We start from the raw sequence: 57,671 nt of genomic DNA on the forward strand, positions 1-57,671 counted from the left end.
TGCTCGACCGCCTCACCCAGGCGGCCGCCAAGCGGTGGACCAACTAGGAGGTCTGGAAAGTGGCTAGGCACAGCGTGCTGGGAGCAGTGCTCGTGGGAGCACTCGCCCTTGCTGGTTGCGGTGGCGCCAAGGTCGGTGACACCTCCTCGGGTGCGACCGGCGACTGCGGCACGTTCAACCTCGCGATCAACCCGTGGGTCGGTTACGAGGCGAACGCGGCCGTGCTCGCGTACGTGGCCGAGAAGGAACTCAAGTGCAAGGTCACCAAGAAGGAGCTCAAGGAAGAGGTGGCCTGGCAGGGCTTCGGCACCGGTGAGGTCGACGCCGTGGTGGAGAACTGGGGCCACGACGACCTGCGCAAGAAGTACATCGACGAGCAGAAGACCGCCGTCAGCGCGGGGTCCACGGGCGTGAAGGGGCAGATCGGCTGGTACGTGCCGCCGTGGCTCGCCAAGGAGCACCCCGACATCCTCGACTGGAACAACCTCAACACCTACGCCGACAAGTTCAAGACCTCGGAGTCCGGCGACAAGGGCCAGCTGCTCGACGGCGACCCGTCGTTCGTGACCAACGACGAGGCGCTGGTGAAGAACCTGAACCTCAACTACAAGGTCGTCTACGGCGGCAGCGAGACCGCGCTGATCCAGGCCTTCCGCCAGGCGGAGAAGGACAAGAAGTGGGTCCTCGGCTACTTCTACTCGCCGCAGTGGCTGCTCAACGAGATCAAGCTGGAGAAGGTGAAGCTGCCCGCGTACACGCCGGGCTGTGACGCCGACGCCGAGAAGATCGCCTGCGACTACCCCGACTACGACCTCGACAAGATCGTGTCGAAGAAGTTCGCCGATGCCAACGGCCCGGCCGCCCAGCTGGTCAAGAACTTCAAGTGGACCAACGAGGACCAGAACACCGTGGCGAAGTACATCGCCGAGGACAAGATGAAGCCCGAGGACGCCGCCAAGAAGTGGGTGGACGCCAACGCCGACAAGGTCAAGGCGTGGCTGCCCAAGGCCTAGTCAGAGCATGAGCCGTAGGGGGTGTGGTTCCTGGACGAGAGGAACCGCACCCCCTACGACTACCCCCGGCATCATGCAGCCTGTTGTCCGGCGGGAACCTCAGGCTCGTGGCGATGTGTCACGCGGTGCCACCACGAACGCTGCTTCCCGCCGTGGAGGTAGTACTCCCGCGCCCGGCGAGCGTCCTCCCGCAGGGCTTCCTGCCGGTAGTCCATCTCCGCCTTGATCGCTTCGGGCGTCCATTCCATCCGACTCACTCCTCAGTTCGTCTTTCCTGATGACGATGAGATTGCGCCTGAGGGGTGACCCCTTACATCGGACGATCACGCAAGGTCGCGCCGTGAGCCCCCTTACCCAGGGGCCGCCTGCAGACAAAAGGGCCCTCCCTCCACGACCTGAGGGGTCGCGGCGGGAGGGCCTGTCAGTCCTCGCGCTAGGGCGTGTCCCGTAAGTCTCGTCCGCGATAGTCGCGGCCGAGGGCCCCGGAGACGGCACCGCCGCAAAGCCCGAATACGCCCGGTATGAGGGCATTGCGGCGGCACCGCCTCCGGGACTCTCGACCGTGACTCTCATCGAACGGACTCACGGGACACGCCCTAGCTGATCGCCGCGTTCGCGGGCGTCGTGGCCGCCGCGCGCACCGCGGTGACGGCGACGAGCTCGTTGTCCGCCGGCTGCGCGTCGTCGTACTCCCAGCGGTTCAGCTCCGCCACGAGCTTGAACTCCACCTGGCCCGCGGCCGCGTCGGCCGCCGTGTAGGTGTAGGCGAACGGGAACTCGACCTTGCCGGTGGGCGACGCCGCCACGCGCTGCGTCAGGTACCCGATCTCCTCGTAGTAGCCGCTCGTCGTCTTGCGCTTCAGCGAGACGCGGACGTCCTCGTCGTAGCGCGTGTTGGTGACCGACACCTTGATCCGCTTGGTGTCGCCGGCGCGGGCGGTGGCCGGCAGGGACAGCCAGGTCAGCTTGACGTCGTGCGTCGTCACCTCCAGCACCTGCTCGGTCGTGCCGGTCCGGCCGTCCTTCGTGGTCCCGGTGACGCGGACGGTGTACTTGCCGTCCTTGGCGTAGCGGTGGCCGACGGCCTGCGTGCCGGTGAACGGCGAGGTGGCGCCGTCACCGAACTGGATCTCGCCGCCGACCAGCTCGCGGCTGAGCGGATCCCCTGCGTAGGGCGAGAACTGGACGTCGTCGAACGTGGACGGCCGGTCGGGGGTCGCGTACGCGCTGGGCTTGATGGCGGGAGCGTTCACGAGGTTCAGCTCGAACTGGCCCGCCTGCTCGACGTTGTGGGCGGCGCGGATCAGGTAGCTCTCACCGGCGGTCGCGAGGAACACCGGACCGTAGTAGTCCGACGCGCCCGCACAGTCCAGTTCGGACAGACCGGTCGCGCGGTGGACGCTCAGCACGGTGTAGCCGCTCGCCCGGGTCACCTGCACCGAGCGGGTGCGGTCCGGGGTGTAGCGGTACCAGACGGACTGGCCGGCGCCGGGATCGCAGCTCGCCATGAGCTCGTCCGGCTCGCTGGTCGCCCGGCGCAGGTCGCCCTCCAGCGTCGCGGGGAACCCGGTGACGGCCGCCGACGCGCGGTCGTCGTTGGCCGCGGCCGGGATCGTCGTGAGGTCGAAGGTGAACTCACGACCGTTCCACGCGTAGCTCTCGATGAGGGCGAAGTGGTAGGTCGTGCCTGCCTTCACCGGGAACACGTCGGCGGAGAACCCGGTGTAGTAGGTGCAGGCGCCCGGCACCAGCGCGAGCGCACCGCGATCGCCGGTGTAGACGCCGATGGCGGGTCCGCCGGAGGAGGAGACGCGCAGGAATCCGTCCTCCTGCGCGGTGTAGCGCGTCCACACGGTCGACTCGCCCCAGTAGTGGCACGCGGTCGGGTCGTCAGCGGACTTGGTGGCGCCGATGGTGCTGATCTTCGCGCTGAACGGCAGCGCGGTGATCGTCGTGGCGTTGCCGAAGTCGTCGTTCGGGGGCGGGTCGGCGGCGAGAGCGACGCCGGGCAGCAGGGCGGTCGCCAGCGCGACCGCCATCGTGGCGATGAACGTTCTCTTCATGTTGTCCCCCAGTCAGTTCATGGCCGAGTTGGTCACGGCGGCCGGACGCACGGTCGTGGCGATCGAGATGACCTCGTTGTCCAGCGTCCGGGCGTCCTGCACCGGGTACTGCAGTGACGCCACCGCGCGGAAGGCCACCTTGCCCATCACCGCGTCCTCGGGGGTGAACGTGTAGGAGAACGGGAACTGCACCTTGCGGGTGGGGTGCGCGGCCACGTCGAGCGTCAGCTTGCCGACCTCGGTCCACGACGAGCCGTTGGACCGGTAGAGCGTCACGGCCGTCTTCTCCAGGTACCGCGTGTTCGCCACGTGCACCGTGATCGGCTTGCTCTCGCCCGCTCTCGCGGACGTCGGCACGACGAACTTCGTGATGCCCACGTCGTGGGTCTCGATCTTGACCTGACCGGTGACGGTGGCGGTGCGCCCATCGGCCGTAGTCGCCTTCATGCTCACCTGGTAGGTGCCGTCGGCCTGGTAGCGGTGGGCCACCGAACCCTTCTGCGCCGGGAGCGTCGTGCCGTCGCCGAAGTTCCACTCGGAGGTGAGCTCGCCGTCGACGGGGTTGTACGAGCCGGGGTGGAACACCACGTCGCTGTAGACGGTGTTGCCGTTGCCGCTGAGGCCCATGTACGGCTGCAGGGGCGGTGCCTCGGTCAAGCTCACCGAGATCGGCTGGTAGTTGCGGTGCGCGGCGGTGAAGCGCAGGTAGTAGGTCGTGCCCGGAGTCGCCCGGAAGACCGCGCGCTGCACGACGTTGCCGTCGGCGCAGGTGACCTGGGTGAGCGCGGCGATGTCGCTGCCGGTGTACACCGTGACGGCCGCCGTGCTGCCCTGGACCTTCGGCACCACGGACAGAGCCTCCGCCGGAGCCGTGTAGGAGTACCAGACCGAAGGCCGCTGCTCCTCGTACACGCAGGTCGACTCGGGCTCGTCTGCCTCGGACGACGCCACGGTCACGTCCGGCTGCGCGGTGAACGGCAGCGTGACGGGCTGGGCCTGGGCGAAGTGGTCGTTGGGCGCCGGGGCGACCCGGTCGAGCGCGAACTTCAGCGTGCCGCCGTAGCCACCGACGGCGAAGTGGTAGGTGGTGCCGGCCACGGCCCGGAACGTGATCGGCGACGAGGCACCGGTGCTGCACGCCTCGTCCACCCCGCGCAGCTCACCGCGCAGGCCCGTGTTGGCCGACATGATCATGCTCTGGGTGCTGCCCGCGGTCGTGGCGCGCAGCAGCACGTCCTCGGTGGGCGTGTAGGAGTACCAGACCGAGCGGTCGACGGACGTCTGGCACCAGTACGGGTCGTCCGCTGCCCTCGTCGCGCCGCTGATGTCCTGCTCGTCGCTGAACGGCAGAGTCGTGACCTGTGTGGACGCCGAGAAGTCGTCATTGGACGGTGGTGCCGCGTGTGCCACACCCGGCACCAGCACCCCCACCAGCACGGCGGCCGCGACCGCCAGCGATCTTGCAGAAGGCATGCGAAAGTTCCCCCAAAGCCCCAGATCCCCAGCCTCCGATGGCTGGGGCTACCCCGACCCTTAATCGCATGAGGCGGGGTGCGCGTTGCACACCCCGCCCCAATTACGCCGTACGGCCTACTTCTGCATGGCCGTCACGTCCGCGGCCCACCGCCACGGCTCGGTGGTGCCGCCGGGCAGCGAGTTGAAGTACTCCCAGCCCGCCACGCCACCGAAGTTCGGGTACTTGGTCTTGAGGCTGGTGACGGTGTTCTTCAGCGTCGTCATGCTCACGTAGCCCGACCCGCCGTTGGCCGTGCTGGTGAGGGTGCCGAGCACGACCTTGTTCGCCGGGATCACCCGCCGGTTGATGATCTGGTCGTAGTTGGCGGTGCTGCCCGCGTTGCCCCAGCCGTTGTAGAACTGGCCGTTGAACCACGCGATCTTCGAGCCGTGGCTGCGGTACAGGTCCTCGTAGTTGAAGCCGGACAGGTTGCCGCCGCCCCACAGCGCACTCGCCACCGGTGAGAGCGTGACGATGAAGTTCGCGCCGAAGTCGGCCTTGAGCTGGTCGATCACCCGCCGGATGCCCGCGATCGACATCCGCTCCTCGACGTCGAGGTCGACGCCGTTGAGCCTGTAGGTGCGGATCGTGTCGCGCAGCAACGGGTAGTACTCGGAGAACCGGGTGTCGAGCCGTTGGAACGAGCCCGGCGCCGCGCCACCGACCATGCCGATCACGTTGACACCGCGGGCCTGCATCGCGGCGAGGTCCTGCCACATCTGCGTGTACCGCGAGTGCGACGGCGGGTGGTCGTTGAGGTGGACGATCTTGTTGTCGTTGAGGTGGATCGCGGCGACGAGGACGTCCGTGACGCCGGTGTTGCGGTCGACCAGGGGCTTGGGCGAGACGTACGTGCCGGTCGCGCCGTTGCTGTACTGGGTCTGGTAGTAGACGACGGTTCGCTTCTGGGTAGCCGCCTGGGCCGGTGGCGCGGCGAGCGCCACCAGCAGCAGGGCGAGGAACAGCTTCTTCATGCGTCACCTCGTGAATCGCAGGGTGATCACTTGGAACGGACGCAGCACCACCTCGGCCGGCGCGTCGGCCAGGGGCCGTTCGAGCAGGTCGGTCTCCTGGATTCCCGTGTGGGCGAAGGAGGTGCTGATCGAGGCGCGGGCACGGCCGCCGTGCGCCTCGTAGAGCCGGACGACGACGTCGCCCGACCGGTCGTCGGCCAGCTTCACGGCCTCGACCCTCACCGCCGGGTTGTCCGTGCGCACCAACGGTTCCGGTGCGTGCGAACCCCGGACGGTCCGCGGCGGCAGGTTGATGCGGTACCCGGCGTCGATCGCCTCCGGGATGCCCGCGCCGACCACGAGGGCGTAGCGGAAGCGGTGCTCGCCCTGGTCGGTCTCGGGGTCGGGGAACCTCGGTGCGCGCAGCAGGGACAGGCGCACGGTCGTGGTGGTTCCGCCGTCGTCACGGGTGGTGCGGGTGACCTCGTGGCCGTAGGTCGAGTCGTTGACCACCGCGACGCCGTAGCCGGGTTCGCCGACGTGCAGGTAGCGGTGGGCGCAGATCTCGAACTTCGCCGCCTCCCACGAGGTGTTCGTGTGCACCGGGCGGTGCAGGTGACCGAACTGCGTCTCGGCCGTCGAGACCTCGGCGCGCAGGTCGAGCGGGAACGCGATCTTGAGCAGCTTCTCCCGTTCCTGCCAGTCCACCTCGGTGTCGAAGTCGACCTGCTTGGCGCCCTCCCGCAGCCGGATGGTCTGGGTGAGCACCGAGTCGCCGAACTTCGCCCGGACGATCACGCCGTCCTCCGCGTCGACGCGTTCGGACGGGACCAGGTCAGCCTTCCAGTTGCGGTAGAACGGGTCGATGTCCCAGGCGTCCCACTGGTTCGGGTTGTCCCGGTGCAGTTGCGGCATGCCCGCGAACCCGTGCGGCGGCAGGACTTCGCGGTCCTCTTCGAGGTCGAGGATCGAGAGCACGATGCCGTCGGCGTCGATCGTGACGCGCAGCCTTCCGTTGTCCAGCACGCCGTCGGCCGGTGTCACGAACGGCTCAGGGGCGTCGCCACCGAGCACGTCGAACGTCAGCTCGTCGTCCCCGTCACCCTTCAGCGCGTCGATCGCCCGGGCCGTCAGGGCCTTCAGCTCGGACGCCACGCGGGCGTAGGTGGCCTCGGCTTCGCGGTGCACCCAGGCGATCGAGCTGCCCGGCAGGATGTCGTGGAACTGGTGCAGCAGCACGGTCTTCCACAACCGGTCGAGGTCGTCGTACGGGTACTCGTGGCCGGCCAGAGCCGCCGCGACGGACCAGTGCTCGGCCTCGCGCAGCAGGTGTTCGCTGCGGCGGTTGCCCTGCTTGGTCTTGGCCTGGGTGGTGTAGGTGGCGCGGTGCTTCTCCAGGTACAGCTCGCCTGCCCACACCGGCGCGTCCGGGTACTCGTCCTGCGCGGCCTGGAAGAACTCGCGCGGGGGCTCCACCCGAACGGTCGGTGAGCCTTCGAGGTCCGCGACGCGGTGCGCGGTCTCCATCATCTCGCGGGTGGGGCCGCCACCGCCGTCGCCGTAGCCGAACGGCACCAGCGACCGCGAAGCCTTGGCGTGCTCGGCGAACTGCCTCGAAGCGCGCGCCAGTTCCTGGCCGGACAGCGACGAGTTGTAGGTGTCGACGGGCGGGAAGTGCGTGAAGATCCGCGTGCCGTCGATGCCCTCCCACCAGAACGTGTGGTGCGGGAACTTGTTGATCTGGTTCCACGACAGCTTCTGGGTGAGGAACCAGCGCGAGCCCGACAGCTTGATCAGCTGGGGGAGCGCCGCGCTGTAGCCGAACGAGTCCGGCAGCCAGACCTCCTCGGTCTCGACGCCGAAGTTGTCGAGGAAGAAGCGCTTGCCGTGCACCAGCTGGCGGGCCATCGCCTCGCCGCCGGGCATGTTCGTGTCCGACTCGACCCACATGCCGCCGACCGGCACGAACTGCCCGGTCCGGACTTTCTCGCGGACGCGGTCCCAGACGTGCGGGTGGTGTTCCTTCATCCACGCGTACTGCTGGGCCTGCGAGCACGCGAAGTAGAAGTCCGGGTACTCGTCCATCAGCTTGGTGACGTTCGAGAACGTGCGCGCGCATTTGCGGACGGTCTCCCGCAGCGGCCACAGCCAGGCCGAGTCGATGTGGGCGTGACCGATCGCCGAGACCTTGTGCGCGGAGGCGTTGGCGGGCAACGCCAGCACGCCGGCCAGTTCCGCACGGGCCTGCTCGGCGGTCGCGGCGACCTCGTTGAGGTCCAGCGCGTCCATCGCCCGGTCCAGCGCGTGCAGGACCTTGTGCCGGCGCGGGTCGTGGCCCGGCAGTTCCCTCATCAGCGACTGCAGCACCTCGATGTCGAGCATCAGGTGCCACACCTGCGGCTGGAACACCGCGAGCTCGGCCTTGAGGATCTTGTACAACGGCTCGGTGCCCGCCGTCTCCTTGTCGCCCAGCGGGGTCGGCAGGAACGGGTGGAAGTCGAGGATCGTCGGGTTGCCGGCCGCCTCCAGGTAGAAGAGGATCTCGCGGCCGTCGACGGGCAGGTAGGTGTTGCGCGGCTCGATGCCCTTGATGGGCAGGCCGTCCGCCGTGTACGCGAGGCCTTCGGACTGGAAGCCGGGGCCGGGGTGGGTGAAGCCGAGGTCCAGCACGACCTCGACCTGCCTGCCCTGCCACGACTCCGGGACGCTGCCGGTCAGCCGGAACCAGCTCGTGCTCCAGGGCGCGCCCCAAGCGTCGCCGACGTTGGCCGGTTCGTAGGTGGCCCGCAGCGCTTCGGCGACCGGGACGGGCTCGTCGGGCACGGTCCAGACGGCGAGTTCCAGCGGCGCGGTCTCGCCGTAGACGGCCGGGCGGATGCGTTCCTTCAGCGTGCGGTCGAGTCGTTCTTCCAGCAGAGCGCGTTCGTCGTGCACGTCTTCACCCCAGTTCGATCGAGGCCCGCACGCCGTCCCGCGCGAGGCTCATCCACTCTTCGAAGAAAGCACCGCCCGGTCCCCACGAGGGCCGGTCGCCGTGCAGCTTGATCGGCGTGCGCTCGACCGGCTCGTGCGCCGCCTCGCGCACGATCCGGGCGATCGCCTCGCCGAGCGGCTTGACCTCGCGTTCCGTCGTCAGCAACCCCAACTCGTACTCGCGTTCGGGGAAGTCCACCAACGCACGGTCGACGTCGTGCGAGCACCACCACGTGACGCCCCACAGGTTCGAGCAGGTCAGCACGTTCGCAAGCGTTTGCTCGGCGAACTGCGGCGCCTGCTCGGCGGTGATCTCGGGCTGGGCGGCGCCGACCTCCTGCAGCCACACGGGCCGGTGCGGGTCCTCGGCGTGCGCCTTCGCCAGTTCGACGAGGTACTCGGCGTGATGAACGCTCTCCGGTGACATCGATCCGTAGCGCTGCGCGGTGCCGTTGAAGACCCACGAGTGCACGGTCGTCATCGCGCCCTTGTTGGCGGCGTGCTCCGGCAGGAACGCGTGCTCGCTCTCGTACCAGACAGCGTCGTACTCGGAATGGACGTGCGGGAAACCGGGGGCGGCCTTCTCGCACTCGTCGAGCAGCGCGTCGATCCACTCGCCGGCCTGTGCGGGCGCGCAGGGGTTCGACTCGGTGAGCAGGTTGACCTCGTTGCCCAGGGTGAAGCCGAGGAAGCCGGGCTTGTCCCTCAGTGCCTCGGCGAGCGTGCGGACGTAGAACCGCTGCCCGTCGATGACGTCGGGGTCGGTGAAGATGTTGCGGCGGTGCCAGGTCTGCACCCACGACGGGTAGAAGTCGAAGCTCGACAGGTGGCCCTGCAGCACGTCGACCTGCACGTCCAGGCCTGTCTCGTGGGCCGCGTCGAGCATCTCGGCGAGCTGCTCGACGGCCTTGGGGCGGACCAGGCCCCTGTTGGGCTGGAACACCGGCCACAGCGGGAAGACCCGCACGTGGTCGAGGCCGAGGCCCGCGATGGACTCGAAGTCGGCTTTGACGTCGTCGAGCGAGAAGTCGAGCCAGTGGTGGAACCAGCCGTGGGAAGGGGTGTAGTTCACGCCGAAACGCAACGCCGAACTCCTTCTGGGGATCATCCCTTGATCGCGCCTTCTCCCACTCCGCGGAAGAAGTGCTTCTGCAGCAACAGGAACAGCAGGATCAGCGGTACGACGGCGATGATCGTGCCCGCCGCGACCAGCCGCTGGTTCTGCACGAACGTGCCCTGGAGGTACGCCAGGCCGATGGTGAGCGTGTACTTCTCCTGGTCGCTCAGCACGATGAGCGGCCACAGGAAGTCGTCCCAGCTGAACATGAACGAGAACAGCGCCACCACGACCAGCGTGCCCTTCACCGACGGCAGCGCGAGTCGGGTGAAGCGCTGCCACGCGTTGGCGCCGTCGATGATCGCGGCCTCCTCGACCTCGGCGGGCAGCGCGAGGAAGGCGTTGCGCAGCAACAGGACGTTGAGCGCGGCGATCGCGCCGGGCAGCACGACGCCGGTGAGGGTGTTGGTGAGCCCGAACCCGCGCATCACCAGGAACAGTGAGATCATGATCGCTTCGAACGGCACCAGGATGCTGCTCGCGAAGATCACCGCGGCGAACCTGCGGCCGCGGAACTTCAGCCGTGCCAGGGCGTAGCCGGCCATGGCGGCGCCGAGGCAGTTCGTGACGACGTTGACGCTCGCGACACCGAGCGAGTTGAGCGCGAACGTCCAGACCGGCACGACATCGGCGACCGCGGCGTAGTTGCCGAACGTCGGGTCGTCCGGGATGAAGTCGGGGACGAAGACGTCCTCGGCCGGTCCCTTGATGCTCGTGGCGAACTGCCACAGGAACGGCCCGATGCTGATCGCGAGGATCGTGAGGAGCCCGAGGTAGCGCAGTGCGAGGTGGAGATGGGCGCGCTTCACAGCCGGTCCTCCCTGCGGTTGAGCTTGAGGGTGACCAGCAGCAGTCCCAGCAGGATCACGAACAGCACGATGCTCAGAGCCGACGCGTACCCGACCTCACCGGTCAGCCCGCGGCCGGTGAGCTGGATGAGCATCACCAGCGTGGTGCTCGCCCCGCCCGGGCCGCCGGACCCGCCCGACAGCAGGTAGATCTCGGAGAACACGCGGAACCCGTTGACCGCGCTCAGCGCCGCGACGAGCACCATCGTCGGCCTGATGCTCGGCACGGTGACCGACCAGAACCTCCTGACCGGTCCCGCGCCGTCGACCATCGCGGCCTCGTGCAGGTCCTTCGGCACGTTCGCGAGCGCGGCCAGGTAGATCACCATGTAGTAGCCCAGGCCGCGCCAGATCGTCACCACCATCGAGCTGATCAGCAACAGCGTCGAGTCGGTGAGGAACCCGATCCTGCTGCCGCCCAGCGCCTCCACCACGGTGTTCACCAGGCCGCGGCTGTCGAGCAGCCACGTCCAGATGAGCCCGACCACGACCGTGGACGCGATCACCGGCGTGAAGAACGCCGTCCGGAAGATCCCGATGCCCGGCACGATCTTCTGCGCGAGCATCGCGATCAGCAGCGGCAACAGCACCAGCGGCGGGACGACGCCCACCATGTACAGCGCGCTGTTGCGCGCGGCCGCCCAGAACTTCGGGTCCTGGGCCATCCGCACGAAGTTGTCCACACCGGTGAACCGGCCGCCGCCCAGCGCGCTCGCGTCCGTGAACGCGAGCACGATCATGTTCAGGAACGGGAAGACGACGAACAGCAGGCAGACGGCCAGTCCTGGGGCCAGGAACAGCCACGGCGTGTACGGGCGATGAGTCATGTGCGGCCTACTTGAGGAGCCGGTTGCACTCGGCGACGGCGTCGTTCAGCGCCTGCTTCGGCGACTTCTTGCCCAGCATGGCGTCGGCCAGCTGCTGCAGAAGGGCTTCGCGCATCTGGTCGCTGAACTGCACGGGCGTGTAGTTCACCGCGGTCTTCAGCTGCTTGGCCGCGGCCACCCGCACGCGCGCCTCGTCGGTGCCGTCCTCCGTGGTGAAGTACGGGTCGTCGCCGCCCTTCGACGTGGACGGGAAGATCGAGGCGAGCTTGGCGAACTTCACCTGGTTCTCGGCGTTGGTGACGAACCTGCCGAACGCCAGCGCCGTCGCCTGGTTCTTGCTGCTCTTCGGCACGCTCACGCCGTGCAGGAACATGTTGGCGCTGCCCGTGTTCGTGATGGGCGTGCTGATGCCGATGTTCGCGTAGAGGCTGGGCGCGTCGGTCTTGAACTTGCCGAGGTCGTACGCGCTGCCGGGGTTGAGCGCCGTCTGCTGCGCCATGAACTTCGCGCCGGCGCCGGTGTAGTTCTGCGTGAGCGCCTCGGGAATGAGCGCGCCCGCGTCGTACATGCGCTTGTAGCTCTCGACGAACTCGACGCCCTTGGGCTCGTTGAACGTGAACTTGTCGTTGTCGAACAACTTCACGCCGTACAGCCCGAAGTCGGCGATGCTCGGCGTCTGGCCGAGGATCGCGATCTTCTTCGCGGCGAGCTTGAGCGCCTGCTCCTCGAGTTCCTTGAAGTTCGTCGGCGGCTTGTCCGGGTCCAGGCCCGCCTGGCTGAACAGCGCCTTGTTGTAGAAGATCGGCCCGGTGTTGAGGTACCAGGGGAAGCCGTAGCAGCCGCCCTTGCCGGGGATCTCGAACGCCTGCCAGGCGTTGCCCAGGTACTCGGGCTTGGCGTCCTTGAGCGACTCGTCGAGGTTGACGAGCTGGCCGGCCTTCGCGAGCGGGAAGCTCAGGTCCGGCGGCACGTTGATGACGTCGGGAAGGCTCCCCGCGCTCGCGTCCGCCATGACCTTGGCCAGGTACCCGTCCGCGGGCTGGTCGACCCACTTCACCGAGGTGCCCTGGTGCTGCTTCTGGAAAGCGTCGACGACACCGTTGACGTAGTCGGTGTACTTGGGCTTGAGGGACCAGGTCTGGAACGTGATCTCGCCCGTGACCTGACCGGTTCCCCCGGTCGTGGTGCTGGAAGTACCGGACAGTCCGCATCCTGCGACGGGCACCGCCGCCAGGCCCGCGAGGAACGTGCGCCTCTTCATTGAAAGCCACCTCCTTGGTGGCGGACCCTAGCTAAACCGGTTTATCTCCGGCTAGCCTCCGAACGTCTTGTTGTCTTGTTCCGGACAGGGTGCGGCGCTCGAAGGGCAGTGGGTGAAGAGGCCAACGATCAAGGACATCGCGGCGGCGGCCGGGGTGTCCAAAGGAGCTGTGTCGTTAGCGTTGAACGGACGCTCCGGCGTGTCCGAGTCGACGCGGTCCCGCGTGCTGGAGGTCGCCTCAACGCTGGGGTACCGGCCGTCGGTCACCGCTCGGGCGCTGTCGTCCGCGTCCGCCGACGCGGTGGGGCTGGTGCTGGTGCGGCCGCCCCGTGCCCTGGGGGACGAGGCGTTCTTCTTCCAGCTGATCGCCGGGATGCAGTCCGAGATGTCCTGCGCCCTCCTGCTGCAGGTGGTCTCCTCCCGCGAGGAGGAGATCGAGCTGTACCAGCGGTGGTGGGCCGAGCACCGGGTCGACGGGGTGTTCCTGGTGGATCTGCTGGTGTCGGATCCCCGGGTCGAGCTGATGCCCTCGCTCGGGTTGCCGGCTGTCGTCGTCGGCGGGGCCGGGCACCACGGGGAGCTCGCCTCGGTCTGGGCCGACGACTACGCGGCCATGACCTCCGTGGTGGAGTACCTCAAAGCGTTGGGGCATCGGCGGATCGCCCGCGTGGCCGGGCTGGCGTCGTTGTTGCACACGGTCCGGCGCGACTCGGCGTTCGCGTCGTCCGTTGCGGACGGTGTCGTGGTGGCCGGGGACTACACCGCCGAGTCAGGCGCTCGCGCGACGCGGGAGTTGCTGGGGATGGCCGAGCCGCCAACGGCGATCGTCTACGACAACGACGTGATGGCGGTGGCGGGAGCGGAGGTGGCTGCAGACCTGGGAGTCGCCGTGCCGTCCGAGCTGTCGATCGTGGCCTGGGACGACTCGGTGTTGTGCCAGCACGGGCGGTTGACGGCGTTGTCGCGGGACACGTTCGCGTTCGGCGCTCGGGCGGCTCGGGCGCTGGTGGCCGTGATCGGCGGGGCTTCGCCGACCGACGTCGAGGACGTGCTGCCCGAACTGGTGGTGCGGGGGAGTTCCGGGCCGGCACCGGTGGGGTAGGTGGGGCGGCGGCACCCCACCCACGCGTCAGGTCAGGGAGGCGACCTGGTCGCTCACCACTTGCGCCGCCGCCGACACCAGGGCCGTCACCGCCGGGTTCGTCGAGTTGTCCTGGCGCCAGCCGAACTGCGTGTAGACGCGGAACGTCGGGGACCAGGGCAAGCGGACCAACCTGCCGTCGGCCAGTTCCGAGGACACCGTGACCTCCGGCATCAGGGCGATGCCCAGGCCCGACGCGACCGCACGCTTGGCGGCGTCCACCGAGTCCAGTTCCAGGACCGGCGCGCGGGTGTCGTCGTAGCCGAGGGAGTGTTCGAACAGCTCGTGGTACGAGGCGCCGTTCTCGGCCCGGATCAGGGTGCTGCTGGTGATGTCGTCCTCGGCCAGCGACTGGCGTTGGGTGAGCATGTGGTTCGGGCCCGCGACCATCACCAACGGCTCGGGGCACAGGACCGTGGTCTCCAGGCCCTCGCGCGGTTCGATGGCACCGATGAAGAAGGCGCAGTCGAGTTGGCCGTCGCGCACCGAGTTCAGGTTGTTCAGCGCGTTGCGCGAGTGCAACGAGAGTTGGACCGACGGGTAGCGCCAGCACATGTATTCGATGAGCGGTAGCAGACGGTAGTCGGTCAAACTCTGTGCGGAACCGATGACGAGTTTGCCGTGCGGCTCGCCGTTCATCGTGATGGCTTTTCGGGCCTTTTCGGTGAGGTTGATGATGTTTCGCGCGAACGGGAGGAGTTCCACGCCCGCGGACGTCATCTGGATACCTCTGGGGAGGCGTCGGAAAAGGACGACGCCGAGGGCCTCCTCCAGCGCCTTGATGCGGGTGGTGATGGTCGGCTGCGAGCAGTTGAGCGTGGCAGCGGCCTTGGTGAAGCTCCCTGTCTGAACCACGGTCGTGAACGCGAGAAGCTGGCGTGTCTCCATCAGGCGGATCCTCGGGGTAAAACGGTGCGACGACTTTTTCTCGTTCGTTCCCGTGGTCCTGTTACGGATGGTGCGGGAGCAGTAACGCTACCTGTCAGCCGAGCAGGCGAGATTGGTGCTTATGGAGTCATCTTGATCGGTCGCGAAAGGTGGCTGCCGCCGAAAGAGTGAAATTGCGCGGAGCGCTTTGACGGGCCGTAGCTGGGTGACTCTTTTCAGTTATGCCTTTCGCCAGGCGAACAAAACAACGCCGCCACCCGAGGTGGGTGATGGCGTTGCAGGTGGTGTGGATCAGGCCCTGCAGGCCCCGCCGCCGACGAGGAAGTCGTAGGTGTCGGGGAACTCGCTGCGCCACGGCTCGATGCCGGCCTTGCTCTGTGCGCTGCGGACCTGGACCGCGGTGGCGCGCTGCCGGCCGTAGCGGTGATGCCTGCGAATCTCGTGACGAAACGGTGCACGTCCAACCCCAGGAAATCGGGCGAAGCCCCCAGAACGGCGCGAACCGGCCGTCGGGAGATGACGGTGGCGAAGGGATCTGACAGTCCTGAACCGTCGCGGTCGCCGGGGTGGCGGCGGTCACAGCGCGGGTCTCGCCTAGACTCGCTGGGAATCCGGGCGTCCCGAAGTGGCGGTACCGGCTGTCTTGCACGTTCTTGTTCGTATCGAGGAGTCCACGTTGAAGAGCACCGTCGAGCACCTGAGCCCGACGAGGGTCCGGATCAACGTCGAGGTGCCGTTCGACGAGCTCAAGTCGAACTTCGACCAGGCGTACCGGAAGCTCGCGAAGCAGGTCCGCATCCCCGGCTTCCGTCCGGGCAAGGCCCCCGCGAAGGTCCTGGAGAACCGAATCGGCCGCGCTCCGGTGCTGGACGAGGTCATCCAGGAGGCGATCCCGGCCAAGTACCTGGAGGCCGTCAACGCGGGTGAGGTGCGCACGCTCGGCCGTCCCGACTTCGAGGTCACCAAGATCGAGGACGGGCAGACCCTCGAGTTCACCGCCGAGGTCGACGTCCGTCCCGAGATCACCGTGCCCGCCTTCGGCGAGCTCGCCGTGACGGTGGACGAGCAGGAGGTCACCGACGAGGACGTGACCACCCAGCTCGACGAGCTCCGCGCCCGCTTCGGCACGCTGACCGGTGTCAGCCGCCCGGTCGAGACCGGTGACTTCGTCATCGTCGACCTGTCCGCGACCGTCGACGGCGAAGAGGTCGAGGAGGCCCGCACCAGCGGCCTGTCCTACGAGGTCGGCTCCGGCCAGCTCGTCGAGGGCATCGACGAGGCGCTCGTCGGCGCGACCGAGGGTGAGACCAAGACCTTCACCACGACGCTCGTCGCCGGTGAGCACGAGGGCCGCGAGGCCGAGGTCACCGTTGTGCTGAGCAGCGTCAAGGAGCGTCAGCTCCCCGAGCTCGACGACGAGTTCGCGCAGCTCGCCAGCGAGTTCGACACGCTCGACGAGCTCAAGGGCGACCTGCAGACCCGCCTGGCCCGCGTCAAGAAGATGCAGCAGGGCGTGCAGGCGCGCGACAAGGTCCTCGAGGCGCTGCTGGAGACCACCGAGGTCCCGCTGCCCGAGGGCATCGTCCAGGGCGAGATCGACGCCCGCAAGCACGACGCCGTGCACGCCTTCGACCACGACGACGCGAAGTTCGCCGCCTGGCTGACCGAGCAGGGTCAGTCGGAGGAGGAGTTCGACGCCGAGCTGCGCAAGGCCGCCGAGCAGGCCGTCAAGACGCAGCTGGTGCTCGACTCGATCGCCGACGCCGAGCAGGTCACGGTGTCCGACGGTGAGCTCACCGAGCGGATCATCTACCAGGCCCAGCGCTTCGGCATCAGCCCGGACGAGTACGTCAAGCGCGCGCAGCAGTCGGGTCAGCTCGGCGCGATCTTCGCCGACGTCCGCCGGGGCAAGGCGCTCGCGAGCGTCGTGCGCCAGGCCGAGGTCAGCGACTCGTCCGGTCAGAAGCTGGACCTCGACGAGCTCTTCGGCGAGACCAAGTCCGATGAGGACGGCCAGGAGTAGCGAACGACCGAGTTGTTCGCCCTTTCCCCGCGAGCGGGCGAACTCCGGAAATACAGCTGATAGCGAACGCGGGCGGTGTCGGGCATCTGACGCCGCCCGCCTTCGTTAAGGTCGAACGCAGAGAGTTTTCGCTTCCAGATTCGTTCCACCTGGAGTTAGGCAGGCAGACGTGACGCAGCACTCCTTCCCGACCCCCGAGATGCGGTCGGCCACCGCCGGGATGAACCTCAACGACTCGGTGTACGAGCGGCTGCTCCGCGAGCGGATCATCGTCCTGGGATCACAGGTCGAAGAGGGCATCGCCAACCAGATCACCGCACAGCTGCTGCTGCTGGCCGCTGAGGACCCCGAGAAGGACATCACGCTTTACATCAACTCGCCGGGTGGTTCCGTCACGGCGGGCATGGCCATCTACGACACGATGCAGCTGATCCAGCCGGACGTGGCCACGTACGCGATGGGCCTCGCGGCCTCGATGGGGCAGTTCCTGCTCTCGGCGGGTGCGCCCGGCAAGCGCCACGCGCTCCCGCACGCCCGGATCCTGATGCACCAGCCGTCGGCCGGTGTCGGCGGTACGGCCGCGGACATCGCGATCCAGGCGGACATGCTGACGCGCACCAAGCGCGAGATGGCCGAGCTGATCGCCGAGCACACCGGGCAGACCCTCGAGACCATCACCCGCGACTCCGACCGCGACCGCTGGTTCACGGCGCAGGAAGCGCTGGAGTACGGCTTCGTCGACAGGGTCGTCACCAGGGCCCAGCCCGTCGGCGACTCGAACAACTGACGTCAGCTAGGAGACCTCAAGTGAGCCAGTTCCACATGCCTCAGTCACGGTACGTGCTGCCGTCGTTCGTGGAGCGCACCAGCTACGGCATGAAGGAGTCGAACCCGTACAACAAGCTCTTCGAGGAGCGCATCATCTTCCTCGGCGTGCAGGTTGACGACGCTTCGGCCAACGACGTCATGGCGCAGCTGCTCGTGCTCGAGTCCGAGGACCCGGACCGCGACATCCTGATGTACATCAACTCGCCGGGTGGCTCGTTCACCTCGTTGATGGCCATCTACGACACCATGCAGTTCGTCCGCCCGGACATCCAGACGTACTGCCTCGGCCAGGCGGCCTCCGCCGCGGCCGTGCTGCTCGCGGCTGGAACGCCTGGTAAGCGGCACGCGCTGCCCAACGCGCGAATCCTGATCCACCAGCCTTCGATGGAGGGCGCGTACGGTCAGGTGTCCGACCTGGAGATCCAGTCGAACGAGATCCAGCGCGTGCGCCGCCTGATGGAGTCCACCCTCGCGCGGCACACGAACCGGACGGCAGAGGAGGTTCGCGAGAGCATCGAGCGCGACCGCATCCTGACGGCCGAGGAGGCCAAGGAATACGGCATCGTCGACACGGTGCTGCCCTACCGCAAGCTTTCCGCCAAGTCCTGACGGGCGACGGTGGGTGAGGTGCGCTCGCGAAGAGCGCTCGCCTCGCCCGCCGCCCGGTGTTCGTCTGGGGACGTCCCAGACGCCGGACCTTGTCTTGGTGGCTGGGAAAATCCCCAGCCCCAGGGCATCGTGCACCCACCCGACACGCCGATGTGACCGGATGTCCGGCCTGATCGGCGCGTCGGGGGACGCGGGTCCTCCCCTGAAGCGGGGTCGGCCAGGTACCGTCAGGAGAACGGGCTCAGCACCCACAGCCAGTGGGACTGCCACAGCAAGTCAGCAGGCGCACTACAGCAGGTGTGCGCCGGAGGGGACATAGGTCAGCGGTCATGGCGCGTATCGGTGACGGCGGCGACTTGCTGAAGTGCTCTTTCTGCGGAAAGAGCCAGAAGCAGGTGAAGAAACTCATCGCCGGCCCCGGCGTCTACATCTGCGATGAGTGCATCGATCTCTGCAACGAGATCATCGAGGAGGAGCTGGCCGAAGCCGGCGACGTGAAGCTCGACGAGCTGCCGAAGCCCGCCGAGATCCACGAGTTCCTCGACCAGTACGTCATCGGACAGAGTGACGCCAAGCGCACCCTCTCCGTCGCCGTCTACAACCACTACAAGCGCATCCAGGCGGGCGACCGCGGGCGCGAGGGTCGTGACGACGGCGTCGAGCTGGCGAAGTCGAACATCCTGATGCTCGGCCCGACGGGGTGTGGCAAGACCTACCTCGCGCAGACGCTCGCGAAGATGTTGAACGTGCCGTTCGCCATCGCCGACGCGACGGCGCTGACGGAGGCCGGGTACGTCGGTGAGGACGTCGAGAACATCCTCCTGAAGCTCATCCAGGCCGCCGACTACGACGTGAAGCGCGCCGAAACGGGCATCATCTACATCGACGAGGTCGACAAGATCGCTCGAAAGAGTGAAAACCCGTCGATCACGCGCGATGTGTCCGGCGAGGGCGTGCAGCAGGCACTGCTGAAGATCCTGGAAGGCACCACCGCCTCGGTGCCCCCGCAGGGCGGCCGCAAGCACCCGCACCAGGAGTTCATCCAGATCGACACGACGAACGTGCTGTTCATCGTGGCCGGTGCCTTCGCGGGTCTGGAGAAGATCATCCAGGACCGCGTCGGCAAGCGGGGTCTGGGCTTCGGTGCCGAGGTCCGCTCCAAGGCCGAGGTGGAGTCGTCGGACTTCTTCGCCGACTCCATGCCGGAGGACCTGATCAAGTTCGGTCTGATCCCCGAGTTCATCGGGCGTCTGCCGATGGTCGCCTCCGTCACGAACCTCGACAAGCCGTCCCTGGTGATGATCCTCACCGAGCCGAAGAACGCCCTGGTGAAGCAGTACCAGAAGCTCTTCGAGATGGACGGCGTGGAGCTCGAGTTCACCAAGACCGCGCTCGAAGCAATCGCTGACCAGGCGATCCTGCGCGGTACCGGTGCTCGTGGCCTCCGGGCGATCATGGAAGAGGTCCTGCTCCCGGTGATGTACGACATCCCCAGCCGCACGGACGTCGCCAAGGTCGTCATCACCGAGCAGACGGTGAAGGAGAACGTGAACCCGACCATCGTGGCTCGGCAGCCCTCGCGCCGGGAACGCCGGGAGAAGTCCGCGTAAGTGATCTTCTTGGAACGGCCCCGGCAACTCGTTGCCGGGGCCGTTCTTCGTTCTAAGGTGGAGTCATGTCGCTGCCTCACGTGCTCCTGCTCCACGGCTACACCGGCTCCGGCCCCGGCCACTGGCAGCGGTGGCTGGCCCAGACGGTGTCCGAGCACGGCGGCCTCGCCGACCTGCCGCACTTCAGCAGCCCGGAGGCCCCCGACCGCGACACCTGGTTGCGCGAACTCGACACGCACCTCGAAGCGCTGCCTGCCGACCGCGAACGTGTCGTCGTGGCGCACTCGCTCGGCTGCTACCTCTGGCTGCACCACGCGGCCCGTGAGCCCATCGCCCACGTGGACCGCGTGCTGCTGGTAGCCCCACCGGCGCTGGACCACCCGGAACCGGCCATCAAGTCGTTCTTCCCGGCCCCGCTCGACCCGGCGAACCTGCGCCGCGCCGCCACCGAGACCCGCCTGGTCGCGGGCGAGGGCGATCCGCACTGCTCGATGCAGGCCGCGAAGGAACTCGCCGAGGCGTTGCGGATCGAGATCGACGTCCTGCCCGGTGCCGGCCACATCAACATCGACGCGGGCTACGGGGAGTGGCCCGCGGTGCTCAAGTGGGTGCGGTCGAGGACGGTCCCGCTCTCACCGCGCTAGCCATCACTTCCTGGGGGGAACGTGAACGGAGATTTCGGCAGGGCGGCGGTGCGGCGGTGAACGCCGCCGAGTGGATCACCCGCAGGCTGCCTGAACTGCCGGACGAACACGGCGTGGTCGGTGCCCAGCTCGCCGTGCTGGCCGACGGCGAGATCACCGACGTGGCCGCAGGCCTGCTGAACGCAGGCACGCGCGCACCGGTGACCACGGAGTCGCTGTTCCAGATCGCGTCGATCACCAAGGTCTGGACGGCGACGCTCGTCCAGGAACTGGTGAACGAGCGCAGGCTCGACCTCGACGGTCCGGTGTGCGACGTGCTGCCGGGCTTCCGGCCGGTCATCACGCCGCGCCAGCTGCTGACCCACACGTCGGGCCTCGACGGAGACCTCTTCCACGACACCGGCTCGGGTGCCGACGCGGTCGAGAAGTTCGTGGCGCGGCTGGCCGACGCCCCGCAGATCGCGCCGCCGGGCGAGCTGTGGTCGTACTGCAACAGCGGTTTCACCGTGCTCGGCCGGATAGTGGAAGTGTTGCGCGACAAGCCTTTCAACACCGTCCTAAAGGAACGGTTGGCAGTGCCGCTGGGGCTCACCATCGCGACGACCTACGCGGAACGCACGCCATCACACGCCGTTGGGCACGAGGACGGCCGGCCGGTGACCGATCCGGGACCGGAGTCCGACTGGCCCGCCGGGTCGGCGCTGGCTATGAGCGCGCGAGACCTGCTCGCGTTCGTGCGCATGCACCTGGCGACGCCGGCGTTCGCGGTGATGCGCGCGCCGCAGGTTTTGTTGCCGGACTTCGGTAATCGCGCTTCCTGGGGCCTGGGCTGGGAACTGCCGGACTACTCCGGCGGCCCGGTGATCGGCCACCACGGCGCCAACAGGGGCCTGGCCTCGTTCCTGCGGGTCGCTCCAAAGCGCGGAATCGCGGTCGCCCTGCTGGCCAACGGTGGCGCGGCACGCGAAGTGTTCGACGACATCATCGAGAACGTCTTCAGCGAACTCGCCGGTGTGCGCAGGCCGGAGCCGCCGACGCCGCCCGACGCGCCCGAACCGGTGAACGAGCGTTTCCTCGGCACCTACCGCTGCGCCGGTCACGAAGTGGTTGTGACGCAGGCAGATCACGGCCGCGTACGGGTCGATCTCGATGGCGAGGAGCGCGTGTTCGTGGCTCTGCGCGACGACGCGGTGATCGCCCTGGAGAGACCGCACACCGTGCTGGTCTTGATGGGCGATCTGGTGCACTTCGGGCGGGCTGCCGCCCGGATCTGAGAACTCCTGGGGGAGAAGCATGATCAACCTGGACGAACTGGTCGAGGAACACGGCGTCGTGGGCGCCCAAGTCGCCGTGCTGCACAACGGCGAAATCACCGACATGGCAGCAGGTGTGCTGAACAACGTCACCGGCGAGAAGGTGACGACGGACTCCATCTTCCAGATCGGGTCGATCACCAAGGTCTGGACGGCCACGCTCGTGCAGGAACTGGTGAACGAGGGCCTGCTGGACCTCGACCGCCCGGTGCGCGACGTGCTGCCGGAGTTCAGGCTCGCCGACGAGCAGGCCGCGCGGATCATCACGCCCCGGCACCTCCTCACCCACACCGGTGGTTTCGACGGCGATCTCTGGCACGACACCGGCAGCGGTGACGACAAGATCGAGAAGTACGTCGGACTCATGGCCACAGCACGGCAGGTGGTGCAGCCCGGTGAGTTCTACTCGTACTGCAACAGCGGGTTCGTGGTGCTCGGCCGGATCGTGGAAGTGTTGCGCGGCAAGCCTTTCAACACCGTGTTGCGGGAACGGTCGATCGAGCCGCTCGGTCTGTGCACCGCGGCCACCAGCCACGCCGAGTACGCCGCCCGGACGTGCGCCACGGGGCACCTGGGCAAGGAGCTGAAACCGGCCGGGAAGGTGATGACCGAGGGGGACGCTCCGGCGGGTTCGGTGCTCGCGATGTCCGCGCGAGACCTGGCGGCGTTCGCGCGGATGCACCTGGACGCAGGCGAGTTCGGCGCGATGCGGGAAACCCAGGTCCCGATCCCGAACTTCGGGTTCGGCGGTGCACAGGGCCTCGGCTGGGTCGTGCAGCGCTACGCCAACGGCCAGACCGGCGTGGGCCACACCGGAGCGACGCTGGGCTTCGAGGCGTATCTGCGGGTGATGCCCAGTGCCGGGATCGCGATCGCCCTGCTCACCAACGGCGGGCCGAGCCTGCCGTTGGTGCGCGCTGTCTTCCAGGAGGTCCTGGGCGACCTGGCGGGCGTCACACTGTCCACGTTTCCCACGCCGCCCCTCGTGCCGGTGCCGATGGACGTGGAGAAGCTCGTCGGCGTCTACCGGTCCGCAGGGATGGAGGCGCACGTCACCGAGGGAGACGGAGACAGGGTGAGGGTGCGGTTCGTGGCTCTCGACGACGTCTTCCGGGCTCTCGGCGACGACGAGGAGCACGAGTTCACCGGGTTGCGCGACGACGCGCTGATCGCCGTCGAGAAGGAGGACGGGCACCACCCGGTGGTCGTCCTGTGCGGACGCGACGAGCAGGACCGCGTGAAGTACCTGCACTGGGGCAGGGCGGCCCGGCGGGTCTAGACGGCGCGCTTCGCGTACTTGGCGAGGAACTGCACGACGTCGGGCGTCACCTTGCGGTACAGCCCGTCGTCGTGGCCGCCGGCCTTCACCGTGCCCACCTGGGGCCGCGCCTCGCGGATGAACCGGCGGGTGCCCTCGATGAACCTGTCGCGGTCGCCGATCCACACGCCCAGCGCGGTCGGCCCGGTGGACTTCAGGTGGCGCAGCGGGTCGAGCGACGCCCACTCGCGCTCGGTCTTGAACGCACGCCGCTTGGCCATCTCCGGCCAGGTCGTGATCAGGCCGGGGGAGATGGCCGCGGCGGCCGCGACGGGGTCGCCGCGTTCGGCCCTGCGCCTCGCGTAGAGCAGCGAACCGAAGCCGCCCATCGACACGCCCGTCACCGCGAACGGTTCGCCGTAACCGCGTTCCTTGAGCCAGCGCGGGACCTCGTCGAGCAGCATGGCCATCGGGTCGTCGCCGGGGACGTTCTCGTGCCAGTAGTTGTCCCCGCCGTCGACCGCGACGAAGCCGAACGCGGGCACCGAGCCCTTCGCGACGGCGGCGGCCAGGACCTCGGGGAGGTTGCCCACGGCGGCGTGCCTGGCGTCGCCGTGCAGGCCGTGCAGGAGGATCGACATCGGCAGGCCGCGGGCGTTCGCGCCGGGCGGGAGGTAGAAGGCGAGGGTGACCTCGCGGTGGCGGGCGGCCGAGTACACGCGCTCGAAGCGGATCGCGGGCTTCGCGGCGGACGTCGCCCGCACCTTGTCGGCCGTCGCGATCTGCCGCTCGACGGCGGTGGGCGACGACACGTACGTCGCGACGCCGGTGGCTGTCGCGATGACCACCCCGATCGCCGCGAGGAGGCTGCGGCGGCTGTACCTCGGTTCCCCCATGCTCACCTCATCGCGTGGGCACCGTTCCTCGTTTCCTTCTCAGAGGACGGAACGCACGCGCAGGGAAGTTCGTTCCTCACCCGAATAGCCCAGCCAGGTCAGCACCGCGTCATTGTGCTCGCCGAGGGCGGGGACCGCACCCGGCGACCACTCGAAACCGGCCACCGGCGGCGGCAGCATCCGCGCCGTTCCGCCGGGAACCCGCACGTCAACCCACGTGTCGAGCTGCGGGTGGGTGGGCAGGTCGGTGATCGGGCGGGTCAGTGCGGCAGGCACGTCGGCGGCGTCCAATGTGGCCATCAACTCGGCCGCGGTGAGGTCCGAGAACGCCCGTTCGAGCAGCTTCTGCAGCTCTGCGCGGTGCTCCACGCGGGACGCCACTGTGGCGAACCTCTCCTGCGGCGCGAGCCCGATGAGACCGCAGAGGCGCTGCCACTGCCCGTCGTTCTGCACGGCCAGGTGCACGGCACCGTCCGCGCAGGCCACCGGCCCGTACGGCGCGATGCTCGGGTGGTGGGCACCCGAGCGCGGGGCCGCGGCGCCCGTGCCGGCGGCGTAGAGCATCGGCTGGTGCATCCACTCGGCCATCGCTTCGAACAGTGACAGCCGCAGCCGTGCGCCTTCACCCGTCCGGCCGCGTTGCAGCAACGCGGCCAGCACCGCCGCCTGCAACTGGACGCCCGCCGCGATGTCCGCGACCGAGATGCCGGCGCGGGCCATCACGTCGCCCTCGCCGGTCAGCGACACCAGCCCGGCCTCGGACTGCACCAGCGCGTCGAACGCCTTGCGGTCCGCGTACGGGCCGTCCCAGCCGTAACCGGACAGCTCACCGACGATCAACTCCGGCGGCAGCTCCAGCGCGAGCCGCTGCCACACCCGCGGCGACAGGTTGCACAGCAGCACGTCCGCCCGCGCCACGAGCCGGTCCAGCACCTCACGGCCGCCGGGGTGGGTGATGTCCAGCGACACCGACTCCTTGCCGACGTTCGTCCACGCGAAGTACGACGACACCTCGCCGCACGACGAGTCGTAGTGGCGCGCGAAATCGCCCGTCCCGGGCCGTTCGACCTTGATGACCCGTGCGCCCAGGTCGGCCAGCAACCGCGTCGCGTACGGCACGGCGACGGCCTGCTCCAGGCTCACCACCACGACGCCGTCAAGCGGTCTCAACCACGCGCTCCCCACCGGTGTAGACGTTCATCGAGTCGCCGCGCAGGAAGCCGATGAGCGTCATGCCCTGCTCCTCGGCGAGCTCGACCGCCAGCGACGACGGCGCCGACACCGCCGCCAGCACCGGAATCCCGGACATCGCGGCCTTCTGCACCAGCTCGAACGACGCCCGCCCGGACACCATCAGCACCGCGCCGCGCAACGGCACGAGGTTCTGCAGCACCGCCCAGCCCAGCACCTTGTCGACGGCGTTGTGCCGGCCCACGTCCTCGCGCACGACCAGCAGCTCACCGTCGACGAACAGCCCGGCCGCGTGCAGCCCGCCGGTGCTCTCGAAAACCTTCTGCCGTTCCCGCAACGCGTCCGGGAAGCCCGTCAGCGCCTCGGGCGTGACCGTGACCTCGTCCAGCGCGGGCGAGTAGCGGGTCTTGAGCTTCACCGCGTCCAGCGCGCCCTTGCCGCACACCCCGCACGACGACGTGGTGTAGAAGTTCCGCTCCACCCCGGTGTCCGGCGGCGGCACGCCCTCGGCCAGCGCGATGTCCAGCACGTTGTAGGTGTTCATCCCGTCCGGCCCGGTGCCCTCGCAGAACCGGGCGATCGAGATGTCCTCCGACGTCCCGATGACGCCCTCGCTGAGCAGGAAACCGTGCGCGAGCTCCACGTCCTGACCCGGCGTGCGCATCGTGACGGCCAGAGCCTTGCCGTTGACCCGCAGCTCCAGGGGTTCCTCGGCGGCGAGCGCGTCGACTCTGCGGCGACGCCCGCTCGGCGACACCCGCTCGACCGCTCGGCGCACCGTCACTCGGCCCATGTGCACATCTCCTTCGGACCGCTATGTTGCCCACCGACCAGGCTACGTGGGAGGGATTCCGGGGCATGGACGACGTCGTGATCGTGGGGGGCGGCCACAACGGGCTGGTGGCGGCCGCGTACCTCGCCAGGGCGGGGAAGTCGGTCAGGGTGCTGGAGAAGCTGCCGCACGTCGGCGGGGCGGCGGTGAGCGCCTCACCGTGGGAGGGCGTCGACGCCCGGCTCTCGCGCTTCTCGTACCTCGTCTCGTTGCTGCCCGACCGGATCGTGTCGGACCTGGGGCTGGAGCTCGCGTTGGAGTCCCGTGCGGCCTCGTCGTACACGCCGAACGGCAAGGGCGGGCTGCTGGTCGAACGCTCGCCGGGCGAGGCGACCGTGAAGTCGTTCGAGGCCGTGTGCGGGTCGCTGGACGACTGGGAGCGGTGGCAGCGCTGGTACGCGGACCTGGAGCTGCTGGCGCAGGCCCTGGCGCCGACATTGCTGGAGCCGCTGGTGTCCCGCGAACACCTGCGCGTGCACGTCGACGCGGTGGCGCGCGGCCGGTTGTGGGAGCAGGTCTTCGAACGGCCGATCGGCGCGACGTTGCAGGAGCTGTTCGAGGACAACCTGGTGCGCGGCGTCGTCGCCACGGACGCGTTGATCGGCACGCATTCGTCGCTGCACTCGTTGCGCGCCAACAAGTGCTTCCTCTACCACGTGATCGGCAACGGGACAGGGGAGTGGAAGGTCCCGGTCGGCGGCATGGGTTCGGTCACCGCCGAGCTGGAACGGGTCGCGCGCGAGGCCGGTGCGCGGATCGTCACGGGCGCCGAGGTCACGTCCGTCGAGTCGGACGGCAGGACCGCCTCGGTGACTTACGGAGACGAGACGGCCGAGGCCAGGTTCGTGCTCTCGAACGTGGCGCCGTCGGTGCTGGGACGCCTGCGGGGCAAGGAGGTCCACGACGCTCCCGGCTGTCAGCTGAAGATCAACATGCTGCTGCGGAGGCTGCCCGAGCTGAGGTCCGGTGTGGACGCGCGGCTGGCGTTCGCCGGCACGTTCCACCTCGACGAGTCCTATGACCAGCTGGAGGTCGCGTACCTGGAGAGCGCCGCGGGCCAGGTGCCGTCGGTGCTGCCGGGTGAGATGTACTGCCACTCGCTGACCGACCCGTCGATCCTCGGGCCGTCGCTGCAGGGCCACGAGACGTTGACGCTGTTCGGCCTGCACCTGCCGGCGTCGTTGTTCGAGGGCCGCAACACCGAGCTGCGCGACGAACTGGTGCGGCGCTACCTCGACCAGCTCAACGCGCACCTCGTGGAGCCGATCCAGGACTGCCTGGCCGTCGACGCGCAGGGAAACCCGTGCATCGAGGCGCGCACTCCGCTCGATCTTGAGTCCGAGCTCGGCCTGCCTGGTGGCAACATCTTCCACGGCGAGCTCGACTGGCCGTTCGCCGAGACCGACGAGCAGGTCGGCAAGTGGGGCGTGGAGACCGACGTGGACAACGTCTTCGTCTGCGGTGCGGGCTCCCGGCGTGGCGGCGGGGTCAGCGGCATCGGCGGCCACAACGCGGCGCAGGCGGTGCTCGAACGCATCTGAGACATTTTTGATGACACTCCGCGTCATCTCTGGTTACAGTTGGCGGCGTGGGGGACTTCTACGGGATCGCGGAGATCGCCGACGCCATGGGGCTGAGTCGGCAGCTGGTGGCCGTCTGGCGCAAGCGGCGCTCGCACGGCATTCCCGAGCCGGACGCGGAACTCGCGTCCGGCCCGATCTGGCGCCGCGAGACGGTCGAGCCGTGGATCGAACGCACGCGCGGCCGCCTGGGCCTCGCGGGCACGCGGGAGTCCGCGAGCAGGGGCCTTCGGCTGCGCACCTGCCGCCGCGTGCTGCGGCTGGCGGCGTTGATGCTGGAGGATCCGCAACGGCCGCGCGTGCTCAACGAGGCCGCGGACCAGCTGCGCGACCTGATCCACGAGGTCGACCAGTCCGCGGACGACGTCGTCGGCGCGCTGCTGCGCGAACTCGTCGAGCCCGTGCGCGACCCGGACGTGCCCGCGGAGTTGTTGCGGGTGCCGGTCATCGAGTCGTTGCCACTGGTGACCGCCGTCGCACGCAACTCACCTGACTGGTGACGAGCGCGCCGAGCGCGGTCAGCGCCATGTCGGCGTGGGCGTCCCACATGTCGCCCTGCTGGCCGTTGTAGGCCTCGGCGACGCCGGGGGCGAGCGTCAGCGCGATCGCCCACTCCAGCAGTTCGTAAAGCCCACTTGTCGCGAGTGTGATCTCCAGCGATCGCAACCACTTCCGCCGCAGCACCGCGGTCAGGCACACGCCGTACGCGAAGTGCACGAGACGGTCGAAGTGGTTGCGGTCCCAGGAGAACGCCTCAACAGCCACAGCGCCGCGAGTGCCACGGCCGTCAACGAGCAGTGCAACGCCTGTTCGGCAGGCCAGGGCGGGTTGATCCACGTCACCGCCATCAGGGCGCCAACCGCGCCCAGCAGCCACACCTTCCCCCAGGTCAGGAGGCAGGTTATATCAGGGTTTATATATCAAGGAACCTTGCTAAAGATTTCTTGATGTGCGACCGTGGTGTCATGACCGACAGTCCGATCACCGACCCCAAAGCGCTCCGGGCGCTCTCGCACCCGTTCCGGTGGAAGCTGATCAACCTGCTGACGGACGAGGGTGCGCGCACCGCCACGCAGTGCTCGGAGAAGCTCGACGAAAGTGTTGCCAGCTGCTCGTATCACTTGAACATGCTTGCCAAGTACGGCTTCGTCGAAGAGGTCGAGGGGCCGGGCAGGCAGAAGCCTTGGCGACTGGTCAGCGCGCGGCAGAGCATCTCGCCGGACGGCCTCGACCCTGAGGCCGCGATGGCCGCCGAGACCGCTGTGCTGGCGTACCTGGACCACGAGTTCAGCCGCATGCGTGAGCGGCTGGTCACCCGCAAGCTGCTCTCCGAGGACTGGCGCGAGACGGTCGGTACGAACAGCAGCACCAAGTTCCTCACCGTGGAGGAGGCCATCGCGTACAAGGACGAACTGGACGCGTTGATGAGGAAGTACAACGAGCGCACGGAAAACGCGTCGCTGCGGCCCGAGGGTTCTCGCCCGGTCCGGTACTTCCTGGGTGTGACCGTCGCGCCCGATCAGGAATCCGAGTAGATCACCGAGAGGGGAATCGCCGTGATCTCGCACCACGAAGCGTTTGCTATCTCGAAGTACCGTCAACGGGAGTTCGAGGCCGACGCGGCCGCGCGCCGGCTCGTCAAGAAGCCCGAGAGGGTCGAGACCGAACCCGAACGACGCCGGTTATGGCTCTTCGTCCGGGTTCGGCACGCGTAGCTCAGGCTGCGGCTTCGAGCCGCACGATCACCGACTTGGAGGTCGGCGTCCCGGAGATGTCCGCCTTGGAATCCAACGGCACCAACGGGTTCGCCTCCGGGAAGTACGTCGCCACGCACCCGCGCGCGGTCGAGTAGGAGACGATCCGGAACGACTCGGCGCGGCGTTCGACGACGCCCGTCGGGTCGTCCTTCCACTCCGAGATGATGTTGACCATCTGACCGTCCGTGAAGCCCAGTTCGGCGATGTCGTCGGGGTTCACGAACACGACGCGGCGGCCGTCCTTCACGCCGCGGTAGCGGTCGTCCAGGCCGTAGATCGTGGTGTTGTACTGGTCGTGGCTGCGCAGGGTCTGCATCAGCAGCCGGCCCTCCGGCACCTCGATGACCGTCAGCTCGTTCGCCGTGAAGTTCGCCTTGCCGGTCGCCGTCGCGAACTCCTGCGAGTCACGCGGCGGGTGCGGCAGCACGAAACCGTCGGGCTGGCGCACGCGCGTGTTGTAGTCGGTGCAGCCCGGCACGACGCGGGAGATGTGCTCGCGGATGACGTCGTAGTCCTTCTCGAACTCCTCCCACGCCACGGGGTGCGAGGCGCCGAGGGTCTTGCGCGCGAGCCGGCAGACGATCGAGATCTCGGACAGCAGCTGGTCCGACGCGGGCTTGAGCCGGCCCCGCGATCGGTGCACGACCGACATCGAGTCCTCGACCGTCACGAACTGCTCGCCCGAGTGCTGCACGTCGCTCTCGGTGCGGCCCAAGGCGGGCAGGATCAGCGCCGTCTTCCCGTGCACGACGTGCGAGCGGTTGAGCTTCGTGGAGACGTGCACCGTCAGGGAGCACTGCTCCAGCGCCTTCTCGGTCACCGGGGTGTCCGGGGTGGCGCTGACGAAGTTGCCGCCCATCGCGATGAACACCTTGCCGCGGCCGTGGCGCATGGCGTTGATCGCGTCGACGGTGTCGAAACCGTGCTTGCGCGGCACGGAGATGCTGAACTCGCTCTCCAGGGCCTGCAGGAACTTCTCCGGCATCTTCTCGTAGATGCCCATCGTGCGGTCGCCCTGCACGTTCGAGTGGCCGCGCACCGGGCACAGGCCCGCGCCCGGCTTGCCGATCATGCCGCGCAGGAACATGACGTTCGTGATCTCGCGGATCGTCGGCACGCTGTGCTTGTGCTGCGTGAGACCCATTGCCCAGCAAGCGATCGTGCGCTGGGAGTCGACGAACATGCCGGCCACGCGGGTGATCTGCTCGCGGGTCAGTCCGGTCGCGGCGATCACCCGGTCCCAGTCGAGCTCGCGCAGGCTCGCCGCGTACTCCTCGAACCCGTGGGTCTTCGCCTCGATGAACTTCTTGTCGAGCTTGTCCCACTGCAGCAGCAGGTGACCGATCGCCTGGAACAGCGCCTGGTCGCCGCCGACCCTGATCTGCACGAACTCGTCGCACAGCGCGGTGCCCCTGCCGACGATGCCCGCGACGTTCTGCGGGTTCTTGAACCGCATCAGGCCCGCTTCCGGCAGCGGGTTGATCGCGATGATCTTCGCGCCGTTCTTCTTGGCGTCTTCCAGGGCGCTGAGCATGCGCGGGTGGTTCGTGCCGGGGTTCTGGCCGATGACCACGATCAGGTCGGCGAGGTCGAAGTCCTTGATGGACACCGAGCCCTTGCCGATGCCGATCGTCTCGTTGAGCGCGGAGCCGGACGACTCGTGGCACATGTTCGAGCAGTCGGGGAGGTTGTTGGTGCCGAACGAGCGGACCAGCAGCTGGTAGAGGAACGCGGCCTCGTTGCTGGTGCGGCCGGAGGTGTAGAAGATCGCCTCGTCCGGGGATGACAACGCTGTCAGCTCGTCGGCGATGAGCGTGAACGCGGCGTCCCAGCCGATCGGTGTGTAATGCGTCGCACCGGGCCGCAGGACCATCGGTTCGGTGAGCCGGCCCTGCTGGCCGAGCCAGTAGTCCGTCTTCGTCCGCAGGCTCTCCAGGGAGTGCTCGGCGAAGAACTCGGGCCCGATCCGGCGCTTGGTGGCTTCCTCCGCGACGGCCTTCGCGCCGTTCTCGCAGAACTCCGCCATCTTGCGGTGGCCCTGCGGTTCGGGCCACGCGCAACCGGGACAGTCGAAACCTTCACGCTGGTTGAGCAGTCGCAACGTCTTGACCGTGCGCCCGACGCCCATCTGCTCGACCGCGCGGTCGAGCGACACGAGCACGCCGGGAATACCCGCTGCCCAGGTCTTGGGGGTGCTGACTTCGAGCGCGGACTCGTCGACGTCGTGCTGCGGGGGCTTGCTGCTCATGCGTCCATTGTTCGCTGATCGACGTCGGCGCCGCCAGCGCCCCCGAAGAACGCGGCGGCGTCGCCCGTCACGGGCCCCAAGGGGTTGAACGGTCCGTGACGGTCAATTGTGATCGCCGTCACTGCGTCCCGGCACCTCTGAAAGGGTGATCAGTCGCCGCCGATCAGGCGCTCACCGCGCAGGCCGAACCCCCGGCGAACCGCGGCGCCAGGTAGCCGTCGGTCTTCGTGGAGCACGCCGCGTGGTCGATGCGGATCGTCGTGCCCCTGATCTGCAGGCCCTGCGGGATCAGCCGGTAGTCGGCGATCGCGTGCAGCAGGACGACGAAGTCCTCGTGGCTGCCCACGGCGGCCCTGTCGGCGGGCGCGAAGGCGTAGGCGATCAGGTAGTCGCTCCGGATGACGTCGACGCCCTCGCTGTCGACGGCGGGTGCGATGGTGCCCTTGACCTTGATGCCGCCGGGCAGCAGCGTGGTGCCCTGCTTGAGCCGGGTCACCAGCGTCGGCAGAACCGGCTTCCAGGCCTCGCGTGCCTCCGCGGGCACCAGTGAGAGGAACGCGGTGGGGTCGTGCCCCACCAGCACCGCGGGGTCCAGCCTGGCCGCGACGACGGCCCTGCGCACCTGGTCGTGCTCGGCTGCCGCGACGACCCCCTTCTCGCCGTCCGCCCAGGTCTCGAACTCCGTGCCGGCGAACGGCCGGTCGAGGTCCACGGCGGACGCGGGGTGCGCCGGTCCTTCCGCGACACCGCCCAGCAGCAGGCCGCCGGCCACGAGACCGGTGACCGCGAGCGCTGCCACGAACCCGATGACCAGACCCCGCTTGCCGCGTCTCTCCCGGTTGAACTCGCGCTCGACCCGACGGCCCCACTCGGCGTCGTTCAGGTCCGGATGATCTTCAAGGCCCCCGTAAAGACTCACGAGGCGGGGATCGTAGAGGTCGGCCCGCGCGTTAGCAGGTATCTCGGTGTAAGTCGATAGCCAGCCCTCCGTAGACTTCTGCGCTGTGACTGAACTCGACACCGCAACCCAGCGTCCTGACCTCCCCGCCGCGTGGACTCCGGCGGAGGTAGAGGCGGAGCTGTACCAGCGGTGGGTCGACCGGCGGTACTTCGAGGCGGACGTCAAGAGCGACAAGCCGCCGTTCACGATCGTGCTGCCCCCGCCGAACGTCACCGGCAGCCTGCACATGGGCCACGCCATGAACCACAGCGTGATGGACGCGCTGTCGAGGCGCCGCCGCATGCAGGGCTACGAGGTGCTGTGGCTGCCGGGCATGGACCACGCCGGCATCGCGACGCAGAACGCCGTCGAGCGCGACCTCGCGAAGCAGGGCCTGTCGCGGCAGGACCTCGGGCGCGAGAAGTTCGTCGAGCGCGTCTGGGAGTGGAAAGAGGAGTACGGCGGCAAGATCCTCGACCAGATGAAGCGGCTCGGCGACGGCATCGACTGGTCGCGCGAGCGCTTCACCATGGACGAGGGGCTGTCGCGCGCCGTCCAGACGATCTTCAAGAAGATGTACGACGACGGCCTGATCTACCAGGCCGAGCGGATCATCAACTGGTGCCCGCGCTGCCAGACGGCGCTGTCGGACATCGAGGTCGACCACAGCGAGGACGAGGGCGAGCTCGTCTCGATCCGGTACGGCGACGGGGAGAACTCGATCGTCGTCGCGACCACGCGCGCCGAGACGATGCTGGGTGACACCGCGGTCGCCGTCCACCCGGACGACGAGCGCTACCAGCACCTCATCGGCACCGAGGTCGAGCTGCCGCTGACCGGCCGCCGCATCCCGATCGTCGCCGACGCGCACGTCGACCCGAAGTTCGGCACGGGCGCCGTCAAGGTCACGCCCGCCCACGACCCGAACGACTTCGAGATCGGCCAGCGCCACGGCCTGCCGAACCTCACGATCATGGACGGCCGCGCCACCATCACGGCGAACGGCCCGTTCCTCGGCCTCGACCGCTTCGAGGCGCGTCCGGCGATCGTCGCCGCGCTGCGCGCCGAGGGCCGGATCGTCGCGGAGAAGCGGCCGTACGTCCACTCCGTCGGGCACTGCTCGCGGTGCAACACGGTCGTCGAGCCGCGGCTGTCGCTGCAGTGGTGGGTCAAGGTCGAGACCATCGCCGAGGCCGCGTCCGCCGCCGTCCGCGACGGCCGCACCAAGATCCACCCGGCCGAGCTGAACAAGCGGTACTTCGACTGGACCGACAACCTGCACGACTGGTGCATCTCGCGCCAGCTGTGGTGGGGCCACCGGATCCCGGTCTTCTACGGCCCCAACGGCGAGGTCGTCTGCGTCGGACCGGACGACGAGGTGCCCACCGGTGAGGGCTGGCGTCAGGACGAGGACGTCCTCGACACGTGGTTCTCCTCGGGCCTGTGGCCGTTCTCGACCCTGGGCTGGCCGGAGTCCACTGAGGACCTGAAGAAGTTCTACCCGACGTCCGTTCTCTCGACCGGCTACGACATCCTGTTCTTCTGGGTCGTCCGGATGATGATGTTCGGCCTGTACGCGATGGACGAGGTCCAGCCGTTCGACCACGTCTTCCTGCACGGCCTGATCCGCGACCAGTACGGCAAGAAGATGTCGAAGTCCAAGGGCAACGGCATCGACCCGCTGGACTGGATGGAGCGCTACGGCGCCGACGCCACCCGCTTCACATTGCTGCGCGGCACGAACCCCGGTTCGGACATGGCCGTCGCCGAGGAGTGGGCGGCCGGTTCCCGCAACTTCACCACGAAGCTGTGGAACGCCACGCGGTTCGCGCTGGCCAACGGTGCGACGGTGGCCCGTCCGCTGCCCGCCCGCGAGGAGCTGACGGCGGCCGACCGCTGGATCCTCGACGAGCTCGACGCGCTGGTGTCCACTGTGGACTCCAACTTCGAGGCGTTCCAGTTCTCCCGTGCCTGCGAGGCGCTGTACAGCTTCACGTGGGACGAGTTCTGCGACTGGTACCTGGAGATCGCGAAGGTCCAGATCGCGGAGGGCCGCGCGGAGGCCACGCAGTCGGTCCTGGGTCACGTCCTCGACGTCGTGCTGCGCCTGTTGCACCCGGCGATCCCGTTCATCACCGAGACGCTGTGGACGTCGCTGACCGGTGGCGAGTCGCTCGTGGTCGCCGACTGGCCGAAGCCCACCGGCGCCGAGCGCGACCTCGACGCGCTGGCCGAGATCGAGGGCCTGAAGAAGCTCGCGACCGAGATCCGCCGGTTCCGCTCCGAGCAGGGCCTCAAGCCCGGTCAGAAGGTCGCGGGCAAGGTCCGCGGCGCGTGCTGCGTCGGCCTGACCGACCAGGTCCCGTCCGTCCGCGCGATGACGCGGCTGACCGAGCCGGGCGACGAGTTCACCGTCTCCGCGACGCTGGAGGTCGGCCTGCCCAAGGGCGCGGTGAAGGTCGAGCTGGACCTGTCCGGCACGATCGACGTCGCGGCCGAGCGCAAGCGCCTCGCGAAGGACCTGGCCGCGGCGCAGAAGGAACTCGAGGGCACGACGAAGAAGCTGGGCAACGAGGCGTTCCTCGCCAAGGCGCCCGCCGACGTCAAGGCCAAGATCGAGGAGCGCAAGGCCGTCGCCGAGTCCGAGATCGCCCGCATCAACGAGCGCCTGGCCGCGCTGCCGGAGGCGTAAGAACCGTGGAAACCAACCTCGACGAGTTCCTCGACGTCGAGAACGAGCTCAACCAGCGGTGGCCCGAGACCAAGCTCGAGCCGTCACTGGACCGCATCAAGGCGCTCGCCCACGTGCTGGGCGACCCGCAGACGTCCTACCCGGTCGTGCAGCTGACCGGCACGAACGGCAAGACGTCGACGTCGCGCATGGTCGATGCGCTCTTCACGCGCATCGGCCTGCGCACCGGCCGGTTCACGAGCCCGCACCTGCAGCTCGCGACCGAGCGGATCAGCATCGACAACCAGCCGATCTCGCCTGAGCGCTACGTCGAGGTCTACCGCGACATCGAGCCGTACGTCGCGATGGTGGACTCCCAGTCGGAGATCCGGCTGAGCAAGTTCGAGGTGCTCACCGGCATGGCCTACGCGGCCTTCGCGGAAGCGCCGGCGGACGTCGCCGTGGTCGAGGTCGGCATGGGCGGCACGTGGGACGCGACGTCCATCGTGGACACCCGAGTCGCCGTGCTCACCCCGATCGGCGTCGACCACACCGAGTACCTCGGCAACCGTCCCGAGGACATCGCGATGGAGAAGTCCGGCATCATCAAGCCGGGTTCCGTCGCGATCGTCGGTGAGCAGACGCCCGAGGTCATGAGGGTGATCCTGGAACGCGTCGCCGAGGTGGACGCGATGGTGGCCCGTTTCGGCAGCGAGTTCGGCGTCCTGTCGAGGTCGGTGGCCGTCGGCGGCCAGATGATCACGCTGCAGGGCCTGGGCGGCGTCTACGAGGACATCTTCCTGCCGCTGCACGGCGAACACCAGGCGGCGAACGCCGCGCTGGCGCTGGCCGCCGTCGAGGCGTTCTTCGGCGCGGGCCCCGAGCGCCAGATCGACATCGAGATGGTCCGCGAGGGCTTCGCCTCGGTCGTCACGCCGGGCCGCCTGGAGCGCGTCCGTTCCGCGCCCAACGTCTTCGTGGACGCCGCGCACAACCCGCACGGCGCCGAGGCTCTGGCCCGCGCGCTGGAGTCGGAGTTCGGCTTCCGCAAGCTCGTGGCCGTGGTCGCCGTCATGTCCGACAAGGACGCCGAGGGCATCCTCGCCGCGCTGGAACCGGTCGTGCAGGAACTGGTGATCACCACCAACTCCTCGCCCCGCGCCATGGACCCGGACGTGCTGGCCGGCCTGGCCGTCCCGATCTTCGGCGAAGACCGCTTCGAGGTGCGTCCCCGCCTGGTCGACGCCATCGAGGAAGCCATCCACCTCATCGAGGACGAACAGTCCGGCGGCGGCATCATCGTCACCGGCTCGGTCGTCACCGCCGGCGAGGCCCGCGCCCTGTTCGGAAAGGAGCCGGCATGACCACCCCGGCCCCGCTGAAGAAAGACCCGATGAAGGCGTTCCGCGGCATCATGGCCGGCACGCTGATCCTCGAGGTCATCGTCGTGGCCCTGGCCCTCCCCGTGATCGCCAAGCTGCACGGCGGCGTCACGTCCCTGGTGGGCTGGGTCGCGTTCGGCTTCATCGCGGTGTTCATCGCGATGTGCGCCTTCGTCCGCAAGCCCTGGGCGATCGGCGCCGTCGTGGGGCTGCACGTGCTGCTGATCGCCACCTGGCTGCTGCTGCCGGCGATGGGCGTGATCGGCGTGATCTTCGGGCTCGTCTGGGCGTACCTGCTGTGGCTGCGCAAGGACCTGCTCAAGCGCATGGCCGAGGGCCGGCTCCCGGCCCAGCAACAGCAGCAGTCCTGACCGAGAGCGCATTTCCAAGTTATTCGGCAAAAGCTCCACCGAACGAATTCCCGCGCTTCGTGCCCTCGCTTGTCGCAATGCGACAGCGAGGGTTCGTCTTGTTCACCCGATCGTGCCGCGAAACCGGGACTGGCCGCGCGACCTGGCGCTATGCTGCTCGACGCACGAATCTGCGGGGAGGGCACGGGGGATGAGCGGAACCAAGGTCGATCTGGAGACACTGCGCGCTGCCATCAAGGAGTACGAGTCGATCAAGGACGAGCTCCTGATGGCTCACCAGAGCGGTGTGGTGCTGACCACTGTTCAGGGGGCCGGCAAGGACGCGCCGAGTCAGGTCTACGCGAACTGGGCTCGTGCTGCGGGCGAGGCGCATCAGAAGTCCAACGAGCAGCTCCAGGACACGCTGACCACCCGGATCGAGAACTTGAAAGCCACGCTGCGTCAGTACGAGCAGACCGAACAGGGCAACCGCGACAACCTCAAGTAGAAGGACTGGGCCGTTGCGCATCCGAACCATCGTCGCCGGTACTGCGGCGCTCGCGTTGCTGGCGGGCTGCGGCGACAGCGGTGGCACGACCGGCACGCCTACCACCGCCGGCCAGCCGGCCAGCAGTGGCAACGGCGGTGGAGTTCCCAAGATCGACAATCCGCTCGACGTCAAAGCCTTCGAGGCCGACCCGTGCAGCACGGTCACCGCGGCTCAGGTCCAGGCGTTCGGCATGCCCGGTGTCAGCGGCAGGGTGAACAACACCGCGCTCGGAACGGCGTGCATCTGGCTCGGGTCGAGCACTCCGGCGAAGATGGCTCCCGGAGTCGCCTTCCTCCCGGAAGGTACGAACCTCTCCACCATCGTTCCCAACAAGGACGCGACCTACGTCGCGTTCGAGCCGCAGCCGGCCATCCAGGGCTACCCCACCTACATCGCTCTCGTGTCGGAAGCCCGCGACAAGGGTGACTGCTCCTTGCTCGTCGGCGTGTCCGACGCGAAAGCCATCACTTTCACCTTCCAGAGCGATCAAGGCAGCCCGAAGTTCTCCGACCCGTGTGCCGGGATCACCGAGTTCGCGAATCTCGCTATCACCACGATGAAGGCAGGTGCGAAATGACCAGGCCCGCGCCCAGCTGTTTCACCGAGGACAACACTCGCGCCGAGGGTCTCTCGGGAGCGCAGATCTACTCCCAGATGCATGGTGGCCCTGGTACCGCGTCGGCTAATGCCGCCGCCACCGCGGCTGCGGGACTGGAGCGCAGTTACGCCGCCATCGAGGCCAGGCTCAAGCGGGTCGGCGAGACGCTCGGCGAGGCGTGGACGGGTGCGAGCGCGAGTGCCGCTCAGGCTGCCGCCAACCCGATCAACCAGGCCATGGTCCAGATGCAGGACGCGCTGCGGCAGGCCGATCACTCGATCTCGAACCAGGTCTACCAGTTCAACTTCAACAAGAACCAGCTCAAGGACATGCCGGCGAGCAAGCCGGACACGAGCTTCTGGGACGACGCGACTCCGTGGGACACCGACACCGAGGACAAGGTCAACAGCTACAACGCTGAAGAGAAGCACAACCGCGAGGTCTACAAGGAGTTCCAGAGCGCCAGCAACACCAACCGCGGTGAGCTGCCCAAGGAGTTCCCCGGCGTCACGACCGACAGCCTCGTGGTCGAGATCGCCGAAACCGGCGGCCACAACGGCGAAGAGAAGACCACGACGAGCACGACGAACACGCGGACGTCGAGCACCTCGAGCACTTCCTCGACCAGCACGCCGCAGAGCACGACCGGCACCCCCTGGACGGTGCCGACGACCAACGGCGACCAGACCACCACCAGCTCGTCGGACAACACGAACACCAGCAACACCAACAACACCGGCAGGCCCGGCATCGACAACCTCACCGGCAAGCCCCCGGTCGGCAGCGTGATCGACCGGCCGGCCAACACCGGTCTCCCGCCCATCGGCGTGCCCGTCCGCCCGAACATCGGCGGTCCGAACGGCCCCGGTGGCCCGGGAGGTCCGGGCGGCAGCGGCCGCGGCGGCGTCGGAGGCGGCCCCGGTGCGGGCGGCAAGTTCGGCGGTGGCGGCGGTGCTGGAGGTGCCGGAGGCAAGTTCGGTGGCGGCGGCCTCGGCGGAGTCGGTGGCGGCAGCGGAACGGCCGGTGGCACGGCGGCCCAGCAGCCCGGCGGCAAGGCCGGGGTGTTCGGCGGCATGGGCGAGACCGGCCAGAACGCGGCCCGCGGCGGTGCAGCGGCAGGCGCGGCGGGGCGAGGCGGCGCGGCCGGCATGGGCGGCATGGGTGGTCAAGGGCAGAAGGGTCAGGGAGAAGACGACCTGGAGCACAAGTCCGCCGACTACCTCGTCACCGAGGAGAACACGAACGAGATCATCGGCGACATGCCGATGGTCGCACCGCCGACGATCGGGGGCTGACGTGCTTCGGTCGTCGATCCAACTGTCCGACCTCGCCTTCGACGTGTTGTGGAAGCAGGAGAAGCTGGGGCAGTACCACCCCGCGCTCTCCGTCGACTCTCCCGGCGAGACCGAGGACGAACGCGTGCTCATCGAGCGCGACGTCATCGGTGAGCTGCGCCGGGTCGGGCTCGACCACCCGGACGTGCGGGGCACGCTGCACCTGATCGCCAAGGCCGACCACGACTACTCGGCGTGGATCGCGGTCACGCCGAACGAGACCAGGCCCGTGGTGGTCGCGGCGAACTCCCAGCACGGTGTGCTCGCCCTGCACGACAACGGATTCGTGCAGCTGCACCCGATCCGGCCGGAGAGCGCGCCGGAGGTCCTCGCGATGCAGCTGCCGGACGTTCCGGCGGGCCGCGGCGCGTCGATCAACGTGCACGAGACCGAGATCAACCTGCACCAGCCCGGCAAGGCGTCGCCGTCGATCTCGTTGCGCCAGCTGCTCGCCCAGCCCCGCAACGGCACGGCGAAGCTGTACGCGGCGAAGCGCGACGGCGAGGGCAGGCAGCGCGCCAAGACCTTCCTCACCACGATCGACTTCGAGGACGGTCGCTGGCTCGTGGTCAAGTACACCGACCAGAACCAGCAGACGTGGGTGCACGCCACTCCGGCGTCGCGCCAGATCATCACCGACTGGCTCAAGCGCCTCGCATAAAGGATTTACCGTCACATAACCGGACTGCACCAGCGTCGTGGCTGTGAGAAAGCCATTCGCCATCGCCGCCGCACTGGCCGCGACGCTGCTGTCCGTCGGTGTGGGCACCGCCCACGCCGAGACCGTCCCCGGCTGTGCTTCTGCCAAGCAGATCGGCAGCACGGGGTACGTGAAGTACCAGGGCGCGACCATCGCGTCGGTCAAGCAGTTCGCCGGGTGCGGCAAGAACTTCGCCTACACCTGGGTCTGGGACTCCTACGCGAAGAACCACTCCTACCGCGTCTCGAACTGGATCGCGGTGATCGACGGCGGCGAGGAGTACCCCGGCGGCGACACCCGCAGCGGCACCAGGCAGGAGCTGTGGGGTGCCGGCGCGACCACGCTCGACAAGTGCACCCGCGCGGTCTCCAGCGTGACGGTGCCGGGCGGCGGCTACGTCTCGGGCTGGACCGACCTGCGCTGCTGATGTTCACCCCGGGTTTCAGAGCTGGCCAGAACCGGCGACTAGAAACCGCGCATGACCTTCGACCGTCGTACGTTGTTCAAGGCAGGCGCACTCGGGACGGCCGCGGCGCTGGTGCCCTCGGGCATCAGCCTCGCGCAGTCCGGCCGCCCGATCCTCACCCACGGCGTGCAGTCCGGTGACGTCACCTGGGACGGCGGCATCGTGTGGACGCGCGCCGACCGTCCCTCGCGGATGCTCGTCGAGGTGTCGCACGACCCGAAGTTCCGCCACGCCCGCCGCCTTCGCGGCCCGTTGCTCACACCGGAGACAGGTGGCACCGGGCAGGTCAGGGTGTCGAGCCTGCTGCCCGGCCGTCCCGCCTACTACCGCGTCACTGCCGAGGACCTGGACGGACGCACGTGCAGCGCACCCGTCACGGGCAGCTTCACCACTGCCCCGCTCGGCCGCGACGACGTGCGGTTCGTGTGGTCCGGTGACGTCGCGGGCCAGGGCTGGGGCATCAACCCGGACATCGGCGGCATGCCGATCTTCAAGGCGATGGCCGACCGCAGGCCGGACTTCTTCATCCACAGCGGCGACAGCGTCTACTCCGACGGTCCGATGCAGGAGAGCGTGACGCTCCCGGACGGCCGGATCTGGCGCAACGTCGTCACGCCGGAGAAGTCCAAGGTGGCCGAGACCCTCGACGAGTACCGCGGTCAGTTCGCCTACAACTTCCTCGACGACAACGTGAAGCGCTTCGCCTCCGAGGTCCCGGTCTTCGCGCAGTGGGACGACCACGAGGTCACGAACAACTGGTATCCGGGTGAGATCCTCACCAGCCCGCTCTACACCGAGAAGCGCGTGGACGTGTTGGCACAGCGTGCTTTCCAGGCGTTCCACGAGTGGATGCCGATCGACCGGAAGCGCGCGGTGGACGGCCGCGTCTACCGGAAGTTCTCCTACGGCCGCAACGTCGAGATCTTCGTGCTCGACATGCGCACCTACAAGGACAGGAACACCTCGCCCAAGGACCAGCCGGGTGTCGTTCTCGGCGCCCAGCAGGCCAAGTGGCTCGTCGACGGGCTCAGCCGCAGCACGGCCACGTGGAAGATCATCGCGGCGGACCTCCCGATCGGCCTGACCGTGCCGGACGGCACCGACATCGAGGGTCTCGCGAACGGCCTGCCGGGCACGCCCAACGGCCGTGAGCACGAGGTCGCGTGGGTGCTCAGGGAACTCAAGCGCCGCCGCGTCAAGAACACCGTGTGGCTGACCGCGGACGTCCACTACACCGCGGCGCACCACTACTCGCCCGACCGCGCGGCCGTGGGCGACTTCGACCCGTTTTGGGAGTTCGTGTCCGGTCCGCTGCACGCCGGTGCGTTCGGCCCGAACACGCTCGACCCGACCTTCGGCCCGCAGGCCGTGTTCGTGCACGCCCCGCCCGCCGCCAACACCACGCCGCTGGACGGGTTCCAGCACTTCGGCGAGGTCAAGGCGTCGCAGCACGAACTCACGGTGTGGCTGCGCGACGCGACCGGCGCCTCCCTCTGGTCCAAAACGCTCAGGGCCGCCTGACGGGAGTCGTAGGGTCGGTGGGTGCCCATCTCGTTCGACACCACCGGCTTCCGTCAGCTCGACCAGAACACCTGGCAGCACCCCAGCGGTGACCAGGCCGAACTGGCCTACTACGGCCTGGTCCCCGATCTGCCCGCCGGGCTGGACGACCTGCCGAGGCTCCGGCACGACCTCGCCCTGATCCACGGCGAGACCGGCTGCCTGATCGAGGCGCACGTCGTCCAGCTCGGAGGGGCGCCGGCACTGCTGCGGATCATCAAGATGCCGCTGCCGAATCAGCCGAACGGGCAGGCGTTCATCGCCTCCTTCACCATCCCCAAGGAGCACTGCAGCGCCGTGCTGCAGCTCGGCGCGGTGGAACGCGGCATGACGGGCGCGCGGGAGGCGATCCTCGCGGCCGAGATCGGGTTCCAGAACTGGGTCAAGCCGCACCCGTACGCGCCAGAACTCGAAGGCGTGCTGCCGTTTCACGCGGGCGACGATCCCCGCCACGACGCACGGTTCCCCGACCACCCGTTGACGCGTGTGCGGGCGTGGGCACATCACGTCGTCCGCACGGCACGGGTGGATCCGGGGTTCGCCTCACTGCCGCCGTTCCGGGTGCAGGCGCCGCCACCGCCGGTCGCACCTGGTCAGAGCCTCATCACGGCGCTGCCGAGCCTGCCGGTCAAGGGCTTCGTCGGCCTGCAGATCGGTGAGCAGACGACGTACTGGCGTACGACCGACCCGAAGCTCGGGGAGATGCTCGGCCGCGGGCTGATGGGCCGGTCGCCGCTCGCCGAGACGCGGTTCCGCGACATGCTCCTCATCGACGTCGAGACCGGCGAAGCGATGATCCCCGACCGCTTCACCACCAACGGCCAGATGACCGCGCACGGCACGCGCCTGCAACAGGTCACGCTGCCCGAGGCCGACGCGGCGCTCTCCGACGACGACGTCATGGACGCCTTCAAGTGGGCCGGCCGGATGGCGGGAGTGGCGGCGGAACGCGGCGAGTTCCTGTCCCTGGAACCGATCGAGAACCAGGGCGAACAGGCCGATCCGCACATCCTGCTGGCCGTGCACCCGCACGAGGGCCAGCAGATGGTCATCGCCCAGTTCTCGCCGCCGCCGACCGAGGGGCCGCTGGCGGGCTCGCCGAGCCGCAGCGCGCCCGCGACGCCGGAGTCCGTCGAGGGCATCGGCGTGATCGCCGGGCTCGCGGTCAACGAGTGGCGTTCACATCCGCTGCGGATGGCGATCACCTACCGGCGTCCGGCAGGCTGACTGCAAATATTTGCGGTGCCCGACGTATTGTTTCCCGCTGTTTGTCGTGGTTTCGTGCAGCAACCCTGCAAGAGTTTGCGACAAGGAGGTCGCGATGCGTCGGGTCGTCGCCGCGCTCGCTGCACTGGTTTTACTTCCCCTCACACCCGTTCAGGCCGTTGCCGCTCCACCGCAACGTCTGGCCGTGGGGGAGGTGGTGGACATAGCGCCCGGTGTGCGCGACGGGGATGCGAGACTCGCGTTGCCGCCCAAACGGGACGACCTGCGAGGCGAACGCTTCTACTTCGTGATGCCCGACCGGTTCGCGAACGGGGACACGGGCAACGACCGGGGCCGTTCGAAGGCCGCCGAGCACGGGTTCAACCCCGCTGACAAGGGCTTCTACCACGGTGGCGACCTCAAGGGGTTGCACCAGAAGCTCGACTACCTCGACGGCATGGGCATCACGGCGATCTGGATGACGCCGATGTTCCTCAACCGCTGGGTGCAGGGCGACTCCGCCGGCTACCACGGCTACTGGACGCTCGACTTCACCAAGCTGGACCCGCACTTCGGCACCACGCAGGAGATGCGCGACCTGATCCGCGACGCGCACCGGCGTGGCATCAAGGTCTTCTTCGACATCGTCGCGAACCACACCGCCGACGTGATCAAGTACGCCGAGAACAAGACCCAGTACGTCTCGACCGGTGCGCAGCCGTACCTGGACGCCGACGGCAAGCCGTTCGACATCGCGGACTACGCCGGTCGCAAGGACTTCCCGAAGCTCGACGCCCAGAAGTCCTTCCCGTACACCCCGGTCAGGGACGGCCAGACCAAGTACCCGTTGTGGCTCAACGACTCCACGCTCTACCACAACCGCGGCGACTCGACGTTCTCCGGCGAGTCGAGCGAGCAGGGCGACTTCTCCGGCCTCGACGACCTGATGACCGAGCATCCGCGCGTGGTCAACGGCATGAAGGACATCTTCACCAGCTGGATCGACACGCTCGACATCGACGGCTACCGCGTCGACACCGTCAAGCACGTCAACCTGGAGTTCTGGCAGGCCCTCGCGCCGCACGTGAAGCAGTACGCGAACCGCAAGGGCAAGAAGGACTTCTTCGTGTTCGGCGAGGTCTTCGACTCCTCGCCCGAGAACACCTCGAAGTACACGACCGACGGCAGGATGCAGGCCACGCTGGACTTCCCGTTCCAGAGCAGCGCGCTGAACTTCCTGTCCGGCAAGGGCTCCCAGCGGCTCGGTGAGGTCCTGCTCGACGACGACCGCTACACCGACGCCGACTCCAACGCGTCCTCGCTGCCCACGTTCCTCGGCAACCACGACATGGGCCGCATCGCGTGGATGATCCGCAACGACCGTCCCGGCATCTCGGACGCCGAACTGCTGCAGCGCCTCAAGCTCGGCAACCAGCTGATGTACCTGTGGCGCGGCAACCCGGTCGTCTACTACGGCGACGAGCAGGGCTTCGCGGGCACGGGCGGCGACAAGCTGGCGCGCCAGGACATGTTCGCGTCGAAGACGCCGGAGTACATGGCGGAGAAGCTCATCGGGTCCGATCGCACCGGCGCCCAGGACAACTTCACCACCTCCCACCCGCTCTACCAGCAGCTCAAGGCGCTGGCCGAGCAGGTCGACCGCGACCCCGTGTGGCGTGACGGCAACCAGGTGCTCCGCTACGCCGACGGCGACGTGTTCGCGTTCAGCCGCATCCTCGGCCGCGAGCACCTCGTCGTCGTGAACGCCGGCACCTCGCCCGCGACCGTGACCGTGCCGGTGTCCTCGCCGGGCTTCGAGAACGCGCAGGTCCAGAACGGTCGCGTCACGGTGATTGTGCCCGCGCTGTCCTCGGTGGTGCTCAAGGGAACCAGCGACGTCGTGAAGTCGAAGCCGGCACCCGTGCTGGTCGCCCCGGCGGCCGGAACGGTGCTGGAGGAGCGCGTCGAGCTCAGGGCCGACGGCATCAGCGCGCCCAACGCGGCGGCCACGTTCGCCGCTCGCGTCGAGGGCACCCGCGACTGGACCGTGCTCGGCACCGACGACGCGGCTCCCTACCGCGTTTTCGCTGACCTCTCGGCACTTCCGGGTGCGGCGGTCGGCAAGCGCGTCGAACTGCGCGTGGTGGCGAAGTCCGGCGAGATCGGCGCGGACGGTGCGTTCGTGTCGCTCGTGGCCGCTCCGCCGCTCCCGGACCCCGGCACGAAGAACCCGGACTGGCTGGTCGTGCACTACGCACGGGACAACTACGACGGCTGGGGTCTGCACGCGTGGGGCGATGTCGAGACGCCGACCGAGTGGAACGCGCCGCTGCCGTTCGCGGGGGAGGACGCCTACGGGCGCTTCGCCTGGATCAAGCTGAAGCCGGGTGCCAAGTCGGTCGGTCTCATCGCGCACAAGGGCGACGAGAAGGACACGTCGGTCGACCGGTTCGTCGATCCGAGCGTGACGCCCGAGATCTGGCTGAAGCAGGGCGACCCGGCCGTGCACCCGTCCGAGCAGGCGGCCACGGGCAAGGCGGTCGTGCACTACGTCGGTGACGCGACCGGCGCTGCGGTCCGCGTCGCCGGCCGAGGTGACGTGCCGTTCACCAACGGCATCGCGGAACTGCCGCCCACCACTGACTTCTCCGTCGTGCGCGGCACGACCGTGGAGGCCTCGGGCAAGTTCACGAGCGGCCACGCGTGGGTGGTCGGTGGCAAGGTCCACGCCACGAAGGCGGCGGCCGAGAACCGGGCGGTGATCCACTACAACCGCCCGGACGGCGACTACGCGGACTGGACGATGTACCACTGGACGGGTTCCGCGGAGCCGTCGCCGGGCTGGAACCAGTCGCGGGTGCCGGACGGGCGTGACCAGTTCGGCGTCTACTGGTCGGTGCCGCTCGCCGCCGGTGCGGCGGGGCTGAGCTACATCCTCCACCGCGGCGACGCCAAGGATCCCGGCCCCGACCAGTTCCTCGACCTGGGCCAGAAGGGCAACGAGGTGTGGCAGTTGCAGGGCGACGAGACCTACCTGCTGCCGCCCAACGCCGGTCCGGCCGCCGATGACGACCTGACCAAGGCCAAGGCGATCTGGATCTCGAAGGACAAGGTCGTCTGGGACGTGCCGTCGGTGCAGTCCGACGGCTACCGCCTCGAGTACGGCTCACGGGTGCTGCGGTTGTCCCCGACGACCGAGGAGGTGCCCGCGCGGTTCCCGCACCTCAAGGGCAAGCCGGTGTTCGCCGTCCGCGGGTTCGTCGACGAGGCGTTGCGGGACAAGCTCTCCGCCGTGCACGTCGACGCGGGTGGCGCGATCCGGCACCGCACGAGCGTGCAGATCGCGGGCGTGCTCGACGACCGTTATGCCGCTGCCGCGACGAAACTGACGTTCGGGCCGGCGTTCGACCACGGCCGTGCGTCGGTCAGGTTGTGGGCGCCCACCGCTCGGAACGTGAAGCTGCGGCTGTTCGACCAGCCCTCCGGCGAACCGAAGAGGGTCGTGCAGCTCAAGCGCGACGACGCCTCGGGCTCGTGGACCGGCACGGGCGACTGGAAGAACAAGTACTACCAGTTCGAGGTCACCGACTGGCAGCGCACGGTCGTCGTCACCGACCCGTACTCGGTGGCGCTGTCGGTGAACTCGACGCACTCGCAGTTCGCCGACCTCAAGGACAGCAGGTCGATGCCTGCCGGGTGGTCGAAGGACGTGGCCAAGGGCATGGGCGGCGCGATCACCGAGCTGCACGTGCGGGACTTCTCGATCAACGACCAGTCCGTCCCGGCGGCGGATCGGGGCACCTACAAGGCGTTCACGCACCGCGACTCGACGGGCATGAAGCACCTGAAGGCGCTGGCGGCGGCGGGCATGGACACCGTGCACCTGCTGCCGACGTTCGACATCGCGACGATCCCCGAGAAGCGCTCCGACCAGGCCACCCCGGCCTGCGACCTGCCCTCGCTGCCCGCGGACTCCGAACAGCAGCAGGCCTGCGTCGGCGCTGTCGCGGCGAAGGACGGCTTCAACTGGGGCTACGACCCGTTCCACTACGACGTGCCCGAGGGCTCGTACGCCACGGCGGACGCGCAGAACGGCCAGGCTCGCACGAAGCAGTACCGCGAGATGGTGAAGTCGTTGCACGACAACGGCAACCGCGTGGTGGTGGACGTCGTCTACAACCACACGGCCGCGTTCGGCGACGCACCGACGTCCGTGCTGGACAAGGTCGTGCCCGGCTACTACCAGCGGCTCAACCTCGACGGCTCGGTGGCGAACTCCACGTGCTGCGCGAACACCGCGACCGAGAACGCCATGATGGGCAAGCTCGTCGTGGACTCCGTGGTGCGCTGGGCGCGCAACTACAAGGTCGACGGGTTCCGGTTCGACCTGATGGGTCACCACCCGAAGGCGAACATCCTCGCGGTGCGGGCGGCACTGGACGCGCTGACGGTCGAACGTGACGGCGTGGACGGGCGCAAGATCGGCGTCTACGGCGAGGGCTGGGACTTCGGCGAGGTCGCCGGCAATGCCCGGTTCGAGCAGGCCACCCAGGCGAACATGGCCGAAACGGGCATCGGCACGTTCAGCGACCGGCTGCGCGACGCCGTGCGCGGTGGCGGTCCGTTCGACGACGACCCGCGCGTGCAGGGCATCGGCTCCGGCCTGGCGGGCGACGTGAACTCCTCGCCCGCCAACGGGAACGTGGCCGCGCGGCTGGAGAACTACAGCGACCTGGTGAAGCTGGGCATGGCCGGCAACATGGCGTCGTACCGGTTCCAGTCGACGGCCGGGCCGGTGGTGTCGGGCCGGGACGTGCAGTACAACGGCTCACCCGCCGGGTACACCGGGCAGCCGCTGGAGGCGATCACGTACGTCGACGCGCACGACAACGAGACGTTGTTCGACGCGTTGGCCTACAAGCTCAAGCCCGAGACCTCGATGGCCGATCGCGTGAAGATGCAGACGGTCTCGCTGGCTCCGGCGCTGCTGGGACAGGGGCGGCCGTTCATGCACGCGGGCACCGAGTTCCTGCGCTCGAAGTCGTTGGACCGCAACAGCTACGACTCGGGCGACTGGTTCAACCCGTACGACCCGTCGTTGCGGGACAACGGTTTCGGCCGGGGCTTGCCGCCGAAGGCGGACAACGAGTCGAAGTGGCCGTACGCGAAGCCGTTGCTCGGCATGGCGAAGCCTTCGTCCGCGGACATGAAGGCCTCGCTGGACGCGACCCTGGAACTGCTGCGGATCCGCCAGTCGTCGCCCCTGTTCTCGCTGGGGTCGGCCGATCTGGTGCAGCAGAAGGTGTCCTTCCCGGCGGCGGAGTCCGGCGTGATCGTCATGCACGTCGACGACACGATGGGACCGGATGTCGACCCGGCTCGTCGCGGGCTGGTCGTGGTGATCAACCCGTACCCGGCCGACCGGGCCGTCACGCTGCCCGCCGGTGACTGGAGGCCGCTGACCAGGGAGAAGAAGGCAGGGACCGCACGGTCCGTGGTCGTGCTCGAGCGATAGTCCCGCTGAGAAATAGTTTTGTTCCAGATTAGTTTGGTACCGTCGAGCTCATGGGCACGACGGGGTGTACTGACCTGATGATGCTGCTGCATCGGACGGGGCACGCGCTGGAGACGGAGCTGACGGCGAGGCTCGCGGAGATCGGACTGACTCCGCGAGCCCGCTGCGTGCTGTCCAGCGCGCTGGACGCGGAACTCACGCAGACCGAGATCGCGGACATGATCAGCATCGACAAGACGACCATGGTCGTGACGATGGACGCGCTCGAGTCCGCCGGCTACGCCGAGCGCAGGCCGTCGCCGACGGACCGCCGCGCCCGTGTGGTGGTCGTGACCGAGCAGGGCCGCGCGATCGTGGCGAAGGCCGACGACGTGTACCGGGACGTGGTCGGCAGCGTGCTGGGCTCGTTGCCCGACGACGAGCGCACCGGCATGGTCAACGGCCTGACGAGGCTGGTCGAGGGCCGCCTGAGCACTCCGGTGGCCTGTGAGAAGCCGCCGCGCAAACGTGCGCTGCGACATGCCGTTGGGTAGAAGATAGTCCCGTGCAAAACTATCTGTTACGGTTCCTCTCATGACTTCAGGGGGATCGAGAACTGATTCGCGCTGGCTCGCGCTGATCGTGCTGTGCGCAGGGATGTTGATGATCGTGCTGGACCAGACGATCGTGAACGTCGCGCTGCCCGCGATCGCGGAAGACCTCAAGTTCGGCCAGGCGGGACTCGCCTGGGTCGTGAACGCGTACCTGATCGCCTACGGCGGTCTGCTCCTGCTCGCGGGTCGTCTGGGCGACCTGATCGGGCACAAGAAGGTGTTCCTGATCGGCCTGGGCGTCTTCACGGTGGCGTCGCTGCTGTGCGGGCTCTCGTTCAGCGCCGAGATGCTGATCATTTCGAGGTTCGTGCAGGGTGCGGGTGGTGCGCTGGCGACGTCCGTGACGCTGGGCATGGTCGTGACGATGTTCCCCGAGCCCAACGAGCAGAGGCGCGCCATCGGCGTGTTCAGCTTCGTCGCGGCGGCGGGCGCGTCCCTGGGCCTGCTGCTCGGCGGTGTGCTGACCGACGCCATGTCGTGGCACTGGATCTTCTTCGTGAACATCCCGATCGGCATCGTGGCCGCTGTGGCCGCCGTGCGCCTGGTGCCCGACTCCGTTGGCCTCGGCTTGCGTGAAGGCGCGGACGTCCTCGGCGCGCTGCTGATCGTGGCCGCGGTGATGCTCGGCGTCTACACGATCGTCAAGGCGGAGCACTACGGCTTCAACTCCGCGCACACGCTGGGGCTGGGCGCCGTCGCGCTGGCGTTGCTGGTGGGATTCGTGCAGCGCCAACGGACCGCCGAGAAGCCGCTGCTGCCGTTGCGGGTGTTCAAGTCCCGCAACGTGACCGGCGCGAACCTCGTGCAGATCTCCATGGTCGCCGGCATGTTCGGCCTGTTCTTCCTCGGCACGCTCTACATGCAGCTCGTGCTGCAGTACACGCCGTTGCAGATCGGCCTTGCGTTCATGCCCGTCGCAGGCGCGATCGCGGTGTTCTCGGTGTCGCTGTCAGCACGCCTGAACATCCGCTTCGGCGAACGCAACATGCTGATCGTGGGCCTGTTGTTCATGCTCGTCGGCATGGTGGTGTTCACGCAGGTGCCGGTCGACGGCTCGTACGTCGCACACATCCTGCCCGCCGTGGCGCCGCTGGGCATCGGGCTGGGGCTGTCGTTCCCGGCCCTGATGACGCTGGCGATGTCCGGTGCGGCGCCCGGCGAGGCGGGCCTGGCGTCCGGTCTCGTGAACACGACCGCGCAGGTGGGCGGTGCCCTGGGACTGGCCGTGCTGGCCACGACCTCGACCACCTACACCTCGTCGCTGCTCGCCTCGGGCGTCGACCGCCTGGAAGCGCTGACCTCCGGCTTCCACCTGGCGTTCTGGATCTCCGCGGCGCTCGTGTCGGTGGCTCTCGGGCTGGCGGTGTTCGTGCTGCGGCAGGTCACCGTCGACCGCGAGGCCGAGCCCGTGCTGGTGCACTAGTGGTCGGCTAGCTCCACGCGCTTCAGGACGTCCTCGGTGCGAAGGATCGTGAACTCGCGGTCCTTCGCCTTGAGCACCTCGGCACCCACGGCGTGCTGACGACGGCGGGCACCGCGAGCGCGGAACCAGCTGGCAGTCAACGGGGCGTTGCGAACGGCCGGCACCATGGCCGCGCCGATCGTGACGGCGCAGGCAGAGAGTCACCAACGGTGGTACGTCAGCGGCGGGTGCAGAGGTCAGAAGGAGAACCTGGCCAGGGTGACGACCACCAGCAACACTGTGCTCACGCGATCGTCGGTCCTGAACGTGCTAGGGAACAGACCGGGCGCGTCGTCGCTGATCGGTGTGCCGTGAACTCACGTGCAGAACTATGGCGTATCCCGGGTCACAGCCCTCCCGACGTGCGCGGCTACCCTGTTCGCACATCCCGTACCTGTTTTCGAGGAGTCACACCGTCGTGTCCGAGCGCACCCTGGTTCTCGTTAAGCCCGATGGCGTTGCCCGTGGTCTCGTTGGCGAGGTGATCGCCCGCATCGAGCGCAAGGGCCTCAAGCTCGCCGCTCTGGAGCTGCGCACCGCCGACCGCGCCACCGCCGAGCAGCACTACGCGGAGCACGACGGCAAGTCGTTCTACAACGACCTCGTCGACTTCATCACCGGTGGGCCGTTGGTCGCTCTCGTGGTGGAGGGTGTTCGCGCTGTGCCCGCGTTCCGTCAGCTCGCTGGTGGGACCGACCCCGTCGAGAAGGCCACGCCTGGCACGATTCGCGGGGACTTCGGGACCGAGGTCCAGTTCAACCTGGTGCACGGGTCTGACTCGGTCGAGTCGGCTGAGCGTGAGATCAAGATCTGGTTCCCGAACCTCTGAGGTTTCTCGGGTTCTGTCAGGGGGACGTGCCGGGGTTCCGGCCGTCCCCCTGTTTTGTTGGTGGGTGTTGCGGCTGATTCCTGAGGCTCCGCCCCAGACCCCGCCAATCTGATCTGAAGCCACCCCACCCGGACCGTTTGGTAAGGACGGCTCGCCTTCGCATCGCGTGCGATCAGGCGCTCGCCAATGTCTTCCGGGGATCAACCGCGTCGAGGGCTGCTGCCCAGGCCGCCCGGCTTGTCGCCGTTCAACGTCGTCCCCTCCGGGTAGCCGAGCGGCAGGTACATCCACACGTCGTCCCACCGCTCGGTGCCCACGGCGATCGCGTTCGGCATCCGCCCGCACTCCCGGAACCCGATGCGTTCGTACAACTCGATGGCTCCGTGGTTGTTGCCCCGCACACCGAGCATGACGATCTCGATGCCCGCCGCACGGGCGTTCTCGACGAGGCCCTCGACCACGAGTTCGCCCAAGCCGAGCCCGCGGGCGGACGGGTGGGCCATGATCTGCTGGACCTCCGCCCGGTGCTGGAACACGGCCGTGGAACCACGCCGCCACAACCCCACCGCGCGCACGACACCGTCCACGACGGCCGTGCAGAAGGCCGCGTCGCCGTCCCGCACCTGCTTCAGCACGGTGTCCAACCAGGACGAGATGCGGTCGTAGGTCGGCGGTTCGTGGTAGCCGACGGCTCCGCCTGCCGCCACCACGTCGTGCACGACGGCATGGATCTCGGCGCGGAGAGTGTCATCGGCTTCCGAGAGCCAGCGCAGTTCGGGCATGGGCTGATCGTAATTGCGTCGAGAATTGTCAGACCTGTTCGTTAACGTCGGGTCTTGTGGACAACCTTGTTGAGGCCAAGGCTCTGACCAAGCACTTCGGGTCGTTCGAGGCCGTGCGCGGCATCGACGTCGAGGTGCGGCGGGGGGAGGCGTTCGGGTTCCTCGGGCCCAACGGGGCCGGGAAGTCGTCGACCATGCGGATGATCTCGTGCGTGTCGGGGCGGACCGGTGGCGAGTTGAAGGTTCTCGGCATGGATCCGGGGACTGAAGGGCCCAAGATCCGGGCTCGGCTCGGGGTGGTGCCGCAGCTCGACAACCTGGACACCGAGCTGACGGTCCGGCAGAACCTGCAGACCTACGGGCGGTACTTCGGGATGTCGCGGCAGAAGTGCCGGGAGAAGGCCGAGGAGTTGCTGGAGTTCGCGCAGCTCGTGGATCGGGCCGACCACGAGGTCGAGCCGCTCAGCGGGGGCATGAAGCGGCGGCTCACGATCGCCCGGTCCCTGGTGAACGACCCGGAGTTGCTCCTGCTCGACGAGCCGACCACCGGGTTGGACCCGCAGGCGCGGCATCTGTTGTGGGACAGGCTGTTCCGGCTCAAGCAGGACGGCGTCACGCTCATCATCACCACCCATTACATGGACGAGGCCGAGCAGCTGTGCGATCGGCTCGTGGTGATGGACGGCGGGCGGATCGCGGCCGAGGGGTCGCCCAGTGAGCTGATCAGCCGGTACTCCACCAGGGAGGTGCTGGAGCTGCGGTTCCAGCCCGGTGCGCAGAAGCCCGACCTGGAGAGGTTCGCCGAGCGGGTCGAGGTGTTGCCGGACCGGTTGCTGCTCTACACGCAGGACGGGGAGGCGACCCTCCAGCGAGTCCACGAGCAAGGGGTTCAGCCGGTGCAGAGCCTGGTGCGGCGCAGTTCGCTGGAGGACGTGTTCCTGCGGCTCACCGGCCGGACGTTGGTGGACTGATGCAGACGCTGAGGGCTTCCTGGTTCGGCTTCGAGAAGCACTGGACGTGGTACCGGCGCAACTGGCGGGCCACGGTCGTGTCGAGCTTCCTGACGCCGGTGTTGTTCCTGCTGGCGCTCGGGCTCGGGTTCGGGTCGCAGGTGCAGTCGACGGCGCTGATCGGCGGGGTGCCGTACCTGCAGTACCTCGCGCCCGCGCTGGTGGTCGTCACGGCGTTGCAGGGTGCGACGTTCGAGTCGACCTACGCGATCATGTCGGCGTTCCTGTGGCAGAAGACGTACGTCGGCATGGTGGCCACGCCGATCACGCCGGCGCAGGTTCTCTACGGGCAGATGTTGTGGATCGGCTCGCAGATGTTCGTGCGATCCGCTGTGTTCGTGGGGATCGCGGTCGCGCTGGGCGCGGCGGCGGGGCCCGGCATCCTCGTGGCGATCCCGGTCGCGACGGTGGCGGCACTGGCGTTCAGCGCGCCGCTGGTCGCGTACAGCGCGACGTTGGACAAGCCGGACGGGTTCACGACCATCTTCCGGTTCGTGATGATGCCGATGACGTTGTTCACCGGCGCGTTCTTCCCGGTCAGCCAGCTGCCGGACTGGTTGTTGCCGGTGGTGTGGCTGACGCCCGCGTGGCACGGCATCGAGCTCGCCCGCGGCGCTGCGTTCGGCACTGTTGATCTCTTACCGGCGTTGGGGCACTTCGTGTACCTCGTGGCGCTGACGGCCGCGGGCATCGCGCTCGGCGTGAAGTACTTCCACCGGAGGCTGGCGGTATGACGCAGACCCTCGATCGCGAGAAGGCCGTGCCCGCCAGCGTGGGGCTGTTGTGGCGCGTGATTCCGCCGGGGCTGTACGGCGGCAAGGCGAGCATGCTCGTCGAACGCGCCGCGGTCGTGAACCGGCGCGCGTGGTTCGTGCTGGTCGGCGGGGCGTTCGAGCCCGTCCTGTTCCTGTGGTCGCTCGGGCTCGGGTTCGGGCAGATGGTGTCGGCGGTGGCCGGGCCGGACGGACGGCCCATCAGCTACGCGGCGTTCGTGGCGCCGGCGCTGCTGGCGGCGAGCGCGATGAACGGGGCCGTGTACGACGCGACGTTCAACGTGTTCTTCAAGTTCAAGTACGTGAAGCTGTACGACGCGATGCTCACGACGCCGATGGGACCGATGGACATCGCGATCGGCGAGATCGCCTGGGCGCTGATCCGAGGCGGGCTGTACTCGGCCGGGTTCCTCGCGGTCATGCTCGGGATGGGGCTGATCTTCTCGCCGTGGGCGTTGCTCGCGTTGCCGGCGGCGCTGCTGGTGGCGTTCGCGTTCGCGGCGGTCGGCATGGCGGCGACGACGTTCATGAGGTCGTGGCAGGACTTCGACCTCGTGCAGCTCGCGGTGCTGCCGCTGTTCCTGTTCTCGACCACGTTCTACCCGCTGTCGGTCTACCCGGGCTGGCTGCAGGTGGTCGTGACGTGGACGCCGCTCTACCACGCCATCGAGCTGATGAGGGGCCTCACGCTGGGCGTTGTCGGCTGGGGCATGCTCGGCCACGTCGCGTACTTCGCGGTCCTCGCGGCCGTGGGAACGGTCGTGGCGGCGCGTCGATTGGGGAAGTTGTTGCTGGACTGAACCGCGATTCGGCCGCTGCCCGCGGGGGCCGTTACTCTGGTCGTGTGAGTGTCGAGTCTGTTTTCCCCAGGTTGGAGCCTCTGCTGCCGCGGATCTCCAAGCCGGTGCAGTACGTCGGCGGGGAGCTCAACGCGACCGTCAAGGACTGGGACGAGGCGTCCGTGCGCTGGGCGTTGATGTATCCCGACGCCTACGAGGTCGGCCTGCCCAACCAGGGCGTCATGATCCTCTACGAGATCCTCAACGAGCTGCCGGACGTCCTCGCCGAGCGCACGTACGCCGTGTGGCCGGACCTCGAGGCGCTCATGCGCGAGCACGACGTCCCGCAGTTCACGGTCGACGGGCACCGCCCGCTGAAGGCGTTCGACCTGATGGGCATCAGCTTCGCGACGGAGCTGGGCTACACGAACATGCTGACGGCGCTGGACCTCGCCGGCATCCCGCTGCACGCGGCGGACCGCACCGAGGCCGACCCGATCGTGGTCGCCGGTGGGCACGCGGCGTTCAACCCCGAGCCGATCGCGGACTTCGTGGACGCGGCGGTGCTGGGCGACGGCGAAGAGGCCGTCCTCGAGATCACCGAGATCGTGAAGAACTGGAAGGCCGAGGGGTCTCCCGGCGGCCGCGACGAGGTGCTGACGAGGCTCGCCGAGACCGGCGGCGTGTACATCCCGCGCTTCTACGACGTGGAGTACCTGCCGGACGGCCGCATCCAGCGCGTCGTGCCGAACCGCGACCGGGTCCCGTACCGCGTCTTCAAGCGCACCACGATGGACCTCGACGCGTGGCCGTACCCGAAGCAGCCGCTGGTGCCGCTCGCCGAGAGCGTCCACGAGCGGATGAGCGTCGAGATCTTCCGCGGCTGCACGCGCGGCTGCCGCTTCTGCCAGGCGGGCATGATCACCCGCCCGGTGCGCGAGCGGTCCATCGAGGGCATCGGCGCCATGGTCCAGAAGGGCCTGGAGGCCACCGGCTTCGAAGAGGTCGGCCTGCTGTCGCTGTCCAGTGCGGACCACAGCGAGATCGCCGAGATCACCAAGGGTCTCGCGGACCGCTACGAGGGCACGAACACGGGCCTGAGCCTGCCGAGCACCCGCGTCGACGCGTTCAACATCGATCTCGCGAACGAGCTGTCCCGCAACGGGAGGCGCTCGGGCCTGACCTTCGCGCCCGAGGGCGGCAGCGAGCGGATGCGCCGCGTGATCAACAAGATGGTGTCCGAAGAGGACCTCATCAGGACGGTGTCGGCCGCGTTCTCCAACGGCTGGCGGCAGGTGAAGCTGTACTTCATGTGCGGCTTGCCCACCGAGGAGGACGAGGACGTCCTGCAGATCGCGGAGATGGCGAAGAACGTCATCCGCGCGGGCCGGCAGGCGAGCGGCCGCAACGACGTCCGCTGCACCATCTCGATCGGCGGGTTCGTGCCCAAGCCGCACACGCCGTTCCAGTGGGCCGCCCAGTGCGCCCCGGACGTCGTCGACGACCGCCTGCGCAAGCTGCGCGAAGCCGTCAACAGCGACCGCAGCCTCGGCCGCAACATCGGCATGCGCTACCACGACGGCAAGCCGAGCCTCATCGAAGGCCTGCTCAGCCGGGGTGACCGGCGCATCGGCAAGGTCATCGAGGCCGTGTGGCGCGATGGTGGCCGGTTCGACGGCTGGAGCGAGCACTTCTCCTACGACCGCTGGACCACCATGGCCGCGCGGGAACTGGAGCCGCTCGGCGTCGACCTCGCCTGGTACACCACCCGCGAGCGCGAGGAGCTGGAGGTCCTGCCCTGGGACCACCTCGACTCAGGTCTCGACAAGGAATGGCTCTGGGCCGACTGGCAGGACGCGCTCGACGAGCGCGAGCAGGACGACTGCCGCTGGACCCCGTGCTTCGACTGCGGTGTCTGCCCGGCGATGGGCACGGACATCGAGGTCGGTCCCACGGGCCGCAAGCTGCTGCCGATCTCCCCGGTCGGTGTCGGCTCGCCGGTGAAGAACCCCACGCTCACGCCGTGAGCGACGCTGACGTCGTCGACCAGGTGCTCGGCCTCGTCCGGTCCCACGAGGACTGGACGAAGGCCGGCCTGGCCGGCGCCGTGCAGCACGTGGACCTCGACGACGAGGAACACCGCGACTACGAGCAGCTGGAAGCGCCGGCCCGACCGCGGACGTCGCGGGCTGGCACACCGCGGCACGGTCGGTGCAGATCGGGTGCGCGGTCCATGACAACGGGCTGCCGCTGATGGTCCGGCTCAGGGCCTACGACGTCACAGCGTGACGGCTGCCGGCACCCGGCGTCGCTGAAGCCCCCGTCGTCCAGCACGAGGACCGGACCACCGCCCGAGCCGTCGCGCAGGCAAGCGGCTACTTCGTGACGGCGGCGCGCGCGTCCACGAGTCCGTGGCCGTAGAACGAGTTGTACTCCGAGTACCCGGTGCAGAACGCGTCCTGCACACCCGTCCCGTTCAGGTCGTAGTCGGCGGGGCAGGCCAGTGTCTCCGCCTGCGCGTTCAGCTTCCGTCCCAGGGTCACCGCGTCCGTCTCGGGATGCACCGAGGCGATCAGCGCCGCCACCCCGGCCGCGTGCGGCGTCGCCATCGACGTGCCGCACGAGTAGTCGTAGCCGGACGGCACGGTCGACAGCACGCACCCGTTCGGCGTGCGCGAGTCGCCACCCGGCGCCGTCACGTCGATCGCGCCCAGCCCGTACGAGCTGTACCCGGCCTTGGTCTTGGTCGAGTCGACCGCGGACACCGCCACTACGTTCTTGA

The 57,671-nt window shown here is 68.4% G+C and carries 51 protein-coding genes (2 of these 51 cut by a window edge); 32 read left to right on the top strand and 19 right to left on the bottom strand.

Going from position 1 to position 57,671, the window contains the following annotated elements:
• Together AB0M48_RS17400 and AB0M48_RS17405 are read left to right on the top strand one after the other, a co-directional pair.
• A protein-coding gene (locus AB0M48_RS17400) for an ABC transporter permease subunit (RefSeq protein WP_363842458.1) crosses the window boundary here: on the top strand, positions 1-47 show its 3' portion. The gene continues 1,894 nt to the left of window position 1, outside the view; the window shows 47 of its 1,941 coding nt (coding positions 1,895-1,941); the start codon falls outside the window, past its left edge; the stop codon is at positions 45-47.
• A gap of 12 nt (positions 48-59) precedes the next feature.
• Complete coding sequence (locus AB0M48_RS17405; protein WP_363842461.1) at positions 60-1,013, top strand: ABC transporter substrate-binding protein; 954 nt, start codon at positions 60-62, stop codon at positions 1,011-1,013.
• Positions 1,014-1,084: 71 nt separating this feature from the next.
• Here the strand turns inward: AB0M48_RS17405 and AB0M48_RS17410 are convergent, their stop codons facing one another.
• From AB0M48_RS17410 to AB0M48_RS17450, 9 genes are all read right to left on the bottom strand, one after another.
• Positions 1,085-1,261, bottom strand: a complete 177-nt coding sequence (locus AB0M48_RS17410; RefSeq protein ID WP_363842464.1) for a hypothetical protein — start codon at positions 1,259-1,261, stop codon at positions 1,085-1,087.
• Between the two features lie 348 nt (positions 1,262-1,609).
• A complete protein-coding gene (locus tag AB0M48_RS17415; protein ID WP_363842467.1) occupies positions 1,610-3,076 on the bottom strand; it encodes a PKD domain-containing protein in 1,467 nt (488 codons plus the stop codon).
• A 12-nt stretch (positions 3,077-3,088) separates the two neighbouring features.
• Positions 3,089-4,549, bottom strand: a complete 1,461-nt coding sequence (locus AB0M48_RS17420; protein WP_363842470.1) for a PKD domain-containing protein — start codon at positions 4,547-4,549, stop codon at positions 3,089-3,091.
• Positions 4,550-4,666: 117 nt separating this feature from the next.
• Positions 4,667-5,566 carry a glycosyl hydrolase family 18 protein gene (locus tag AB0M48_RS17425; RefSeq protein ID WP_363842473.1) on the bottom strand — a complete coding sequence of 300 codons (900 nt, stop codon included), beginning with the start codon at positions 5,564-5,566 and terminating at the stop codon, positions 4,667-4,669.
• 3 nt (positions 5,567-5,569) lie between these two features.
• A complete protein-coding gene (locus tag AB0M48_RS17430; RefSeq protein ID WP_363842476.1) occupies positions 5,570-8,479 on the bottom strand; it encodes a glycoside hydrolase family 38 C-terminal domain-containing protein in 2,910 nt (969 codons plus the stop codon).
• Positions 8,480-8,483: 4 nt separating this feature from the next.
• Positions 8,484-9,602: a glycosyl hydrolase gene (locus tag AB0M48_RS17435; protein ID WP_363842479.1), complete on the bottom strand. Its 1,119-nt coding sequence runs from the start codon at positions 9,600-9,602 to the stop codon at positions 8,484-8,486.
• A 20-nt stretch (positions 9,603-9,622) separates the two neighbouring features.
• Positions 9,623-10,444, bottom strand: coding sequence for a carbohydrate ABC transporter permease (locus AB0M48_RS17440; protein ID WP_363842482.1), 822 nt, complete (start codon positions 10,442-10,444; stop codon positions 9,623-9,625).
• Positions 10,441-11,310, bottom strand: a complete 870-nt coding sequence (locus AB0M48_RS17445) for a sugar ABC transporter permease (RefSeq protein ID WP_363842485.1) — start codon at positions 11,308-11,310, stop codon at positions 10,441-10,443. The genes AB0M48_RS17440 and AB0M48_RS17445 overlap by 4 nt, the downstream gene beginning before the upstream one ends.
• Positions 11,311-11,317: 7 nt before the next feature.
• Entirely contained in the window at positions 11,318-12,571 is a 1,254-nt protein-coding gene (locus AB0M48_RS17450) for a sugar ABC transporter substrate-binding protein (protein WP_363842488.1), read from the bottom strand.
• A 112-nt stretch (positions 12,572-12,683) separates the two neighbouring features.
• Here AB0M48_RS17450 and AB0M48_RS17455 point away from each other — a divergent pair, with 112 nt between their 5' ends.
• On the top strand, positions 12,684-13,673 hold the full coding sequence (locus AB0M48_RS17455) for a LacI family DNA-binding transcriptional regulator (protein WP_363842491.1): 990 nt from the start codon (positions 12,684-12,686) through the stop codon (positions 13,671-13,673).
• 27 nt (positions 13,674-13,700) lie between these two features.
• On the opposite strand, the gene AB0M48_RS17460 is transcribed toward AB0M48_RS17455, so the two are convergent.
• Positions 13,701-14,600: a LysR family transcriptional regulator gene (locus tag AB0M48_RS17460; RefSeq protein WP_319986774.1), complete on the bottom strand. Its 900-nt coding sequence runs from the start codon at positions 14,598-14,600 to the stop codon at positions 13,701-13,703.
• Positions 14,601-15,276: 676 nt separating this feature from the next.
• Between AB0M48_RS17460 and tig the strand changes: the two genes are divergently transcribed.
• The 7 genes from tig to AB0M48_RS17495 all read left to right on the top strand — a co-directional run bounded on the left by tig (position 15,277) and on the right by AB0M48_RS17495 (position 22,906).
• Positions 15,277-16,623 carry a trigger factor gene (gene tig / locus AB0M48_RS17465; protein WP_363842495.1) on the top strand — a complete coding sequence of 449 codons (1,347 nt, stop codon included), beginning with the start codon at positions 15,277-15,279 and terminating at the stop codon, positions 16,621-16,623.
• Between the two features lie 199 nt (positions 16,624-16,822).
• Complete coding sequence (locus AB0M48_RS17470; protein ID WP_266038020.1) at positions 16,823-17,410, top strand: ATP-dependent Clp protease proteolytic subunit; 588 nt, start codon at positions 16,823-16,825, stop codon at positions 17,408-17,410.
• Between the two features lie 20 nt (positions 17,411-17,430).
• Complete coding sequence (locus tag AB0M48_RS17475) at positions 17,431-18,060, top strand: ATP-dependent Clp protease proteolytic subunit (RefSeq protein WP_167970516.1); 630 nt, start codon at positions 17,431-17,433, stop codon at positions 18,058-18,060.
• A 329-nt stretch (positions 18,061-18,389) separates the two neighbouring features.
• Complete coding sequence (gene clpX, locus AB0M48_RS17480; protein ID WP_030479397.1) at positions 18,390-19,670, top strand: ATP-dependent Clp protease ATP-binding subunit ClpX; 1,281 nt, start codon at positions 18,390-18,392, stop codon at positions 19,668-19,670.
• Positions 19,671-19,735: 65 nt separating this feature from the next.
• A complete protein-coding gene (locus AB0M48_RS17485; protein WP_363842500.1) occupies positions 19,736-20,314 on the top strand; it encodes an alpha/beta hydrolase in 579 nt (192 codons plus the stop codon).
• A 56-nt stretch (positions 20,315-20,370) separates the two neighbouring features.
• On the top strand, positions 20,371-21,588 hold the full coding sequence (locus tag AB0M48_RS17490) for a serine hydrolase domain-containing protein (protein WP_363842503.1): 1,218 nt from the start codon (positions 20,371-20,373) through the stop codon (positions 21,586-21,588).
• Between the two features lie 19 nt (positions 21,589-21,607).
• Positions 21,608-22,906 (top strand): serine hydrolase domain-containing protein, encoded by a 1,299-nt coding sequence (locus AB0M48_RS17495; RefSeq protein WP_363842506.1) that lies wholly within the window; start codon positions 21,608-21,610, stop codon positions 22,904-22,906.
• On the opposite strand, the gene AB0M48_RS17500 is transcribed toward AB0M48_RS17495, so the two are convergent.
• From AB0M48_RS17500 to fdhD, 3 genes are read right to left on the bottom strand one after another with little or no spacing between them, the layout of a single operon-like run.
• Complete coding sequence (locus AB0M48_RS17500) at positions 22,903-23,781, bottom strand: alpha/beta hydrolase-fold protein (RefSeq protein ID WP_363842509.1); 879 nt, start codon at positions 23,779-23,781, stop codon at positions 22,903-22,905. The two genes, AB0M48_RS17495 and AB0M48_RS17500, sit on opposite strands and share 4 nt — an antisense overlap.
• 39 nt (positions 23,782-23,820) lie before the next feature.
• On the bottom strand, positions 23,821-24,951 hold the full coding sequence (locus AB0M48_RS17505) for a CaiB/BaiF CoA-transferase family protein (protein ID WP_363842512.1): 1,131 nt from the start codon (positions 24,949-24,951) through the stop codon (positions 23,821-23,823).
• Positions 24,938-25,765, bottom strand: a complete 828-nt coding sequence (gene fdhD / locus AB0M48_RS17510) for a formate dehydrogenase accessory sulfurtransferase FdhD (RefSeq protein WP_363842515.1) — start codon at positions 25,763-25,765, stop codon at positions 24,938-24,940. The genes AB0M48_RS17505 and fdhD overlap by 14 nt, the downstream gene beginning before the upstream one ends.
• Positions 25,766-25,830: 65 nt before the next feature.
• Here fdhD and AB0M48_RS17515 point away from each other — a divergent pair, with 65 nt between their 5' ends.
• Complete coding sequence (locus AB0M48_RS17515) at positions 25,831-27,345, top strand: NAD(P)/FAD-dependent oxidoreductase (protein ID WP_363842518.1); 1,515 nt, start codon at positions 25,831-25,833, stop codon at positions 27,343-27,345.
• Between the two features lie 47 nt (positions 27,346-27,392).
• Positions 27,393-27,884, top strand: coding sequence for a hypothetical protein (locus AB0M48_RS17520; RefSeq protein ID WP_363842521.1), 492 nt, complete (start codon positions 27,393-27,395; stop codon positions 27,882-27,884).
• Here AB0M48_RS17520 and AB0M48_RS17525 read toward each other — a convergent pair.
• Positions 27,829-28,149, bottom strand: coding sequence for a DUF2238 domain-containing protein (locus AB0M48_RS17525; RefSeq protein ID WP_363842525.1), 321 nt, complete (start codon positions 28,147-28,149; stop codon positions 27,829-27,831). The genes AB0M48_RS17520 and AB0M48_RS17525 overlap by 56 nt on opposite strands.
• Positions 28,150-28,349: 200 nt before the next feature.
• On the opposite strand from AB0M48_RS17525, the gene AB0M48_RS17530 reads away from it, so the two are divergent.
• Entirely contained in the window at positions 28,350-28,919 is a 570-nt protein-coding gene (locus tag AB0M48_RS17530) for a helix-turn-helix domain-containing protein (protein WP_363842528.1), read from the top strand.
• A gap of 181 nt (positions 28,920-29,100) precedes the next feature.
• Here AB0M48_RS17530 and AB0M48_RS17535 read toward each other — a convergent pair whose 3' ends face one another.
• Complete coding sequence (locus AB0M48_RS17535; RefSeq protein ID WP_363842531.1) at positions 29,101-31,389, bottom strand: FdhF/YdeP family oxidoreductase; 2,289 nt, start codon at positions 31,387-31,389, stop codon at positions 29,101-29,103.
• 163 nt (positions 31,390-31,552) lie between these two features.
• Positions 31,553-32,308, bottom strand: coding sequence for a hypothetical protein (locus tag AB0M48_RS17540; protein WP_363842534.1), 756 nt, complete (start codon positions 32,306-32,308; stop codon positions 31,553-31,555).
• An 85-nt stretch (positions 32,309-32,393) separates the two neighbouring features.
• Between AB0M48_RS17540 and AB0M48_RS17545 the strand changes: the two genes are divergently transcribed.
• The 13 genes from AB0M48_RS17545 to AB0M48_RS17605 all read left to right on the top strand — a co-directional run bounded on the left by AB0M48_RS17545 (position 32,394) and on the right by AB0M48_RS17605 (position 50,677).
• Positions 32,394-35,021: a valine--tRNA ligase gene (locus tag AB0M48_RS17545; RefSeq protein WP_363842537.1), complete on the top strand. Its 2,628-nt coding sequence runs from the start codon at positions 32,394-32,396 to the stop codon at positions 35,019-35,021.
• Positions 35,022-35,026: 5 nt separating this feature from the next.
• The gene (locus tag AB0M48_RS17550) at positions 35,027-36,364 is read left to right on the top strand and encodes a folylpolyglutamate synthase/dihydrofolate synthase family protein (RefSeq protein ID WP_363842540.1); all 1,338 of its coding nucleotides are present in this window, start codon (positions 35,027-35,029) and stop codon (positions 36,362-36,364) included.
• Entirely contained in the window at positions 36,361-36,753 is a 393-nt protein-coding gene (locus tag AB0M48_RS17555) for a DUF4233 domain-containing protein (protein ID WP_090071204.1), read from the top strand. The genes AB0M48_RS17550 and AB0M48_RS17555 overlap by 4 nt, the downstream gene beginning before the upstream one ends.
• Positions 36,754-36,943: 190 nt before the next feature.
• Positions 36,944-37,240, top strand: coding sequence for a PE domain-containing protein (locus AB0M48_RS17560; RefSeq protein WP_363842544.1), 297 nt, complete (start codon positions 36,944-36,946; stop codon positions 37,238-37,240).
• 13 nt (positions 37,241-37,253) lie between these two features.
• Complete coding sequence (locus AB0M48_RS17565; RefSeq protein ID WP_363842547.1) at positions 37,254-37,859, top strand: DUF3558 domain-containing protein; 606 nt, start codon at positions 37,254-37,256, stop codon at positions 37,857-37,859.
• Entirely contained in the window at positions 37,856-39,175 is a 1,320-nt protein-coding gene (locus AB0M48_RS17570; protein WP_363842550.1) for a hypothetical protein, read from the top strand. The genes AB0M48_RS17565 and AB0M48_RS17570 overlap by 4 nt, the downstream gene beginning before the upstream one ends.
• Position 39,176: 1 nt before the next feature.
• Positions 39,177-39,875 carry an ESX secretion-associated protein EspG gene (locus AB0M48_RS17575; protein ID WP_363842553.1) on the top strand — a complete coding sequence of 233 codons (699 nt, stop codon included), beginning with the start codon at positions 39,177-39,179 and terminating at the stop codon, positions 39,873-39,875.
• 43 nt (positions 39,876-39,918) lie between these two features.
• Positions 39,919-40,341 carry a hypothetical protein gene (locus tag AB0M48_RS17580; RefSeq protein WP_363842556.1) on the top strand — a complete coding sequence of 141 codons (423 nt, stop codon included), beginning with the start codon at positions 39,919-39,921 and terminating at the stop codon, positions 40,339-40,341.
• Positions 40,342-40,392: 51 nt separating this feature from the next.
• Entirely contained in the window at positions 40,393-41,901 is a 1,509-nt protein-coding gene (locus AB0M48_RS17585; RefSeq protein WP_363842559.1) for an alkaline phosphatase D family protein, read from the top strand.
• 21 nt (positions 41,902-41,922) lie between these two features.
• Entirely contained in the window at positions 41,923-43,167 is a 1,245-nt protein-coding gene (locus AB0M48_RS17590; RefSeq protein WP_363842562.1) for a hypothetical protein, read from the top strand.
• A 94-nt stretch (positions 43,168-43,261) separates the two neighbouring features.
• Positions 43,262-48,661 (top strand): pullulanase-type alpha-1,6-glucosidase, encoded by a 5,400-nt coding sequence (gene pulA / locus AB0M48_RS17595; RefSeq protein ID WP_363842565.1) that lies wholly within the window; start codon positions 43,262-43,264, stop codon positions 48,659-48,661.
• A gap of 50 nt (positions 48,662-48,711) precedes the next feature.
• A complete protein-coding gene (locus AB0M48_RS17600) occupies positions 48,712-49,194 on the top strand; it encodes a MarR family winged helix-turn-helix transcriptional regulator (protein WP_363842568.1) in 483 nt (160 codons plus the stop codon).
• A gap of 40 nt (positions 49,195-49,234) precedes the next feature.
• A complete protein-coding gene (locus AB0M48_RS17605; protein WP_363842571.1) occupies positions 49,235-50,677 on the top strand; it encodes a DHA2 family efflux MFS transporter permease subunit in 1,443 nt (480 codons plus the stop codon).
• Here AB0M48_RS17605 and AB0M48_RS17610 read toward each other — a convergent pair.
• The gene (locus tag AB0M48_RS17610; protein WP_363842574.1) at positions 50,674-50,844 is read right to left on the bottom strand and encodes a hypothetical protein; all 171 of its coding nucleotides are present in this window, start codon (positions 50,842-50,844) and stop codon (positions 50,674-50,676) included. The genes AB0M48_RS17605 and AB0M48_RS17610 overlap by 4 nt on opposite strands.
• A 290-nt stretch (positions 50,845-51,134) precedes the next feature.
• On the opposite strand from AB0M48_RS17610, the gene ndk reads away from it, so the two are divergent.
• Positions 51,135-51,545 (top strand): nucleoside-diphosphate kinase, encoded by a 411-nt coding sequence (ndk, locus tag AB0M48_RS17615; protein WP_319986805.1) that lies wholly within the window; start codon positions 51,135-51,137, stop codon positions 51,543-51,545.
• Between the two features lie 200 nt (positions 51,546-51,745).
• Here the strand turns inward: ndk and AB0M48_RS17620 are convergent, their stop codons facing one another.
• Positions 51,746-52,327: a GNAT family N-acetyltransferase gene (locus AB0M48_RS17620; protein WP_363842578.1), complete on the bottom strand. Its 582-nt coding sequence runs from the start codon at positions 52,325-52,327 to the stop codon at positions 51,746-51,748.
• 56 nt (positions 52,328-52,383) lie between these two features.
• Here AB0M48_RS17620 and AB0M48_RS17625 point away from each other — a divergent pair, with 56 nt between their 5' ends.
• The 5 genes from AB0M48_RS17625 to AB0M48_RS17645 are packed head-to-tail and all read left to right on the top strand — an operon-like array spanning position 52,384 to position 57,143.
• Complete coding sequence (locus AB0M48_RS17625; RefSeq protein ID WP_319986807.1) at positions 52,384-53,298, top strand: ABC transporter ATP-binding protein; 915 nt, start codon at positions 52,384-52,386, stop codon at positions 53,296-53,298.
• Positions 53,298-54,071, top strand: a complete 774-nt coding sequence (locus AB0M48_RS17630) for an ABC transporter permease (protein ID WP_363842582.1) — start codon at positions 53,298-53,300, stop codon at positions 54,069-54,071. Before AB0M48_RS17625 ends, AB0M48_RS17630 begins: the two co-directional genes overlap by 1 nt.
• Positions 54,068-54,910 (top strand): ABC transporter permease, encoded by an 843-nt coding sequence (locus AB0M48_RS17635; RefSeq protein ID WP_319986809.1) that lies wholly within the window; start codon positions 54,068-54,070, stop codon positions 54,908-54,910. Before AB0M48_RS17630 ends, AB0M48_RS17635 begins: the two co-directional genes overlap by 4 nt.
• 44 nt (positions 54,911-54,954) lie before the next feature.
• Positions 54,955-56,916: a TIGR03960 family B12-binding radical SAM protein gene (locus tag AB0M48_RS17640; RefSeq protein ID WP_363842586.1), complete on the top strand. Its 1,962-nt coding sequence runs from the start codon at positions 54,955-54,957 to the stop codon at positions 56,914-56,916.
• Positions 56,913-57,143: a hypothetical protein gene (locus AB0M48_RS17645; RefSeq protein ID WP_363842589.1), complete on the top strand. Its 231-nt coding sequence runs from the start codon at positions 56,913-56,915 to the stop codon at positions 57,141-57,143. Before AB0M48_RS17640 ends, AB0M48_RS17645 begins: the two co-directional genes overlap by 4 nt.
• A 121-nt stretch (positions 57,144-57,264) precedes the next feature.
• Here AB0M48_RS17645 and AB0M48_RS17650 read toward each other — a convergent pair whose 3' ends face one another.
• Positions 57,265-57,671, bottom strand: the 3' end of a protein-coding gene (locus AB0M48_RS17650) for a S8 family serine peptidase (RefSeq protein WP_363842592.1). The gene runs 1,024 nt beyond the window's last position; only the last 407 of its 1,431 coding nucleotides appear in the window; its start codon lies beyond the right edge, outside the window; it ends in the stop codon at positions 57,265-57,267.

The sequence above is a fragment of the Lentzea sp. NPDC051208 genome (genome assembly GCF_040682435.1).
GTDB classification, from domain to species: domain Bacteria; phylum Actinomycetota; class Actinomycetes; order Mycobacteriales; family Pseudonocardiaceae; genus Lentzea; species Lentzea kristufekii.

Bases quoted from the DNA above. Each gene is read 5' to 3' on its own strand.
- AB0M48_RS17445 (WP_363842485.1), bottom strand. From the start codon at position 11,310: ATGACTCATCGCCCGTACACGCCGTGGCTGTTCCTGGCCCCAGGACTG.
- AB0M48_RS17410 (WP_363842464.1), bottom strand. From the start codon at position 1,261: ATGGAATGGACGCCCGAAGCGATCAAGGCGGAGATGGACTACCGGCAG.
- AB0M48_RS17500 (WP_363842509.1), bottom strand. From the start codon at position 23,781: ATGGGGGAACCGAGGTACAGCCGCCGCAGCCTCCTCGCGGCGATCGGG.
- AB0M48_RS17535 (WP_363842531.1), bottom strand. From the start codon at position 31,389: ATGAGCAGCAAGCCCCCGCAGCACGACGTCGACGAGTCCGCGCTCGAA.
- AB0M48_RS17470 (WP_266038020.1), top strand. From the start codon at position 16,823: ATGCGGTCGGCCACCGCCGGGATGAACCTCAACGACTCGGTGTACGAG.
- AB0M48_RS17460 (WP_319986774.1), bottom strand. From the start codon at position 14,600: ATGGAGACACGCCAGCTTCTCGCGTTCACGACCGTGGTTCAGACAGGG.
- AB0M48_RS17450 (WP_363842488.1), bottom strand. From the start codon at position 12,571: ATGAAGAGGCGCACGTTCCTCGCGGGCCTGGCGGCGGTGCCCGTCGCA.
- AB0M48_RS17620 (WP_363842578.1), bottom strand. From the start codon at position 52,327: ATGCCCGAACTGCGCTGGCTCTCGGAAGCCGATGACACTCTCCGCGCC.
- pulA (WP_363842565.1), top strand. From the start codon at position 43,262: ATGCGTCGGGTCGTCGCCGCGCTCGCTGCACTGGTTTTACTTCCCCTC.
- AB0M48_RS17630 (WP_363842582.1), top strand. From the start codon at position 53,298: ATGCAGACGCTGAGGGCTTCCTGGTTCGGCTTCGAGAAGCACTGGACG.
- AB0M48_RS17610 (WP_363842574.1), bottom strand. From the start codon at position 50,844: ATGGTGCCGGCCGTTCGCAACGCCCCGTTGACTGCCAGCTGGTTCCGC.
- fdhD (WP_363842515.1), bottom strand. From the start codon at position 25,765: ATGGGCCGAGTGACGGTGCGCCGAGCGGTCGAGCGGGTGTCGCCGAGC.
- AB0M48_RS17425 (WP_363842473.1), bottom strand. From the start codon at position 5,566: ATGAAGAAGCTGTTCCTCGCCCTGCTGCTGGTGGCGCTCGCCGCGCCA.
- AB0M48_RS17530 (WP_363842528.1), top strand. From the start codon at position 28,350: ATGACCGACAGTCCGATCACCGACCCCAAAGCGCTCCGGGCGCTCTCG.
- AB0M48_RS17585 (WP_363842559.1), top strand. From the start codon at position 40,393: ATGACCTTCGACCGTCGTACGTTGTTCAAGGCAGGCGCACTCGGGACG.
- AB0M48_RS17420 (WP_363842470.1), bottom strand. From the start codon at position 4,549: ATGCCTTCTGCAAGATCGCTGGCGGTCGCGGCCGCCGTGCTGGTGGGG.
- clpX (WP_030479397.1), top strand. From the start codon at position 18,390: ATGGCGCGTATCGGTGACGGCGGCGACTTGCTGAAGTGCTCTTTCTGC.
- AB0M48_RS17555 (WP_090071204.1), top strand. From the start codon at position 36,361: ATGACCACCCCGGCCCCGCTGAAGAAAGACCCGATGAAGGCGTTCCGC.
- AB0M48_RS17570 (WP_363842550.1), top strand. From the start codon at position 37,856: ATGACCAGGCCCGCGCCCAGCTGTTTCACCGAGGACAACACTCGCGCC.
- AB0M48_RS17515 (WP_363842518.1), top strand. From the start codon at position 25,831: ATGGACGACGTCGTGATCGTGGGGGGCGGCCACAACGGGCTGGTGGCG.
- AB0M48_RS17495 (WP_363842506.1), top strand. From the start codon at position 21,608: ATGATCAACCTGGACGAACTGGTCGAGGAACACGGCGTCGTGGGCGCC.
- AB0M48_RS17600 (WP_363842568.1), top strand. From the start codon at position 48,712: ATGGGCACGACGGGGTGTACTGACCTGATGATGCTGCTGCATCGGACG.
- AB0M48_RS17560 (WP_363842544.1), top strand. From the start codon at position 36,944: ATGAGCGGAACCAAGGTCGATCTGGAGACACTGCGCGCTGCCATCAAG.
- AB0M48_RS17415 (WP_363842467.1), bottom strand. From the start codon at position 3,076: ATGAAGAGAACGTTCATCGCCACGATGGCGGTCGCGCTGGCGACCGCC.
- AB0M48_RS17605 (WP_363842571.1), top strand. From the start codon at position 49,235: ATGACTTCAGGGGGATCGAGAACTGATTCGCGCTGGCTCGCGCTGATC.
- AB0M48_RS17485 (WP_363842500.1), top strand. From the start codon at position 19,736: ATGTCGCTGCCTCACGTGCTCCTGCTCCACGGCTACACCGGCTCCGGC.
- AB0M48_RS17635 (WP_319986809.1), top strand. From the start codon at position 54,068: ATGACGCAGACCCTCGATCGCGAGAAGGCCGTGCCCGCCAGCGTGGGG.